Below are 56225 nucleotides of genomic sequence, written 5' to 3' on the forward strand. Positions count from 1 at the left end.
AAAACAGCAGGCCGTTTACGCGCCGCTGATGGAATATATCGCCGACAACCGCATTCATGCCGTCTCCATTAAAACTTATACCCCTGCTGAATGGGCGCGCGACCGTAAACTCAACGGTTTCTGAGCCTTCATCATGGGCGCTCGCCGCTGGCGAGCTCTTCCCGTCTTTAGTTAATTGAGAGCCGTGTTAATGGACAAATTTCGTGTGCAAGGCCCCACCCGTCTGAGTGGTGAAGTAACCATTTCCGGGGCGAAAAATGCCGCGCTGCCGATTCTGTTTGCTGCGCTGCTGGCTGAAGAGCCGGTCGAGATCCAGAACGTGCCGAAGCTGCGCGATATCGATACCACAATGAAGCTGCTAAGCCAGCTGGGTGCGAAGGTTGAGCGCAACGGCTCCGTCCACGTCGACGCCAGCAAGGTCGATATTTACTGCGCGCCGTACGATTTAGTGAAAACCATGCGTGCTTCTATCTGGGCGCTCGGGCCACTGGTCGCGCGCTTCGGCCAGGGCCAGGTCTCCTTGCCGGGCGGCTGCGCCATCGGCGCGCGTCCTGTCGATCTGCATATTACGGGCCTGGAGCAGCTGGGCGCCGAAATCAAACTGGAAGAGGGCTACGTTAAAGCCTCTGTCGACGGCCGCCTGAAAGGCGCGCATATCGTGATGGATAAAGTGAGCGTAGGCGCGACCGTGACCATCATGAGCGCGGCGACGCTGGCTACCGGCGTCACCATTATCGAGAACGCGGCGCGCGAACCGGAAATTGTCGATACGGCTAACTTCCTGATTACGCTGGGCGCGAAGATCAGCGGCGCAGGCACCGACAAGATCACCATCGAAGGCGTTGAGCGTCTGGGCGGCGGCGTCTATCGCGTCCTGCCGGACCGCATCGAAACCGGCACCTTCCTGGTGGCGGCGGCGATCTCAGGCGGCAAGGTGCTGTGTCACAACACCCAGCCGGACACGCTGGACGCCGTACTGGCGAAGCTGCGCGACGCGGGCGCCGACATCGAAACCGGCGACGACTGGATTAGCCTGGACATGCACGGCAAACGCCCTAAAGCGGTTAACGTGCGCACGGCGCCGCATCCGGGCTTCCCAACGGACATGCAGGCGCAGTTCACCCTGCTTAACCTGGTGGCGGAAGGCACGGGCGTCATCACCGAAACCATTTTCGAAAACCGCTTTATGCACATCCCGGAGCTGATCCGTATGGGCGCGCACGCGGAAATCGAGAGCAACACTGCCATCTGCCACGGCGTGGAAAAACTCTCCGGCGCGCAGGTGATGGCGACCGATCTGCGGGCGTCGGCGAGCCTGGTGCTGGCGGGTTGTATCGCCGAAGGCACGACGCTAGTGGATCGCATCTACCATATCGATCGCGGCTATGAGCACATCGAAGATAAGCTGAAGGCGATGGGCGCGCAGATTGAACGCGTAAGCGCTGAATAAACCCAGCGCGAATAAGAAAACCAGCCACGGCAGCGCGGCTGGTTTTTTTTTGCCTGTTCGATCCTCAGGCGCTGGCGGGATCCTGCTTGCGCTTCTCGTCTCCTGCGGGGGATCGAATACGCTTTTTGCGATCCAGCAGCAGGTGGGTCTGCGGATCGTAGTAGCGGCTTGGCCAGATCTCGGCGGGATGGACCTCAATCGCCTCCGCAATTAGCCACTCTCCTTTCGGCCAGGGACGCGAAAGGGCATTAGCCAGCGTGGATGAACTCAAGCCCGCCTGGCGTGACAACGCCGCCAGCGTCGTGCCGCGTCTGCGCAGCGCGGCAATCACATCGGCGGGATGCCAGTCTTCACTCCTTTTTTGCATATCGCATTCTCCTTGTTCCTTGCGTGAATATTTCCCGTGCAGCGAGGGACCTTGCTCTTTTCTCTTATCTGGAAATTTGTGGAATTTTTATACCAGAAAGTTTCTTGTTGTTTCCAGTAATTTTTGGCCCAGTCGCGAGAAGTGAGCGTCTCGACGCAAAAGCGCGGCAACAACAGAGAGGCGTTTCTGAAAAAAGTGAAGCGGGAAGGGGAAAGCAGCGGAGCTGCGGCGGCAGCTCCGAAGGGAGATCAGAAATCGCGCTGGACAGACATATGCGCCAGCGCTTCAAGCGCGCTGCGCCAGGGCGATTCCGGCAGCGCGCTGAGCGCCGCAATAGCCTTATCCGCTTCCTGCTCGGCGCGCTTGCGGGTCCATTCCAGCGAGCCGCACTGCTGCATGGCGGCCAGCACCGGTTCGAGCAGGTGACGGCCATTGCCCTGTTCGATCGCCTCGCGGATCATCTTCGTCTGTTCCGGCGTGCCGTTATGCATCGCATGCAGCAGCGGCAGCGTCGGTTTGCCTTCGCTGAGATCGTCGCCGGTATTTTTGCCCAGCGTGGCGCCGTCGGCGCTGTAGTCGAGCAGGTCGTCGATTAACTGGAAAGCGGTGCCGAGAAAGCGTCCGTAATCCTGCATCGCTTTCTCCTGTGCCGGCGTGGCGTCGGCGAGAATCGCGGATGCCTGCGAAGCGGCTTCAAACAAACGCGCGGTTTTGCTGTAAATCACGCGCATATAGCTCTCTTCGGTGATGTCCGGATCGTTGACGTTCATCAGCTGCAGCACTTCGCCTTCGGCTATCACGTTCACCGCTTCGGACATCAGCGCCAGAATGCGCAGCGAGCCCATGCTGGTCATCATCTGGAAGGCGCGCGTATAGATAAAGTCGCCGACCAGCACGCTGGCCGCATTGCCGAACGCCGCGTTAGCGGTGGCTTTGCCGCGACGCATATCGGATTCATCCACCACGTCGTCATGCAGCAGCGTCGCGGTGTGGATAAATTCGATCAGCGCCGCGTTAATGACGTGCAGTTCGCCCTGGTAGCCGAGCGCGCGTGCCGAAAGCACGGCGATCATCGGACGGATGCGCTTGCCGCCGCCGCTGATGATGTAATAGCCAAGCTGATTAATCAGCGAGACCTCGGAATTCAGCTGGTCGAGGATGGTCTGGTTGACGGCCGCCATATCCTGCGCGGTTAATTCATTAATTTGTTCTAAGTTCATTCGTCTGTTCAGCTTTGACTCGTTTCAACGGCTCATGGTACGTGCTTTAACCAGCCTGAGTTCAGGTAATCTGTTACTGATTGTACTTGAATTTTCCGGATGAGAAACGTTTGCGATCGGCCTGTGTTTTTTTTCTGCAAGAGAGTGCAAAGTGCTCTTGTCTTCTGCTGGAGATTTGCGTAGAATTCGCGCCCTATTGTGAATATTTATCGCGCCGCCTGATGAACGAAAGGCATGCGCAGAAGCGGAGTTTTATATGTACGCGGTTTTCCAAAGTGGTGGTAAACAACACCGAGTAAGCGAAGGTCAGACCGTTCGCCTGGAAAAGCTGGACATCGCAACCGGTGAAACCATTGAGTTTGACCAGGTGCTGATGATCGCAAATGGCGAAGACGTGAAAATCGGCGCGCCACTGGTTTCAGGCGGCGTTATCAAAGCTGAAATCGTTGCTCACGGTCGTGGCGAGAAAGTTAAAATCGTTAAGTTTCGTCGTCGTAAGCACTACCGTAAGCAGGCTGGCCACCGTCAGTGGTTCACTGATGTGAAAATTACTGGCATCAGCGCTTAAGAGGAGATCTGACAAATGGCACATAAAAAGGCTGGTGGCTCGACTCGTAACGGTCGTGACTCCAATGCAAAACGTCTGGGTGTAAAACGTTTCGGTGGCGAATCTGTTCTGGCAGGTAGCATCATCGTTCGTCAGCGTGGTACTAAATTCCACGCCGGTAACAACGTAGGTTGTGGTCGTGACCACACCCTGTTCGCTACCGCAGACGGCAAAGTTAAATTCGAAGTGAAAGGTCCGAACAACCGTAAATACATCAGCATCGTTGCTGAGTAAGGTTGTCGTGACGCAGACAGCGACTGTCTGAACGCACGAATAAAAGCCCCGCAGCCATTGCGGGGCTTTTTACATTCTGCGACCTGTCGTTCTGTATTGCTGTACACTTTATGTACGCCTGATGCAAATCAGTCCTGATTTATCCGCCGCCGGTCAGCGCAGACAGACCCTGGCGGACCCGTTCGCAGCCCAGCAGGGCGCGCGGACGATTGTGTGACGGAGAAAGAAAATGAAGTTTGTTGATGAAGCGACAATCCTGGTGGTTGCCGGCGATGGCGGCAATGGCTGCGTCAGCTTCCGCCGTGAAAAATATATTCCGAAAGGCGGTCCAGACGGCGGCGACGGCGGCGACGGCGGCGATGTCTATCTGGTTGCCGACGAGAACCTGAATACCCTGATTGACTACCGCTTTGAGAAATCCTTCCGCGCCGAACGCGGTCAGAACGGCCAGAGCCGCGACTGTACCGGCAAACGCGGTCAGGACATTATCGTTAAGGTGCCGGTCGGCACGCGCGTGATCGATCAGGGCACCGGCGAAACGCTGGGCGATATGACGCGTCACGAGCAGAAGCTGATGGTCGCCAAAGGCGGCTGGCACGGCCTGGGCAACACGCGCTTTAAATCCTCGGTAAACCGTACCCCGCGTCAGAAAACCATGGGAACGCCGGGCGAGAAGCGCGATTTGCAGCTGGAGCTGATGCTGCTGGCTGACGTTGGCATGCTGGGCCTGCCGAACGCCGGTAAATCGACCTTTATCCGCGCCGTCTCTGCGGCCAAGCCGAAAGTGGCGGATTATCCGTTTACCACGCTGGTGCCGAGTCTGGGCGTGGTGCGCATGGACAGCGAGCAGAGCTTCGTTATCGCCGATATTCCGGGCCTGATTGAAGGCGCCGCCGACGGCGCTGGCCTCGGCATTCGCTTCCTGAAGCACCTCGAGCGCTGCCGCGTACTGCTGCACCTGATCGATATCGCGCCGATCGACGAGTCCGATCCGGTGGACAACGCGCGCATTATTCTCGGCGAGCTGGAGAAGTACAGCGACAAGCTGTTCAACAAGCCGCGCTGGCTGGTGTTCAATAAAATCGACGTCATTGGCGAAGAGGAAGCGCAGGCGCGCGCCAAAGCGATTGCTGAAGCGCTGGGCTGGGAAGAGAAATATTATCTGATCTCCGCAGCAAGCCGTCAGGGCGTGCAGGATCTCTGCTGGGACGTGATGAGTTTCATCAACGACAACCCGAAAGAAGCAGAAGAAGAAGAGAAGAAACCCGAGAAAGTCGAGTTCATGTGGGATGATTACCACCGTGAAACGATGGAAAGCGTGGTTGAAGAAGAAGATGAAGAGTGGGATGACGACTGGGACGAAGATGACGACGAAGGCGTCGAAATCATCTACCAGCGTTAATGCCGGAGAAAAGGGACAGCGAAAGCTGTCCCTTTTTCGTTACCCCAGCACCGCCACCGTCAGGCGCGACGAGCAGCAGAGCTGGCCGCGCGCGTTGCGGATTTCAATCTGCCACACCTGATTGCGTGAGCCGATATGCAGCGGGCGGCAGGTGCCGCGTACTTCGCCGCTGGAGACCGAGCGGTGATGGCTGGCGTTCACCTCGATGCCCACCACGCTTTTGCCCTCTTCAGTGCAGAGATAGCCGGCGATCGAGCCCATCGACTCCGCCAGCACCACCGATGCGCCGCCGTGCAACAGGCCGAAAGGCTGATGGGTGCGCGCATCGACCGGCATGACCGCCTCCAGATAATCGTCGCCGATGGCGGTAAAGCGGATGCCGATATGCGCCACCAGCGAGTTCTCGCCGATAGCGTTCAGCGCGTCGAGATCGGTCTCGCGTTTCCAGATCGCCATCGGTCAGGCTCCCAGCGTCGCGCCGCCGTCAACCACGATATCCTGCAGCGCCACGTGGCTGGCGAGATCCGAGGCAAGGAACAGCACGTTGTTGGCGATCTCCTGCGGCGTGGCGATCTTCCGCAGCGGGATCCCCAGCTTATATTGATCCGGGAAGCCGTCGATCATCTCCTGCTCGGCGGTCGGCGTATGCCACAGGCTGCGCTGCATCTCGGTATCGGTCGAGCCGGGCGAAACGATATTGCAACGTACGCCGTAGGGCGCCATCTCCAGGCCGACCGTCAGGGTAAGGCTGCGCAGTGCGGCTTTTGAGGCGCCGTAGGCCGACATGCCGATACGCGGCGCATGCGCCGAGTTAGAGGCGATAGAGACGATGGCGCCTGCACGCTGCTGACGGAACACCGGCAGCGTCTGCTGAAACATATTGAAGGCGCCGCCCACGTTGACCGCCAGACAGGCCTGGAAATCCGCGGCGGAAATCTCGTCGGTGGCGCCGATACGCAGGATGCCCGCGCCGTTCACCAGCACGTCGAGGCGCGGCTGCTGCGCCAGCAGACGCTGGCACAGGCTTTTCACCTGTCCGGCATCGGCCACGTCGAGCGTATGGCAGGCAAAAGGGTAGTCGATGTCGTGAAAGCGCAGATCGAAGCCCTGCACCTGCGCGCCCGCGGCGTGAAACGCGAGCGCGGTGTAGTAGCCGATGCCCTGGCCTGCGCCGGTCACCCAAACCTGTTTACCGCTGAAGTCGAAGCGCTGGCTCATTACGCAGGCTCCCGGGACAGCAGCGCCCACCAGCCGTCGATAGTGGGGTTTTTCGCCAGGCTGACAAAGTCGATATCGCCGTGCGCCTGACGCCAGCGCGCCGCCAGCGCCATCATGCGCACGGAATCGAGACCGTAGTCGATCAGGTTCTCATTATCTTCCGGCACGTCGTCGTCTTCCAGCAGCGGCAGAACCAGCGCGCGCAGATCTTCTTTGCTGAGCGGCAGCGGCATTAAATCTGCGGTCATCACCACTTTGCCGCTGCGTCCGGCGGTATAGGTCAGCGCCATCATATGTTCCTCGCGGCTAAAGTCCGCCAGCGCATCCGCCACCATAAAGGGCTGGATGTTGCGCATAAAGGCATCGGTCGCGGTGGTAAGACAGCCGATGTGGGCGTACACGCCGGTGATGATCAGCTGATCGCGTCCCATCTCCTGCAGAATCGACTCCAGCGGCGAGCGGACAAAGGCGCTGTAGCGCCACTTGGTCAGCACCTGATCCTCGGAGTCGGGCGCCAGCGCATCGACAATCTTCTGCTGCTCGGGATGTTTGTTCAGGCCCGGCCCCCACATGTCGTTCAGCAGCGCGCGATCTTCATCGCTCTGCTGATTAGGCTGCGCGGTATAGAACACCGGTATGCCCTGCGACTTGCACCAGGCGCGCAGGCGGGCGATGTTCTCCACAACCTGATTGACCAGCGGGCTGTTTTCGCCCCAGAAGTTAAGGAAGTAGGCCTGCATATCGTGAATCAGCAGGGCGGCGCGCTGCGGCTCCAGCGTCCATTTCACCTTGTTGGCGGGCAGCTCGGCGGCGGCGGGCAGCGAATATGAGGTCAGTTTTGGAATAGCCATAAAATCTCCGGAACAGGTCAGGCTTGCGCGTGTTGATCGGCAAGCTGTTGGCGCAGACGTTTCTTGTCTACTTTGCCGACGGGCGTCAGCGGCAGCGCATCCACGCAGGTAATACGATCGGGCAGTTTATATTCGGCGACGCCCAGCTCGCGCAGATGGCGGCGCAGCGCCACCGGTTTGAGCGGCTGACGCGCAACGATAAAGGCGCAGCTTTTTTCGCCCATCAGCTCGTCATGCATCGACACCAGCGCCGCATGGATCACGTCCGCATGGCGCTGCAGCAGGTTTTCGATCTCCTCGGCAGCGATCTTTTCGCCGCCGCGGTTGATCTGATCTTTCTCACGCCCCTGCACGGTGATGTAGCCCTGCGGATTCATCTCGATCAGATCGCCCGAGCAGTAAAAACCGTCGGCGTTGAAGCTGGCGGCGTTGTGCTCCGGGCTTTTGTAGTAGCCACGGAAGGTATAGGGGCCGCGCGTCATCAGGCGGCCGATGGCGCCGGCCGGCAGCGGATCGCCGTTCTCGTCGGCTACCCAGACCTCATCGTCCGGCGAAATCGGCCGGCCCTGAGTCGTGAGGATGGTGCGCTCGTCGTCGTCGAGCCGGGTGTAGTTCACCAGCCCTTCCGCCATGCCGAACACCTGCTGCAGCCGGCAGCCGATCTCGCTCTGAATGCGCGCCGCCAGCGTTTCGCCCAGTTTGGCGCCGCCGACCTGCATCCGCTGCAGCGACGCCAGCGCCTGATTGCTGCCCCAATCCTGGATCGCCTGCAGCCACAGGCTAACAGCGGGCGGCACCAGGCCGGTGTCGGTAACCTTGTGCTTTTCGATCAGCGGGAAACAGTTCGTCGCGCTGGGATCCTCGGCCAGAATCACCTGGCCGCCCGCGTAGAAGACGCCCAGCGCGCCGGGGGAACTCATCGCAAAGTTATGCGGCGCAGGCAGGGCGATCAGATAACGCGTGTCGGCGGTGACCGCGCAGATCTCGTCGCTGGCGCGGATGCTGTAGTAGTAGTCGTTATGGGTGCGCGGGATCAGCTTCGGCGTGCCGGTGCTGCCGCCGGAGAGCTGGAAAAAGGCGACCTCGTCGGCGGCGGTCGGCGTCGGCTGGAAATCGTCTGCGGCTTCAGCCATCAGCGCTTCCAGCCTGTTTTCCGGCTGATTGTCGTTGCGCAGGATCACCTGCCGCAGCGACGGCTGCGCAGCGCACAGCGCGTCGATAAAACTGTCGTCGGCGAACAGCCCATGGTGGCGATCGGCGATCAACAGCGCGGGTTCGATCTGTGCGGCGTAGGATTGCAGCTCGGTGCGCTGGTGGCTAAATAGCGCGTAGACCGAGGCGACCCCCAGCTTGAACAGCGCGAAAACGGTAACGTAGAAGTCGGCGACGTTGCCGAGCTGCACCAGCGCGGTGTCGCCGTTTTTCAATCCGCGACGCTGTAGCGCGGCGGCAAGGTTATCGCTGCGCTGCGCCAGCTGCCGGTAGCTCAGCTGCAGATCGCCTTCGATAACGGCGATGGCGTCGCTGTTTTCATGACGCGCCAGGATATCGGTCATCGGCACATCCAGCCAGTAGCCTTTCTCGCGGTAGCGCGCCGCCAGATCGTCTGGCCAGCGATGGTAAGGGATCGACATGGTATTTCCTTTATTGCAGTCCAAAAGCGCGCAGCATGGTGTCGAGTTTGACACCGGTCTCGCGCCATTCTGATTCCGGTTGCGAATCCGCCACGATGCCCGCGCCGGCGAACAGGCGCACCCGCGCGCCGTGCACGGTGCCGCAGCGGATAGTGACGACCCATTCGCCGTTGCCCTGCTCGTCGCACCAGCCGACGATGCCGCCGAACAGACGGCGGTCGAACGGCTCCAGCGTCTGGATCAGCTGCTGCGCGCGCCTGTGCGGGAAGCCGCTCAGCGCTGGCGTCGGATGCAGGAGACAGGCGAGCGACAGCGCGTTCTCCTGCTCGTCGAGCGCTTCGCCGTCGATCTGCGTCGCCAGATGCCACAGCGTGGCGGTGGTCAGCAGAGAAGGGGTAGTGGGAACCGAGAGCAGGCGGCTGCGCGGCTGCAGCACCTCGCGCATCGCGTCGGTCACCAGCTTGTGCTCGTGGCGATCTTTCGCTGATTGCATCAGGGCGTCGCCCGCGGCCCTGTCGCGCTGCGCGTCGGCGTCGCGTCGCGCGGAGCCGGCCAGCGGGCAGGAGCTGAAATCACGCCCCGCTTTACGCAGCATCAGCTCCGGGCTGGCGCCGACCAGCGAACCGCCCTGCGGCAGCGGCAGATGAAAGTGATAGCTGTTCGGGTTTTGCGCCACGATGCGCTGCATCAGCGCGGCGATATCTACCGGCTGCTCCGTCACAATATCCATCAGGCGCGACAGCACGACTTTATCCAGTTCGCCGCGCTGCGTTGCAGCCACGGCCTCTGCCACCATGGCGGTAAATACATCGTGCTCCGGCATGGCGGCGCGGCGGCGCACCTGCGGCAGCGGCGCCTGAACGGCAGGCAGCGCAGCCTGAAGATCGGCGCGGTTAAAGACCTGATGCGATTCCGGAATAAACAGCGCGGCGGGCTGCGTGACGTCGAAGGGGATGGCGCCGACCAGGATCGGATGGGCGATGCCCTGTTTTTTTGCCGATGCGAAGTGGCGTCGCAGCTGCTGTTGAAAGTCGCCGTTCAGCGCGTCGCCATCGGTCGCCGGCGTGGCGATCGTGGTGTAGCAGCCTTGCGTAGCGATACTGCGCCACGGGGATGTGAAGATAAATCCCCGGCACAGCGCGGAGAAATCCTCAAGCAGGGGATTTCCAAACGTCAACGTTTCCACCATAATTTTCACCTATAAATGATAAGATAACTAATAATGATTATCATTTGTATTGTGGTTCTGTAACCTACGTTGATTAGGCTGGAGTGTCAATAAATTCGCGGCAGTGAGCGCGCGATCTCAGCGTGATGCGTAGAGGCGACAGAAGGTTGTATTACAGTAAAAGGTGGACTGAATCTTATGTTTAAGCGGATTTTTACCACGGTGGCCGCGCTGGCTTTCATAACCGTGCTGGCTCACCCGGACGCGCGGGCGGAAGGCGGCTGGCCGCGCACGCTGCAAAGCGTCGGCGGCAGCGTCACGCTGGATAAAGCGCCGCAGCGCATCGTCTCTACCAGCGTCACCCTGACCGGCTCGCTGCTGGCGATCGATGCGCCGGTCATCGCCAGCGGGGCGACCGCGCCAGGCAGTCGCCTGGCGGATGAGCAGGGCTTTTTCCGTCAGTGGAGCGACGTCGCAAAGCGTAAAAATCTCAAGCGGCTCTATATCGGCGAACCGAGCGCCGAAGCGGTGGCCGCCGAAGCGCCGGATCTGATTATCGTCAGCGCGACCGGCAACGACTCCGCGCTTAAGCTGGTGGATCAGTTCTCGGCTATCGCGCCGACGCTGGTGGTGAACTATGACGATAAAAGCTGGCAGCAGCTGGTGACGCTGCTCGGCGAAGCGACCGGCCACGAGGCGGAGGCGGCGGCGCGCGTAAAGGCGTTCGATGCGCAAGAGGCGGCGCTGAAGCAAAAAATCACGCTGCCGCCGCAGCCGGTTTCCGCGATGGTGTTTAACGGCGGCGGCCGCGCGGTGAACCTGTGGACGCGCGAATCAGCGCAGGGCAAGCTGCTGGAGCAGCTCGGCTTTACGCTCGCCGTGCCGCCTGCGGATCTGCAGCAGACGCACAGCATGGGCCAGCGCAAAGATATTATTCAGCTCTCCGGCGAGAACGTCGCCAGCGGCCTGAACGGCAATACCTTCCTGCTGTTCGCCGCGGAGGAGCAAGGGGCGAAACAGCTGATGCAGAACCCGTTCCTGGCGCAAACCGCGGCGGTGAAGCAGCAGCAGGTTTACGCGCTGGGCGCCGACACCTTCCGTCTTGACTACTACAGCGCCAGCCATCTGCTGACGCGTCTGGAGCAGCTGTTCGTTAAATCATGACGCCTCTTCCGCCAGCGTCGGCGCTGGCGGTTGATAGCGTCGCAGCTTCGCCATCAGCATCCACATCACTCCTCCCAGCAGCGCCGCGCCGAAACCGAACAGCGCGGCGGCCTGCTGCGGCAGCAGCCATGACCCCAGCGCGCCGATCATCGCCGCGCCGATCGCATCGCCGGTGACGTTCTGCGCCGTCCACAGGCTGTTGATGCGCCCTAACAGCGCATCGGGCGTCAGCGACTGAATCAGCTGGTACTGCACCAGGCTGTTAACGGCGCTGAAGTAGCCGAACGCCGCCAGGCAGGCAAGCCCGAGGGCGAACTGCGGCATCAGGCTGAAGGCGCCAAGCGCGAGGAAAGCGGCGACGGCACTGACTAACATCACTTTGCCTGGCTGCGGCGTCTGCGCCAGCCGTCCGCTGGTCAGCGCGCCCAGCGCCGCGCCGAGCGGCACGGCGGCGTACATCAGGCCCAGCTCATCGAGGCTGACCTGCCAGTGCGGCGCCAGCGCCGGATAGAGCACGCGCACCGCGCTCGCCAGGGTGACCAGCGCGCCGATCAGCGCCGCCATGCCGACCAGCGGCGCGGCGAACAGGAACTGCACGCCGCTGGCGAGCGCCCGCAGCGGATGTTCGCGCGGCTGCGGCGGCGGCGGCATCACGGGCAGCCGCAGCAGGGTCAGTACGGTGAGCAGCGTGCCGAGGGCGGCGAGGCCGTAGTTCCACGCCGCGCCGCCGTGCGCCAGCACCAGACCGCCAATGGCGGGCGAGAGGATCGCGCCGAAGCGCACCGTCAGCATGGTAATGGCGCCCGCCTGCATCAGGTTTTCGCGTCCCACCAGCGCCGGCGTCGCCGCCAGCAGCGCCGTGACGCCGATCGCGCCGAAGAAGCCATCCCACAGGCCGAGCAAAAAGACCGCGCTGACCGACGGCGTCGGCAGCGAGGCGTTAACGGCGAGCGCCACGAAGCCGAGGCCGCAGGTCGATCGCGCAATCAGGATTAGCCGTTTGCGCTCGTAGCGATCCGCCAGCACGCCGCTGGTGAGCAGCCCGACGAACATGCCTGCGCCCGCCAGGGTCACCGCCAGCCCGACCAGCGCGGGGGAGCGGGTCAGCTGCTGGATCTGTACCGGCACGGCAATCGCCAGCATGCCGAGCGCGACGATAGAGATAAAACGGGCGATAAAGACGGCGCGAAAAGCGGGATGCGTCTTCAACAGGCTGAGATCGATGAGATGGGAGGGTTTGTTCATTGCTTCGCCTTTTGCTGCGGTTTTCCTCGCTATGGTCGAGGCGAATCATGGTAACATACAAAAATACGAGTAATAACGATAACAAGTATCATTATCAAATTGACGCGTTTGCTGCGTCAGTGAACAGTGAAGGTTCGGAACGTTATGCGCCAACTCACCGCAATAGCCGCTTCAGGGACGCTGCTGTTGCTCCTGCTCGCGCTCAGCCTGATGCTCGGCGCCAAGTCGATCGCCATTCATGATGTTTACCTTGCCCTGACCACCCGCTGCGGCAGCGCCGACTGCGTTATCGTGCGCGAAGCGCGCCTGCCGCGCACGCTTGCCGGCCTGCTGGCGGGCTGCGCGCTCGGACTGGCGGGCGCGCTGATGCAGAGCCTGACGCGCAATCCGCTCGCCGATCCCGGCATTCTCGGCGTCAACGCGGGCGCAGGTTTCGCCGTGGTGCTGGGCATCGCCCTGTTCGGCGCGGATTCACCCGCCGACTGGCTCAGCTTCGCCTTCGTCGGCGCGCTGCTGGCGTCGCTGCTGGTGGCGCTGACCGGCGCGCTCGGTGGCGGCCGCGTCAATCCGGTGCGCCTGACCCTGGCGGGCGTGGCGCTCGGCGCGGTGCTGGAAGGGCTGACCTCCGGACTCTCTCTCCTCAACCCCGATATTTACGATCATCTGCGTTTCTGGCACAGCGGCTCGCTGGATATTCGCAGCTTTGCCGTGCTGCGCGCCACCTGGCCAGCGGTAGCGGTCGGCGCGCTGATCGCGCTGCTGCTGGCGCGCGCGCTCAATACCCTGAGCATGGGCGGCGATCTGGCGACGGCGCTCGGCACGCGCGTAGCGCGTACCCAACTGCTGGGGCTGTTGGCTATCGCCCTGCTGAGCGGCGCCGCCACGGCCGCCGTGGGCCCCATCGCCTTTGTCGGGCTGATGACGCCGCACCTGGCCCGCTGGCTGTGGGGCAACGACCACCGCTGGATGCTGCCCGGCACGCTGCTGATCACCCCCTGTCTGCTGCTGGCCGCCGATATTCTGGGCCGCCTGATGGTGCCGGGCGAGCTGCGCGTCTCGGTGGTCACCGCGCTGCTCGGCGCGCCGATGCTGATCGTGCTGGTGCGCCGCAAGCTGGGGAGAGGGCAGGTATGAGTCGGGCGATAATGCACGCCATCTGGCTGCTGGCGGCCTGCGCGCTGCTGGCCTTTTTCGGCGTTACGCGCGGCGCGCTGCCGGTTACGGGCGCGCAGCTCTGGCAGCTGGTTACCGGCGAGGCGGCGCGCAACGTTCAGCTGATCGTGCTGGAGTGGCGGCTGCCGCGCGTGGCGATGGCGCTGCTGCTCGGCGCGGCGCTTGGCGTGAGCGGCGCGATTTTTCAGTCGCTGCTGCGCAACCCGCTCGGCAGCCCCGATATTCTCGGCTTTAATACCGGCGCCTATAGCGGCGTGCTGGTGGCGCTGGTGCTGTTTCAGCAAAACAGCGAGGCCGTGACGCTGGCGGCGCTGCTGGGCGGCGTGCTGACCGCTGGCGTGGTTTATCTGTTCGCCTGGCGCAACGGCGTAGAGACCTTCCGGCTGATTATTGTCGGCATCAGCGTGCGCGCGCTGCTGATGGCGCTTAACGGCTGGCTGATTATCAGCGCCTCGCTGGAGGCGGCGCTCAGCGCCGGGCTGTGGAGCGCCGGATCGCTTAACGGCATCACCTGGGCGAAAACCGCGCCGGCGGTCGCCGTGCTGGCGGCGGCGCTGCTGCTGACCGCGCTGCTGGCGCGGCGTATGCGCCTGCTGGAGATGGGCGACGGCACCGCCTGCGCGCTGGGCGTGCCGGTAGAGCGCAGCCGGCTGTGGCTGATGCTGCTCGGCGTGGTGCTGACCGCCGCCTCGACCGCGCTGGCCGGTCCCATTTCGTTCGTTGCCCTGCTGGCGCCGCAGATCGCTCGTCGCCTGTGCGGCGGCATCAAAGGCGCGCTGCCGCTGGCGGCGCTGTGCGGCGCGCTGCTGCTGCTGGCGGCGGATTATGCGGCGCAGCATCTTTTCCTGCCGTATCAGCTGCCGGTCGGCGTGATTACCGTCAGCCTTGGCGGGCTTTATTTGATTGCACTACTGGTCAGGGAGGCGCGACGCCAATGACAGAGAGGATTGCGCGCCTGCAGGGCGAGGCGCTGACGCTGGGCTACGAGAAGAAAGTGGTGGCGGAGGGGCTGTCGGTGACCATTCCGGATGGCGAACTGACGACGATCATCGGCCCCAACGCCTGCGGCAAATCGACGCTGCTGCGCGCGCTGAGTCGCCTGGCGCCGCCGCTGAAAGGGCAGGTGCTGCTCGACGGCGAGGCGATTTCGCGCCTCTCCACCAAAGAGGTGGCGCGGCGTCTCGGCCTGCTGCCGCAGAGTTCGCAGGCGCCCTCCGGCATCAGCGTCAGCGAACTGGTGGCGCGCGGGCGCTATCCGCATCAGCCGCTGTTCGGCCGCTGGCGTGACGAGGATGAAGCGGCAGTGCAGCAGGCGATGCAGGCGACCGGCGTGGCGGATATCGCCGCGCAGCCGGTGGATCAGCTTTCCGGCGGCCAGCGCCAGCGCGTCTGGATCGCCATGGTGCTGGCGCAGCAGACGCCGCTGCTGCTGCTGGACGAACCCACCACCTGGCTTGATATTACTCATCAGATCGAACTGCTGGAGCTGATGCAGGATCTCAATCAGCAGCATGGCCGCACGCTGGTGGTGGTGCTGCACGATCTGAATCAGGCGTGCCGCTACGCCACGCATCTCATCGCGATGCGCAACGGCCAGATTGTCGCCGAGGGCCGGCCGTCGGAGATTGTAACGCCGGAATTGATTGAGGCGGTCTATGGGCTGCGCTGCGTTATCGTTGAGGATCCGGTGGCGCATACGCCGATGATTGTGCCGCTGGGACGCGGCAAGCGCTGAAGGGCGGGTGCCGAAGCGGGTGAGCGAGCCCGATCGCAAAGTCGCTCAAGGCATCCCTGCTCGCTCGGCCCGCGACATCCCTGTCGCGGGACGCTTTGCTCTTCGGGCTCGCTCACCCGCTTTTTAGGCTACTCAGCTGTCTGCCAAAAAGGATATCAGGCAAACTTCGCCAGCAGCTGCTGCAACTGCGGCCCAATCTGCGCGAACATACGCGGCGAGATAATCTCGACATGGGCGCACGCCAGCGGCCGCACTTCAAGCTCACCCACATAGGGCGCCCAGGCGCGACGCGCATCCTGACCCGGCTGCTGCGTCTCGGTGGCGAGGAACAGCGTGGCGCGACCGCTGAAGCGCGCGCTGCGCGCCGTCGCCAGCAGCCGCACCGAGCTGGCGTAGTTAGCCTCGATCGCGTCGAACATCGCCTCCAGGCCTTCGCCCGCCTGCTGACGCTGGGCGGCGACAAACTGCTCGCGCTCGCGGTTCACCTCTTCCAGCACCGCCGGATCGAGCTGGTTTTCGCCGCGCTTCTCGTCCCAGTTTTGCGTCTCTGGCGGCCAGGTGTCGAGCAGGCCGAGGAACGCCACCTCTTCGCCGAGCGCTTCCAGCCGCGCGGCGATGCCCTGCGCCAGCGTGCCGCCCAGCGAATAGCCGAGGAAATAGTAAGGTCCCTGCGGCTGCTGCTGCCGCAGCGTGGCGAGATGCGCGTCGCACACCTCATCCAGATGCGCCGCCTGATGAAGCGGACCGCTGGCGTCGGGCGACTGAATGCCGACGATAGACCAGCGCGCGTCGAGATAGCGCTGCAGGATGCTGAACTGCCAGGCGAAGCCCGACGCCGGATGGAAGCAGAACAGCGTCGGCCCGCTGCCGACACGCAGCGGCAGCACCGGCTCGAAACCGGCGTTTTGCGCCGTCTGCGCATCGCTCAGCAGCGCCGCCAGCTTCTCAACCGTTGGGGCGACCATAATCTGGCCGACGGAAACCGGCAGCTTCAGCACGCGCCGCAGCTGCGCCGCCAGCCGCATCGCCAGCAGCGAATGACCACCTAGCGCAAAGAAATCCTCCTGCGCGCCAACCGCGTCGCGTTCCAGCAGCGCGGCGAACGCCTCCGCCAGCTGCGTTTCCAGCCCCGGCAGCGGCGCGCGACCGGCATCGCCCGCGCGGCTTTGCGGCAGCGGCAGGGCCTTGCGATCCAGCTTGCCGTTGCTGCTGAGCGGCAGCGCCTCCAGCGCGACGATCGCCACCGGCACCATATGCGCCGGCAGCTGCTGCGCCAGCGCGGCGCGCATCGCCTCGCCATCAACGGGCTGGTCTGCCACCACATAGCCCACCAGCTGGCGCGCGTCGCCCTGCTGCGCGCTGGCGTTGCCCAGCACCACCGCGTGCGTGACCGCCTGCTGCACGCCGGGCAGCGCCGCCAGCGCATGATCGATCTCGCTCAGCTCGATACGCTGGCCGCGGATCTTCAGCTGATCGTCGCTGCGGCCCAGATATTCCACCGCGCCGTTCGCCAGCCAGCGCGCCACGTCGCCGGTGCGGTACATGCGCGTGCCGTCGCCAAAAGGATCGGCGACGAAACGGCTGGCGGTGAGATCGGGACGATCAAGATAGCCGTGCGCCAGCTGCACGCCGGTAAGATAGAGATCGCCCGCGACGCCTGGCGGAACGGGCTGCAGGCGCGCGTCGAGGATGCGCAGGCCGGTGTTCCAGACCGGGAAGCCGATCGGCACGCTGGCGCCTTCCACCGCCGCCAGCTCCTGGCCGAAGGCAGGGTAGTAGCTGACGTCTACCGCCGCTTCGGTCGGACCGTAGAGATTATGCAGCGACGTCTGAGTCAGGGCTTCCCACTGGCGCGACAGATCGGCCGGCAGCGCTTCGCCGCTGCAGAAGACGCGGCGCAGGCTGGCGCAGCGCGCCACCGCATCCTCGTCCTGCAATGAGGCGACGAAGGCCGCCAGCATCGAGGGAACAAAGTGGGTCGTGGTAACGCGATAGCGCGCAAAAAGCTGCTGCAGCGCGTCGGGATCGCGGTGCGCCTCCGGCGGCGCCATCACCAGCTGCGCGCCGGTCATCAGCGGCCAGAAAAACTCCCAGACCGAGACATCGAAGCTGCTGGGGGTCTTTTGCAGCACCACATCTGTAGCATCGAGCGCATAGCTCGCCTGCATCCACAGCAGACGGTTGACGATCGCCTCATGGCCGACCAGCACGCCTTTTGGCCGGCCGGTCGAGCCGGAGGTATAAATTAGATAGGCGCCGTCCTGCGGGCGCGGCGGCTGCCCAGGCGCGGGCGCGGCGACGTCGGGCAGCAGCGCGTCGTAAAAGAGCGGAGCAACCGGCGACAGGGCGGCGAAGCGCGTCGCCAGCGCGCGGCTGACGATCAGCGTCTTCGGCGCGGCGTCCTCCAGCATCATCTGCAGACGGTCATCGGGATAGCCGGTATCCAGCGGCAGGTAGGTGGCGCCGACGCTGACGATCGCCTGCAGCGCCAGCGACAGAAAGACCGCGCGCGGCAGCGCCACGGCGACGATATCGCCGCGCCGCACGCCGCTGGCGATCAGCTGCTGTCCCAGCGCCTCGACCTGCTGGCGCATCTCGCGGTAGCTGAGCCGGTGGCGATCGTCCGCCAGCGCGAATGCATCCGGGGTGCGCAGCGCCTGCGCCTGCAGCAGGCTGTCGAGCGTGGCCGCCGGCAGCGCCATCGCGGTCTGATTGATCTTCTCCAGCTGCTGATGTTCGGCCTCGGTCAGCAGATCCAGTTCGCCGCAGGGCCGCTCTGGCTGCGCCGCCAGCTGACGTAGCAGCAGATCGAAACGGCTGGCGTGCTGCGTCAGCGTCGTTTCCTGATAGCGTTCCGCATTAGCCAGCAGCTCCAGCGTCAGCTCGCCCTGTTCGCTGATATAGATCGCGATCTCCAGGTCGCGCACCGGCCCGGAGGCGAGCTGATGCGTTATCCCTTCCACACCGTTGAAGTCGAGCTGATAGTCGAACATCTTCAGGTTGATCACCGGGCCGTAGAGCGGATCGCCGTCGCCGAGCCGTCCGGCGTCGCGCTGCACCTGCTCGGCGTCGAAGCGCTGGTGACGACGCATTTTTTTCACTTCTGCGGCCAGCTGGCGCGCCAGCGCGCCGAGCGGCTGGGCGGGATCGTAATGCGCCGCCATCGGCAGTACGTTAATCACCGGTCCGGTGGCGCAGAGCGCCGCCGAGCCGATGCGGCGCATAAAGATAAAGCCGGCGGCGAAATCATTCTGGCCGCTCAGGCGCGCCAGCCAGAGCGCCACCAGCGCAAAGGCGGCGTCGGCCGCGCTGACGCCCATCTGCTGTACCAGCATCTGAAAGCGCGCACTGTCTGGTGAGAAAGTGTGGCGCAGCAGCGCGGTGCTGGCGCTCTGTCCGGCCAGCGGCAGGGGAGAGATCGAGGCGGGCGGCGGCAGCTGCGCGCTCTTTTCGCGCCAGAAGTCGCGATCCCGCTGCCAGTTCGGCGAAGCCTGATAGCGCTGATACTCCTCTACCACCTCGCTGAAGGGCGTAAAAGGCGTCGGTTCCGGCGTTTCGTTGCGCATCCACGCGGTATAGAGATTGGCGATGCGGCGCGTCAGGGCGGTAAAGCTAAAGCCGTCCACCACCAGATGATGATAGCGCTGATACCAGAACCAGCGCCGCTCTCCCAGCCGCATCAGCTGGTGATGCCACAGTGGGGCGCCGCTCAGCACGCGCAGATCGCCAGCCATATCGATGTGCATCAGATGGCGCGCGGCGGCGTCTGGATCGGCGTGCTGACGCAGGTCGACAATATCAGGCAGGGTAAAGCTTTGCGGCGACAGCCACTGCACCGCCTCACCCTCAAGCTCGCCGAACGCCATGTTTAGCGTATCCGCCTCCTGCATTCCGGCGACGATCGCCTTACTCAGCAGCGCGCTGTCCAGCTCGCCGCGCAGCTCGACAAAGTGCGCGACCGCATAGGCGTTAGTCTGCTGCGACAGCTGGTCGGCCATCCAGATGCCGGGCTGCGCCGCCACCAGCGGCAGGATTTTCTGGTCTGTATGGTATGGGTTCATCAGCGTCTCAGACATGGTCGCTCCGGTGCGCGCTCGGGTGGGCCGGGCGAATATCGCGCCAGTTTGCGTTGAGCCAGCTCAGGCATTCCGCCTGCGGCTGCGGGCCGAAGAGGCAGCGCCAGCCAGCGGGCAGGGCGCGAAAAGCGGGCCAGAGGCTGTACTGCTGGCGATCGTTGATCAGCACGAGACAATCCTGCTGCGGATCGTCAAAGGGATTAGCTTGCATATCGGTCTCCTGCCCGCAACAGTCGGGCTAGCCAGGCGATTTAAAGAAGATGTTGCCACATTGCTTTCAGTCCATTGAGCAGCCCGCCGCGCCAGCACAGCGCGTCGTGGCCCCCGTCGACCGGATGAAAAACGACCTGATGCCCTGCGGCGGACAGGTCCTGTTGAAGCTGCTGGTTTGCTTTGAATATCAGCTGTTCGCGGCGTCCCGCTTCCAGATAGATGCGCGACGGCGCGAGACGGTATTCGCCCTGCTGCAGCTGCTGGATCAGCCTGCCGTTAGGCTGGCCGCGTTCCGGCCACCAGAACGAACCGGAGAGGCTGATGGCGCCGCCGAAATGGTGCGGCCAGTTAAGCACGGCGTAGACGGACGACAGCCCGCCGAAGCTCTGTCCGCTCACCAGCGTCTCGGCGGCGCTGACGCGATGCGGCGCCCAGCCCTGTAGCTGCGGCAGCAGCTCTTCCTGCAGGGCCAGCCAGAAGTCGGGGTTGCAGGGCAGTTCGCGGCTGCGGTGTTCGCGGTCGATGATGTCGATCATGACGTAGACCGCCGGCGGGAGTTCGCCAGCGTCGGTGAGCTGCTGCAGCGGCCAGGCGATCGGCATGCTGTTGGCCCAGAACTGGCCGTCCAGCAGCAGCGCCAGCGGACGTTCAGTCGGCTGCGCGTCGCCGGTGGCGTAAATCCACACCGAACGGCGATTACCGAGGCGCGCGCTGTGCCAGATATGGTGCTGAAGCGGCAGCGCGGGCGCGCGACCGCTGTCGACCGCCTGCCAGACGCGCTGATCGGGCGCGTCCGGCAGATGCAGCGGCGAGACGTGCATGCCGCGGCCGCCCGCCCAGCCGCGCTGCGGGTTCAGCGCATCCGCCTGCGCGGTGGGGAATTTCTCATGCCACCAGGCGCGCAGGGTCGTCATATCCGGCTCGCCCTCAAAGTCGGCGGGATCGCTGTCGGGCATCAGGCAGTAGCTGCCGCGCCAGCTGGCGGGCAGCTGCGTGCGCCAGGACCAGACGTCGGTGCCAGGAATGCGGCTGAGCGAGCGGGGCGCGGCGCGCTGATGATGATCGGTGACGCCGGTGATATTGATCCAGACGCGACGGGTAGAGGAGGTGGCTTCACTTCCCTGCGGATCGCGCCAGAAAAAGGTGACGCCGCATTCGCCGCGCCCGGCGGGTTCGATTAAGGGAAGCCCCTGCTGCTGTAATGTTCGCCACCAGGATTCACTGCCGGTTTCGTTGGTTAACCACGTCATAGAGAGCTTATTTACTGCGCCAGAAGCACCTGAAGGTGTGCGGATGTTATGAAGAATACTATTGATAATTATTTGCATTTGCAATAGGGTGTTTCCCGCTCCGACATCAAGGAGCGCGCGCGTTCCGCCAGCCTCATCCGCCTCTGTTGTCAGACGGATGTTCCGCAAAGGAGAGCCTGGGCGCGGCTGGAATGCTTGCTCGCAAGGAAAGACTCTTTTACCGGCGCGCCCGCAGGAGACGGTGAGGTTTCCGCAGGCAATCCAGGAATATAAAAAATGCCTACATTATCCCGTTTGTCATTAGCCATTCTCATTGAACTCGGCCTGGCCGCGACCAGCGCGCAGGCTGCCGACACCAGCACCGCTTCAACTGCCGACGTCGGCGATACCCTGGTGGTCAGCGCGGCGCAGCAGAACCTGCAGGCGCCGGGCGTCTCCACCATCACCGCCGACGAGATTAAAAAGCGTCCGCCTGCGCGCGACGTATCGGAGATCATCCGCACCATGCCGGGCGTCAATCTGACCGGCAACTCCACCAGCGGCCAGCGCGGCAACAATCGCCAGATCGATATTCGCGGCATGGGGCCGGAAAATACCCTGATCCTGGTGGACGGCATGCCGGTCTCCAGCCGCAACTCGGTGCGTCTCGGCTGGCGCGGCGAACGCGATACGCGCGGCGACACCAACTGGGTGCCGCCGGAGATGATCGAACGTATTGAGGTGATCCGCGGTCCGGCAGCGGTGCGCTACGGCAACGGCGCGGCGGGCGGCGTGGTGAATATCATTACCAAAAAGTATGATGACAAGCAGTGGCACGGATCCTGGAACGCCTATTACAACGTGCCGGAGCATAAGGACGAGGGCGCGACGCGCCGCACCAACTTCAGCCTGGAAGGGCCGCTGGGCGACGACGTCAGCTTCCGACTCTACGGCAATCTGGCGAAAACCCAGGCGGACGCGTACGACATCAACGAAGAGCATGCGGCGGATCGCACCGGCACCTACGCCGGAAGCTATCCGGGCGGGCGCGAAGGGGTGGTCAATAAAGATATCAACGCGCTGCTGCGCTGGGCGTTCGCGCCGATGCAGGCGCTGGAGTTTCAGGCGGGCTACAGCCGCCAGGGCAACCTCTATGCGGGCGACACCCAGAACACCAACACCAGCGCGCTGGTGAAAAGTCTGTATGGCAAAGAGACTAACCGCCTCTATCGGCAGAACTTCGCGGTGAAGTGGACCGGCGCCTGGGATAACGGCATCAGCACCAACAGCTACGCGCGCTATGAAAATACACGCAACTCGCGCATCAACGAAGGGCTGGCGGGCGGCACCGAAGGCATCTTCTCCAACAGCGGCTTCAATACCATCGAGCTGGACGATGTGCTGTTGCACAGCGAAGTCAGCGTGCCGTTCGAGATGCTGGTGAATCAGACCGCCACCCTCGGCGTCGAGTGGAACCAGCAGCGCATGAAGGATCCTTCGTCGACCACGCAGGCCGCCTCTAACGGCGCGGTGCCGGGTATCGCCAGCAGCGGACGCAGCCCCTATTCGCAGGCGGAAATTTTTTCGCTGTTCGCCGAAGACAATATGGAGCTGACCGACAGCACCATGCTGACGCCGAGCCTGCGCTTCGATCACCACTCTATCGTCGGCGATAACTGGAGCCCGTCGCTCAATCTTTCCCAGGGCTTAGGGGACGATTTCACGCTGAAGATGGGCATCGGCCGCGCCTATAAAGCGCCGAGCCTTTATCAGACCAACCCCAACTATCTGCTCTACAGCAACGGACAGGGCTGCGCGGCCAGCACCGGCGCCTGCTATCTGCAGGGCAACAGAGACCTGAAAGCGGAAAACAGCATCAATAAAGAGATTGGCCTGGAGTGGAAGCATGAAGGCTATCAGGCGGGTCTGACCTGGTTCCGCAACGACTATCGCAACAAGATCGAAGCGGGCTATGCGCCGTCCGGCAAAGCCTCGAACGGCACCACCGACATTTATAAGTGGGAGAACGTGCCGAAAGCGGTGGTGGAAGGGCTGGAAGGCTCGGTGAATATCCCCGTGACGGAGAGCATCGCGTGGAATAACAACTTCACTTATATGCTGCAGAGCAAGAATAAAGAGACCGGCGATCGCCTGTCGATTATTCCTGACTATACGCTCAACTCAACGCTGAGCTGGCAGGCGACGCAGGATTTGTCGCTGCAAACCACCCTCACCTGGTACGGCAAGCAGGTGCCGAAGAAGTATGATTACAAAGGCAATGCCGTCACCGGCAGCGCGACCGATGAGGTGAGTCCTTACTCAGTGGTCGGCCTGAGCGGCACTTATGACGTTAATAAATACGCCAGCGTGACGCTCGGCATCGACAACCTGTTCGATAAACGCCACTACCGGCAGGGCAACGCCCAGACCACCGGCAACGCCAATACCAACTCTTATCTGTATGGCGCGGGCGCGAATACCTACAATGAGTCTGGCCGCACCTATTACGTCAGCCTGAATACGCACTTCTAATCAGTTAAGCCGTAACGGCAGCACGCAGCGGGCGATCAGCCCGCTGCGATCGCTGCGATTAATCAGCTTCAGCTCGCCGTAGTGCATCTGCAGGATGCGCAGCACGATATTCAGCCCCAGCCCGCTGCCGCCGTAGCGCTGATCGCGACGGCGAAACGCTTTGGTCAGCTCTTCCGCCGCATCGGGATCGATGCCCGGCCCCTCATCGATAACGCTGAGGACGATATGGCTGTCGCTCTCTTCGAGCCTGATTTCGATCTGGCTCTCCGTCGGGCTATAGCGCGACGCGTTCTCCAGCAGATTGCGCAGCAGCAGACGCAGCAGCACCGGTTCGCCCTGGCTTTGCGCCACCGCGTTGTCCGGCCAGCTAAGCTGCTGCTGGCGCTGTTCAACCAGTTCGCGCATCTCCGGCTGCAGCGGCTGCAAAATGTCCGCCTGCCAGTGAATCGCCTGCGCATGCCCGCTGGCCAGCGCCTGGCTGGCGCGCGCCAGCATCAGCAGCTGCTCGACGGTATGCATCAGCTGATCGATACGCGCCACCAGCATTTCGCTGTGCGGCACGCCCTGCTGCTGCAACAGCTCAAGATGCAGGCGCAGCCCGGCGAGCGGGGTGCGCAGCTCATGCGCGGCGTCCGCCGTGAAAAGCCGCTCCTGCTGCAGCGTGTGATCGAGGCGCGCCAGCAGCTGGTTAATCGCGCCGGTTACCGCCACCACCTCTTCCATATCGGACTGAATGGCGAGCGGCGTAAGGTTGTCGGCGGAGCGCTGCGCCAGGCTGGTCTGCAGCGCGCGCAGCGGACGGACGATCCAGCTAATCGCCCAGAACGAGAGCACCAGCGTCAGGCCGACCATAACGACAGAAGGCAGCAGCAGCGAGGCGATCGCTTCGCGGATCTCATTTTCGACGCGATCGTTGCGCGCCTTAGCGGAGAGGGTTTCGTTGACGAGAAAGCTGATCTGCTCGCGGCTTTCGTGCCACAGCCAGAAGGCGCTCATGATCTGACAGGTAAGCAGAATCAGCGCCAGCATAATCAGCAAGCGCTGACGCATGCTGTTCATTCGCGGTTCTCCAGCCGGTAGCCGACGCCGCGCACGGTTTTAATGCGATCTTTGCCCAGCTTGCGGCGCAGATTATGGATATGCACCTCTAGCGTGTTAGAGCCGGTATCGTCCTGCCAGCTGTAGAGATCCTGCTGCAGCGTTTCGCGATGCACATTCTGTCCGATGCGCATCAGCAGACGCGTCAGCAGCGCGAACTCTTTGGGGGTGACGTCGAGCGGCTGATTCTCCAGCAGCACCTGCTGCGAAGAGAGGTTCAGCGTGAGATCGCCCTGGCGCAGCAGGTTATCGCTATGGCCCTGATAGCGGCGGATCAGGGCGCGCACGCGCGCCTGCAGCTCCGCCAGCGCCAGCGGCTTGATCAGATAGTCGTCGGCGCCGGCGTCGAGCCCCTCCACGCGATCGCTGAGCGCGTCGCGCGCGGTCAGGATCAGCACAGGCAGATCGACGCCCGCTCGCCGCCACTGTCGCAGCAGATCGCCGCCGTCGCGATCCGGCAGGCCGAGATCCAGCACGATCAGGCTGTACTGCGCGCTGTGCAGCAGCGCGTCCGCCTCGGCGGCGCTGGAGGCGCAGTCAACGGCATAACCCTGGCTGCTTAGCGCCTGGCTCAGACCGCCCTGCAGCAAGACATCGTCCTCAACGATCAATATTTTCATGCGTTAGTTGTTCTGATAGATATCCCGATAGAGACGGCTCTCGAAGCGTACCAGCGGAATGCGCCGCGTGCGCTGATCCTGCGGCGGCACCGCATAGCCCGACAGGTACTGCACAAAGGCGACGCGCGCGCCGCTGGCGGTGGTGATAAAGCCAGCCAGATTATAGACGCCCTGCAGCGAGCCGGTTTTCGCCGACACTTTGCCGTCCACGCCCGCCTCGTGCAGGCCGCCGCGATATTGCAGCGTGCCGTCATGGCCCGCCAGCGGCAGCATCGAGATGTAGTCCAGCGTCGCGTCGTTTTTCGCAATGTACTGCAACACCTGCATCATAGTGTCCGGCGCGATAAGGTCGTGGCGCGACAGCCCCGATCCATCCACCTGAATGCTGTTGCCTAAATCAATGTTGGCTTTTTCGCGCAGGATACGGCGGATAGCGTCCGATCCGGCGCGGAAGGTGCCGGGCACGTTGAAATAGTGATGGCCGATGGTGCGGAACACCGTGTCGGCGATCATGTTGTCCGACTTTTTCAGCATAGTATGCAACAGCGAATGCAGCGGCGCGGACTGGGTCGACGCCAGCACGGTGCCCGGCGACGTGACCTGCGTCTGGCGTACCAGGTGACCGCTGTAGTCGATATCGGCCTGACGCAGCTCCTGCTTCAGGATCTCTCCGGCCCAGGCGGCGTCGTCCTGTACGGCGAACGCCAGCGGCAGCGGCTCTGCGCGCTGGCGCATGCAGCCGGTCAGCGTATAGCGGTTGAGCTCGCCCGGCACCACGTCCAGCTCGCAATACTGCGCTTCGCCGCTGTTGCGGCCGAGGGTGCGTACCTGGCTGAACATATGGGCGGGGTAGTAAGAGGCGATGCGCACGAAGGCGGTTTCGCCCGGCGTGCTGGCGCTGTAGAGCGAAACGGAGAAGCAGTTTTTATCGACGATCGCCGCGCCCGGCGGCGCGCTGAAGCACTGCGTCAGATCGTTCCACGGCCAGCCCGGCGCCATGTCATGGCTGGCGAACACCGAGGTGTCGATCACCAGGTTGCCTTTGATATGGGTGACGCCCTGCTTTTTCAGCGCGGCGACCATATTACGCAGATCCTGACGGCCCAGCGTCGGATCGCCGGCAAAGCGCGCGACCAGATCGCCGTTTAGCGTGCCGTCGCTGATGGCGCCTTTGGTTTCCAGCGTAGTCTGGAAGCGATAGTCGCCGCCCAGCTCCAGCAGCGCCGCCAGCGCGGTAATCACCTTCATGGTGCTGGCGGGCAACGCCATCTGTTTGCCGTGATAATCGATTATTGGGGTGCTGGCGCCGATTTTCTGCACCATCAGCGCCAGATTGGCGCCATCCGGCAAATACTGCATGTATTCATCTACGGGCGCTGCTTGTGCCTGCAGCATAAACGCACAGGTTAGTCCGGTAACAAGTCGTGAAAATCGCATAATCTCGCGGTAACTGGCAGGTGAAGCCGTCAATACTACGTCCCGCAGCGGTGGAAAGTAAACGATGACCAGCAGGGAACTCTGGGTTAAAATACGTATCAAAATGCAAAACCACATTCTGGCCTGGAACCTTTTCCGGGTCAGGATTCTTTTATTTGCAAAACGAGGGTCAGGCCCTGCAGAACCGGTTTTTCTGTGGACACTGGTCAGGATGACGCCGTTAAAACAGGAAAGAGAGCGAGGAGCTTAAATGAATCAGATTCCGATGACGTTAAGGGGCGCCGAAAAGCTGCGCGAAGAGCTGAACGAGCTGAAAACCGTTAAACGCCCGCGCATCATCGCCTCAATCGCTGAAGCGCGTGAGCACGGCGATCTGAAAGAGAACGCGGAGTATCACGCCGCGCGCGAAGAGCAGGGGTTTTGCGAAGGTCGTATTCAGGAGATCGAAGCCAAGCTTTCTAACGCGCAAGTTATCGACGTCACCACCATTCCGAACAATGGCCGCGTGATCTTCGGCGCGACCGTAACCGTGCTCAACACCGATACCGACGAAGAGTCCACTTATCGCATCGTGGGCGACGACGAAGCGGACTTTAAGCAAAATCTGATTTCGGTCAACTCGCCGATGGCGCGCGGTCTGGTAGGAAAAGAGGTGGACGATGTGACCATCATCAAAACCCCGGGCGGCGATGTTGAGTATGAAATTCTTAAAGTGGAATACCTTTAAGAGAGAGCTACGCTTTGAAAAGCGTCGAAGCATTATGTAAAGAATGGAAAAGGCCGCGATGCGGCCTTTTAACCCATGCGGGAGCATGGCACTTTCTCTGGCCGGTTACCCGGCGACGCGTTTAGCGCGGCAGAGAAATCTTGCTCTCTTTAGAAGGGCGATACAGCACCAGCGTTTTGCCGATCACCTGCACGTTGCCGGCTTTGGTCTCACGCACGATAGCCTCAACGATCAGCTGTTTGGTTTCACGGTCTTCCGAGGCAATTTTCACCTTGATCAGTTCGTGATGTTCCAGCGCGGATTCGATTTCGGCCAGCACGCCTTCGGTCAGGCCGTTGCCGCCGATCATAACCACGGGTTTCAGTGGATGGGCGAGGCCTTTCAGGTGCTGTTTTTGTTTGGTACTTAGATTCATCGTATTTTTTGCTTACTCAGGGATTGAAAACGGTTCATTCTACCGCCATCTCGGGGTTATCACCAAATCAACGCAACCCATTGCGTGCAGGTTTATCGCTGCGATGACGATTTAGTTGAGAAAATTATGACGGGTAAAAAGCGTTCGGCCAGCTCTAGCCGCTGGTTACAGGAACACTTTAGCGATAAATATGTGCTTCAGGCACAGAAAAAGGGGTTGCGTTCGCGCGCCTGGTTTAAACTTGATGAAATACAACAGGGTGACAAGCTTTTCAAACCCGGTATGACCGTGGTAGATCTGGGTGCGGCGCCCGGCGGCTGGTCGCAGTATGTGGTCCAGCAGATCGGCTCTTCGGGACGCGTTATCGCCTGCGATATTCTGCCGATGGATCCTATCGTCGGCGTCGATTTCCTTCAGGGCGATTTTCGTGAAGAATCGGTGATCAAGGCGCTGCTCGATCGCGTAGGCGATCAAAAAGTGCAGGTGGTCATGTCGGATATGGCGCCCAACATGAGCGGGACGCCGGCCGTCGATATTCCCCGGTCGATGTATTTGGTTGAACTGGCGCTCGAAATGTGTCGGGATATCCTGGCGCCGGGCGGCAGTTTTGTAGTGAAAGTGTTTCAGGGAGATGGCTTCGATGAATACCTGCGGGAAATTCGCTCCCTGTTTACGAAAGTGAAAATTCGTAAGCCGGACGCTTCGCGATCTCGTTCGCGCGAAGTGTACATTGTGGCGACAGGGCGCAAACTATAGCCCAATTGATGAAGTTGCAGCCCACCAGCCGCGATTCCATGTATGAAGGATATATAGTACCCTACGCTGTCTGTTAACACCGTTGTAATATGAGGTTAATCCCTTGAGTGACATGGCGAAAAACCTGATTCTCTGGTTAGTCATCGCGGTCGTGCTGATGTCAGTATTCCAGAGCTTTGGGCCCAGCGAGTCGAATGGCCGTAGGGTTGATTATTCAACCTTCCTGTCGGAAGTGAACCAGGATCAGGTCCGCGAGGCACGTATTAACGGGCGTGAGATTAACGTAATCAAGAAAGACAGTAATAAATACACGACCTACATTCCTGTCAATGATCCCAAGTTACTCGATAACCTGTTGACCAAAAACGTCAAAGTGGTTGGCGAACCGCCGGAAGAGCCGAGCCTGCTGGCTTCGATCTTCATCTCCTGGTTCCCGATGCTGCTGCTGATTGGCGTGTGGATCTTCTTTATGCGTCAGATGCAGGGCGGCGGCGGCAAAGGCGCGATGTCCTTTGGCAAGAGCAAAGCCCGTATGCTGACGGAAGATCAGATCAAAACCACTTTCGCTGACGTGGCAGGCTGCGACGAAGCGAAAGAGGAAGTAGGCGAACTGGTCGAGTATCTGCGCGAACCGAGCCGCTTCCAGAAGCTGGGCGGTAAAATCCCTAAAGGCGTGCTGATGGTGGGCCCGCCGGGTACCGGTAAAACCCTGCTGGCGAAAGCTATCGCAGGCGAAGCGAAAGTGCCGTTCTTTACCATTTCCGGTTCCGACTTCGTGGAAATGTTCGTGGGCGTCGGCGCATCTCGCGTGCGTGACATGTTCGAACAGGCCAAGAAAGCCGCACCGTGCATCATCTTTATCGATGAGATCGACGCCGTCGGTCGTCAGCGCGGCGCAGGTTTAGGCGGCGGTCACGATGAACGTGAACAGACCCTGAACCAGATGCTGGTTGAGATGGATGGCTTTGAAGGCAACGAAGGTATTATCGTTATCGCCGCGACTAACCGTCCAGACGTTCTCGACCCGGCGCTGCTGCGTCCAGGCCGCTTTGACCGTCAGGTCGTCGTGGGTCTGCCGGACGTGCGCGGCCGCGAACAGATTCTGAAAGTGCATATGCGCCGCGTGCCGCTGGCGACCGATATCGACGCAGGCATCATCGCGCGCGGTACGCCGGGCTTCTCCGGTGCGGATCTCGCCAACCTGGTGAACGAAGCGGCGCTGTTTGCCGCACGCGGCAATAAGCGCGTGGTATCGATGGTTGAGTTCGAGAAAGCGAAAGACAAAATCATGATGGGTGCGGAACGTCGCTCCATGGTGATGACGGAAGCGCAGAAAGAATCCACCGCCTATCACGAAGCGGGCCACGCGATTATCGGCCGCCTGGTGCCGGAACACGATCCGGTGCACAAGGTAACGATTATTCCGCGCGGACGTGCGCTCGGCGTGACCTTCTTCCTGCCTGAAGGCGACGCCATCAGCGCCAGCCGTCAGAAGCTGGAAAGCCAGATCTCTACTTTGTACGGCGGTCGCCTGGCTGAAGAGATTATTTACGGTGCGGAACACGTTTCCACCGGTGCCTCTAACGACATCAAAGTGGCCACTAACCTGGCGCGCAACATGGTGACGCAGTGGGGCTTCTCGGAAAAACTGGGTCCGTTGCTCTATGCGGAAGAAGAGGGCGAAGTGTTCCTCGGTCGTTCCGTGGCGAAAGCGAAACATATGTCTGACGAAACCGCGCGCATTATCGACCAGGAAGTTAAGCACCTGATCGACAGCAACTACCAGCGCGCGCGCCGTATTCTGAGCGAGAACATGGACATCCTTCACGCGATGAAAGACGCGCTGATGAAGTATGAAACCATCGATGCGCCGCAGATCGACGACCTGATGGCGCGCCGCGAAGTGCGTCCGCCAGCGGGCTGGGAAGATCCGGGCAGCAACTCCGACAGCAACGGCACGCCGAAGGCGCCGCGTCCGGTCGATGAGCCGCGCACGCCGAATCCTGGCAACACCATGTCAGAGCAGTTCGACAAATAACAGGGTTTCACCCTTGCAAAAACCCCGGCTGGTCCGGGGTTTTTTACATCCGTAATCAGGTAATCAGAGGAGATTTTCCCCATGAAGTTGTACGCCCGTGATACCCATCTCGATCTGTCGTTTCCCCATGTGATGGGCATTTTGAATGTCACGCCGGACTCCTTCTCCGATGGTGGAAAACATCACACGCTGGTCGAGGCGCTGACGCACACCAATGAAATGGTTAACGCGGGCGCCACCATTATCGACGTCGGCGGCGAGTCGACCCGCCCGGGCGCGGATGAGGTAAGCGTCGACGAGGAGCTGGCGCGCGTTATTCCGGTGGTAGAGGCGATTGCGCAGCGTTTCGAGGTGTGGATTTCGGTTGATACCTCAAAAGCCGAGGTTATCCGCGAAGCGACGCGAGCGGGCGCTCACATCATTAACGATATTCGCTCGCTCTCCGAACCCGGCGCGCTGGAAGCGGCGGCGGCGGCTAACTTGCCGGTTTGCCTGATGCATATGCAGGGCGAGCCGCGGACTATGCAGCAGGCGCCGGAGTATCGTGATGTCGTAAGCGAAGTGGATGCTTACTTCGTGGACCAAATCGCGCGCTGCGAAGCTGCGGGTATCAAAAAAGAACATCTGCTGCTCGACCCTGGCTTCGGTTTCGGTAAGAATCTCAACCACAACTATGAGCTGCTGGCCCACCTTAGCCATTTTCACCATTTCGGGCTACCGCTGCTGGTGGGCATGTCGCGCAAATCTATGATTGGTCAGCTGTTGAACGTCGGGCCTTCGCAGCGTCTGACCGGCAGCCTGACCTGCGCAACGATCGCCGCAATGCAGGGCGCGCAGATCATCCGCGTACATGACGTTAAAGAGACGGTCGAGGCGATGCGCGTTGTCGAAGCGACTCGGAGAGCAAAAGGATAATTAAGGCATGAGTAATCGTAAATATTTCGGTACGGACGGCATTCGCGGCAAGGTCGGCGAAGCGCCGATTACCCCTGATTTTGTACTGAAGCTGGGCTGGGCGGCGGGCAAAGTGCTGGCGCGCCACGGCTCACGGAAGGTGCTGATCGGCAAAGATACGCGTATCTCCGGCTATATGCTGGAGTCGGCGCTGGAGGCGGGCCTGGCTGCAGCGGGCTTGTCCGCCGCCTTTACCGGCCCGATGCCGACGCCCGCCATCGCCTATCTGACGCGCACCTTCCGCGCCGAAGCGGGCATCGTTATCTCCGCGTCGCACAATCCATTTGACGATAACGGCATTAAATTCTTCTCCGCCGAAGGCACCAAGTTGCCGGACGAGGTAGAAGAGGCGATTGAGCTGGAAATGGAGAAGCCGCTGACCTGCGTCGAATCCGCCGAGCTGGGGCGCGCCAGCCGTATCGTCGACGCCGCCGGCCGCTATATTGAGTTCTGCAAGGGCTCCTTTCCGAGCGAGCTCAGCCTTAACGGCCTGAAAATCGTGGTCGACTGCGCGAACGGCGCCACCTACCACATTGCGCCGAACGTGCTGCGCGAGCTGGGCGCCACCGTTATTGCCATCGCCACGCAGCCCGACGGCATGAATATCAACAAAGAGTGCGGCGCGACCGATCTGCGTATGCTGCAGCAGCGCGTGCTGGCGGAGAAGGCGGATATCGGCCTGGCTTACGACGGCGACGGCGACCGCATCATGATGGTCGACCATCTGGGCGAGAAGGTCGATGGCGATCAGATCCTGTACATCATCGCGCGCGAAGGGCTGCGTCAGGGCCAGCTGCGCGGCGGCGTGGTCGGCACCCTGATGAGCAACATGGGCCTTGAGCTGGCGCTGAAGCAGCTCGGTATTCCTTTCGCCCGCGCTAAAGTAGGCGACCGCTACGTGCTGGAAAAGATGCAGGAGAAGCAGTGGCGACTCGGCGCGGAAAACTCCGGCCACGTTATTCTGCTGGATAAAACCACCACCGGCGACGGCATCGTAGCAAGTTTGCAAGTACTTACCGCAATGGTGCGCAACCATATGAGCCTGCATGACCTGTGCAGCGGCATGAAGATGCTGCCGCAGGTGCTGGTCAACGTGCGCTTCAGCGGCACGGGCGACCCGCTGGAAGATGAGACGGTAAAAAGCGTGACGGCGGAGGTAGAAAAGACGCTTGCCGGACGCGGACGGGTGCTGCTGCGTAAATCGGGTACCGAGCCGTTGATTCGCGTAATGGTTGAAGGGGAAAACGAAGCGCAGGTCACCGAACTGGCGCATCGTATCGCCGAGCAGGTCAAAGCGGTTTAAGGCATGAACGGCGGACGGTTTTACGCCGATCCGCCGTTAAAATCATCAGGATGGCGCTTTTTTCCGCAGTCGATCGCGGCGAAGAAAATTACCCTTGCAGAGGGGTGCGCCTTTGGTTAGTATTCACACCCGCTTCTGATGGGTGATGACGACACGGCCCATCTATACTGGCTGAAGCTTAACTGTGCGGTTATCGCGCAAGGAAACAGGTTGATTATGTACGAAGCTCTTTTAGTTATCTTCCTTATTGTAGCCATCGCCCTCGTGGGTTTGATTATGCTGCAGCAAGGTAAAGGCGCTGATATGGGAGCCTCATTCGGTGCAGGCGCATCCGCAACGCTGTTCGGTTCTACGGGTTCAGGTAATTTCATGACTCGCATGACCGGCATTCTCGCGGCGCTGTTCTTCATCATCAGCCTTGTTCTGGGTAACCTGAACACCAATAAGACTTCAAAAGGAAGCGAGTGGGAAAATCTGTCAGCGCCGGCGCAGTCAACGACTCAGCCAGCACAACCGGCAACGCCGGGTAACGATATCCCGAAATAAGTTCGTCATGCTTGCGACGCGACAGATTCAAGTCGCGGTCTGAACAGTGCCGAGGTGGTGGAATTGGTAGACACGCTACCTTGAGGTGGTAGTGCCCGATTGGGCTTACGGGTTCAAGTCCCGTCCTCGGTACCAAATCTGGTTTTACTTGCAAATATCGCAAGATCAGCGTAACATTCGTCACGTTTTCGGACGCGGGGTGGAGCAGCCTGGTAGCTCGTCGGGCTCATAACCCGAAGGTCGTCGGTTCAAATCCGGCCCCCGCAACCACTTTCCCTTAGAGTTCTTTTTCAAATATACTGTGTGCATCGACGGGCGCATCGCAGCGAGTTTTGAAAAAAATTCTTCTGGACAGTGCCGAGCCGCTTAGCGGCGTACAGGGTCCAGTCACAAAAAGCCCCGAATTTTCGGGGTTTTTTGTTATCAGGAAATCGCAACACTGGGCTATTAAGCCCTTTTTTTATGTCTTGGGGGTGGGCTTGTCCACATTAGAGCAAAAATTGACAGAGTTGGTATCGGCTCCGGTAGAAGCGCTCGGCTACGAACTGGTCGGTATCGAATTCGTTCGTGGTCGCACATCAACCCTGCGCATCTATATTGATAGTGAAGATGGCATCAATGTCGATGATTGCGCGGATGTCAGCCACCAGGTAAGCGCGGTGCTGGATGTGGAAGATCCCATCACCGTGGCTTACAACCTTGAAGTCTCCTCACCGGGACTGGATCGCCCGATGTTTACCGCGGAACACTACGTGCGGTATACAGGCGAAGAAGTCAGTCTGGTCCTGCGCATGGCGGTACAGAACCGTCGTAAATGGCAGGGCATCATCAAGTCGGTCGACGGCGAGATGGTGACGGTGACCGTTGAGGGTAAAGACGAGGTGTTCGCGCTGAGCAATATTCAGAAAGCGAACCTGGTCCCCCACTTTTAAAAGTCCGGATTGAGGCTAACCAGGATGAACAAAGAGATCTTAGCTGTTGTAGAAGCCGTTTCTAACGAAAAAGCCCTGCCGCGTGAGAAAATCTTCGAAGCGCTGGAGAGCGCGCTGGCAACTGCAACCAAGAAGAAGTACGAGCAAGAGATTGACGTTCGCGTCAGCATCGATCGCAAAAGCGGCGACTTCGACACCTTCCGCCGTTGGGAAGTGGTAGAAGAAGTGACGCAGCCGACGCGCGAGATCACGCTGGAGGCAGCCCGCTTCGAGGATGAAGCGTTCAATCTGGGCGATTACGTTGAAGATCAGATCGAATCGGTCACCTTTGACCGTATCACTACCCAGACCGCGAAGCAGGTTATCGTGCAGAAAGTGCGCGAAGCCGAGCGCGCGATGGTGGTCGATCAGTTCCGCCAGCACGAAGGCGAGATCATCACCGGCGTGGTGAAGAAAGTGAATCGCGACAACATCACCCTGGATCTCGGCAGCAACGCCGAAGCGGTGATTTTGCGCGAAGATATGCTGCCGCGTGAGAACTTCCGTCCGGGCGACCGTATTCGCGGCGTGCTGTACGCCGTACGCCCGGAAGCGCGCGGCGCGCAGCTGTTCGTGACCCGTTCCAAGCCCGAAATGCTGATCGAACTGTTCCGCATCGAGGTGCCGGAAATCGGCGAAGAAGTCATCGAGATTAAAGCGGCGGCTCGCGATCCGGGTTCACGCGCTAAAATTGCGGTGAAAACTAACGACAAACGCATCGATCCGGTCGGCGCCTGCGTCGGTATGCGCGGCGCGCGCGTCCAGGCTGTTTCCAGCGAACTGGGCGGCGAGCGTATCGATATCGTGCTGTGGGACGATAACCCGGCGCAGTTTGTTATTAACGCCATGGCCCCGGCCGACGTGGCGTCAATCGTGGTTGATGAAGATAACCACACCATGGATATCGCTGTTGAAGCCGGCAATCTGGCTCAGGCGATTGGCCGTAACGGCCAAAACGTGCGTCTGGCTTCCCAGCTGAGCGGCTGGGAGCTGAACGTGATGACCGTCGATGATCTGCAGGCGAAACACCAGGCCGAAGCGCATGCTGCTATTGATATGTTTACTAAACATCTCGACATCGACGAAGAGTTCGCCACCGTACTGGTGGAAGAGGGCTTCTCTTCGCTGGAAGAGCTGGCATACGTGCCGATCAACGAGCTGCTGGACGTTGATGGTCTGGACGAAGAGACCGTAGAAGCCCTGCGTGAACGAGCCAAAAATGCGTTAACCACCCTGGCGCTGGCGAAAGAAGAGAGCCGTGGTAATCAGGAGCCCGCTGAGGATCTTCTGAATCTCGACGGCCTGGATCGTACGCTGGCGTACCGCCTGGCGGCGAAAGGCGTTTGCACGCTGGAAGATCTCGCCGAGCAAGGTGTCGACGACCTGACGGATATTGAAGGGCTGAATGATGAGCAAGCCGGCGCGCTGATTATGGCCGCGCGAAATATCTGCTGGTTCGGCGATGACGCGTAATAACAGGAAGGAACAGCATGACAGATGTAACCGTAAAATCGCTGGCCGCAGAGATTCAGACCCCGGTCGATCGCCTGGTTCAGCAATTTGCTGACGCAGGGATCCGCAAGTCGGAGAACGACGCGGTCACGCAGCAAGAGAAAGAAACTTTATTGTCTCACCTCAATCGCGAGCATGGTCAGACCGGCTCAAGCAAGTTAACATTGCAGCGTAAGACGCGCAGTACCTTGAATATCCCAGGCACCGGGGGTAAAAGTAAATCGGTGCAAATCGAAGTCCGCAAAAAGCGCACCTACGTAAAAGGTGATGCGGAAGCTGAACAGGCAGAAGCAGAAGCCCAGGCTCAGCGTGAAGCGGAAGAAAAGGCGCAACGCGAGGCTGAAGAAAAAGCCCGTCGCGAAGCTGAAGAAAAAGCGCAACGTGAAGCCGAAGAGAAAGCCAAGCGCGAAGCCGCTGAAAAGGCGAAGCGTGAAGCAGCGGAAAAAGAAAAAGTGACGAATCATCAAACCGACGATATGACCAAGGCTGCGCAGTCCGACAAAGCCCGTCGCGAAGCCGAAGCGGCTGAACTGAAGCGTAAAGCGGAAGAAGAAGCACGCCGTAAGCTCGAAGAAGACGCTCGCCGCGTTGCTGAAGAAGCGCGCCGCCTGGCTGAAGAAAAATCGGCTGAATGGGAAAAACCTGAAGAAGAGGATAAAGGCGACTATCACGTCACTACCTCGACTCATGCCCGTCAGGCGGAAGACGAAAACGACCGTCAGGTAGAAGCGGGCCGCGCGCGTGCGCGCACCACTGCTAAAGCGGCGCGTCCGGCGAAGAAAGGCAACAAGCATTCTGAAGCCAAAACCGATCGCGAAGAAGCGCGCGCGCAGATTCGTGGCGGCAAAGGCGGCAAACACCGCAAGCCAAGCGCACTGCAGCAGGGCTTCAATAAACCTGCTCAGGTTGTTAACCGCGACGTCATCATCGGCGAAACCATTACCGTAGCTGAACTGGCTAACAAAATGGCGGTGAAAGGTTCGCAGGTCATCAAAGCAATGATGAAGATGGGCGCCATGGCGACCATCAACCAGGTTATCGACCAGGAAACGGCTCAGCTGGTTGCGGAAGAGATGGGTCATAAAGTGATCCTGCGCCGCGAGAACGAGCTGGAAGAAGCGGTAATGAGCGATCGCGATACCGATGCCGCGCAGGAATCCCGCGCGCCGGTCGTGACCATCATGGGCCACGTCGACCACGGTAAAACCTCACTGCTGGACTACATCCGTTCGACCAAAGTCGCCTCTGGCGAAGCGGGCGGCATTACCCAGCACATCGGTGCTTACCATGTCGAAACCGACAACGGCATGATCACCTTCCTCGACACCCCGGGCCACGCCGCGTTTACCGCGATGCGTGCGCGTGGTGCGCAGGCGACGGATATCGTTATCCTCGTGGTGGCGGCTGACGACGGCGTGATGCCGCAGACCATCGAAGCGATCCAGCACGCGAAAGCGGCGGGCGTGCCGGTGGTGGTTGCCGTCAACAAAATCGATAAGCCGGAAGCCGATCCGGATCGCGTTAAGAACGAACTGACTCAGTACGGCATCATTCCGGAAGAGTGGGGCGGCGAAAACATGTTCGTCAACGTCTCTGCGAAAGCCGGTACCGGCATCGACGACCTGCTGAATGCGATTCTGCTGCAGGCGGAAGTGCTGGAGCTGACCGCTATCCGCGAAGGCATGGCGAGCGGCGTGGTGATCGAATCCTTCCTGGATAAAGGTCGTGGTCCGGTCGCTACCGTACTGGTGCGCGAAGGTACCCTGAACAAAGGCGACATCGTGCTGTGCGGCTTCGAATATGGCCGTGTGCGTGCGATGCGCGACGAGCTGGGTCGCGAAGTCATGGAAGCGGGTCCGTCTATTCCGGTGGAAATCCTCGGTCTCTCCGGCGTGCCGGCAGCGGGCGACGAAGCGACCGTAGTGCGTGACGAGAAGAAAGCGCGTGAAGTTGCGCTCTATCGTCAGGGCAAGTTCCGCGAAGTCAAACTGGCGCGTCAGCAGAAGGCGAAGCTGGAGAACATGTTCGCCAATATGACCGAAGGCGAAGTCTCCGAGCTGAACATCGTGCTGAAGTCCGACGTCCAGGGTTCTGTGGAAGCGATCTCCGACTCGCTGCTGAAACTCTCCACCGACGAAGTGAAGGTGAAGATTATCGGTTCGGGCGTAGGTGGTATCACCGAAACCGACGCTACGCTGGCTGCAGCGTCCAACGCTATCATCCTCGGCTTCAACGTGCGTGCTGATGCCTCTGCGCGTCGCGTCATCGATGCTGAAAACGTCGACCTGCGTTACTACTCCGTCATCTATAATCTGATCGACGAAGTGAAAGCGGCGATGAGCGGCATGCTGGCTCCGGAGTTCAAACAGCAGATTATCGGTCTGGCTGAAGTTCGCGATGTGTTCAAGTCACCGAAATTCGGCGCGATTGCCGGCTGTATGGTTACCGAAGGCAACATCAAGCGTCACAACCCGATCCGCGTCCTGCGCGACAACGTGGTTATCTACGAAGGCGAGCTGGAATCTCTGCGTCGCTTCAAAGATGACGTCAACGAAGTGCGTAACGGCATGGAGTGTGGTATCGGCGTGAAGAACTACAACGACGTTCGCGTTGGCGATATGATCGAAGTGTTTGAAGTGATCGAAGTTAAGCGCACCATCGAATAAGCATTACGCGATGTGTTGCAATTTGGGAGGCCGCTGGCCTCCCGAATTATTTTGGAGAGATGATTATGGCGAAAGAATTTGGCCGCCCGCAGCGCGTGTCGCAGGAGCTGCAAAAAGAGATCGCCATCATTCTGCAGCGCGAGATTAAAGATCCGCGTCTCGGCATGATGGTAACGGTATCTGGCGTGGAAGTGTCGCGCGATCTCGCGTATGCCAAAGTGTTTGTCACCTTCCTTAACGACAAAGATGAGGAAGCGGTGAAAAATGGCCTGAAGGCGCTGAAAGAGGCTTCTGGCTATATCCGTATTCTGCTCGGCAAAGCGATGCGTCTGCGTATCGTGCCGGAACTGACCTTCTTCTACGACAATTCGCTGATTGAAGGTATGCGCATGTCGAACCTGGTGTCGAACGTCATCAAAAACGACGTCGAGCGTCGCGGTGAAAACCCGGCGGAAGATGACAAGGAGGACTGATGAGTCGTCCTCGTCGTCGCGGTCGCGACGTCCACGGCGTGTTCCTGCTCGACAAGCAGCAGGGCGCGTCGTCCAACGATGTGCTGCAAAAAGTTAAACGTCTGTTTAACGCTAACAAAGCGGGCCACACCGGCGCGCTCGATCCGCTGGCGACCGGCATGCTGCCGATTTGTCTCGGCGAAGCGACCAAGTTCTCCCAGTATCTGCTCGACTCGGATAAGCGTTATCGCGTTATCGCGCGCCTTGGCGAGCGCACCGACACTTCCGACGCCGATGGCAATATTGTCGAAACGCGTCCGGTCTCCTTTAGCCAGCAGCAACTCGACGCTGCGCTGGAGAGCTTTCGCGGCGAGACGATGCAGGTGCCGACCATGTTTTCGGCGCTGAAGTACCAGGGCCGAAAGCTGTATGAGTACGCGCGCGAAGGCGTGACCGTGCCGCGCGAAGCGCGTCCGATTACCGTCTTCGAGCTGCAGTTTATTCGCTGGGAAGGCAATGAGCTGGAGCTGGAAATCCACGTGTCCAAAGGCACCTATATCCGCACCATTATTGACGATCTGGGCGAGAAGCTCGGCTGCGGCGCGCATGTCATTATGCTGCGTCGTTTGCAGGTGGCGCGCTATCCGATCGAAAAGATGATGACGCTGGAGCAGCTGCAGGCCGTCGCGGCGACGGTAAACGCGGCGGAGACGCCTGACTACGCGCCGCTCGACGCGCTTTTGCTGCCGATGGATAGCCCGGCGGACGCGTTTCCCCTCGTTAATCTGCCCTCCGCCGTCGCCGCCTTTTTTAAACAGGGCATGCCGGTTCAGGCAGCGGATGCGCCGCAGCAGGGGCTGGTGCGCGTTACCGAAGGCGATGCGCATAAGTTTATCGGCATGGCGGAAATCGCCGCTGACGGGCGCGTGGCGCCGCGTCGTCTGGTAGTGGAGTATCCCGCGTAACGTTACGCAACGTCCTATTTGCGTTGCTCTCGGCCGAAGAGTAGAATAGCGCGGCTTTAAAGCGGGTAGCTGAATTAGAGATCGGCGCCCATACATTCATTTATTACTGGAGTTTATTATGTCTCTAAGCGTAGAAGCTAAAGCAGAGATCGTTGCTAAATACGGTCGTGGCGCTAACGACAGCGGCTCAACCGAAGTTCAGGTTGCACTGCTGACTGCCCAGATTAGCCACCTGCAGGGTCACTTCTCTGAGCACAAGAAAGACCACCACAGCCGTCGCGGTCTGCTGCGCATGGTATCTCAGCGTCGTAAGCTGCTGGACTACCTGAAGCGTAAAGACGTTGCACGCTACACCAGCCTGATCGAAAGCCTGGGCCTGCGTCGCTAAGTCTGAAGAATCTGATCAAGGATGTAGCGCAGAGAGTTTGCGAAAAAACGCGTCTTGCGATCAGATTCGTGCGAGTTTCACGAAAAGGGGGCCTTTACGGCCCCTTTTTTCGAGCAATGCGCAGCAATCCGGACCAAACTCATGTATTGTTGCAGTGAGTGATCTTCGTTTGCAGAGGTTCGCGCGGCTAATGAGAGGCTTTACCGCAGATTCGGTTAAGGGTTGTCATTAGTCGCGAGGATGCAACTGAAGATCGGTAATCCATGGCACGCCAGAAAGGCGCTGCCCCGAAGTTAAGGAATTCATTTTGCTGAACCCGATCGTACGTCAATTCCAATATGGTCAGCATACCGTCACGCTGGAAACCGGCATGATGGCGCGCCAGGCCACCGCAGCCGTTATGGCCAGCATGGACGACACCGCTGTATTCGTTACCGTTGTTGGCCAGAAAAAAGCCAAACCCGGCCAGGACTTTTTCCCGCTGACCGTGAACTACCAGGAGCGTACCTACGCCGCTGGCCGTATCCCGGGCAGCTTCTTCCGTCGCGAAGGCCGTCCAAGCGAAGGCGAAACCCTGATTGCGCGTCTGATTGACCGCCCGATTCGTCCGCTGTTCCCGGAAGGCTTCGTTAACGAAGTTCAGGTTATCGCCACCGTGGTGTCCGTTAACCCGCAGGTTAACCCGGATATCGTTGCGATGATCGGCGCCTCCGCTGCGCTGGCGCTGTCAGGTCTGCCGTTCAACGGTCCGATCGGCTCTGCGCGCGTCGGCTACATCAACGATCAGTATGTGCTGAACCCGACCGCTGACGAAATCAAACAGTCTCGTCTGGATCTGGTGGTTGCCGGTACGCAGAACGCGGTACTGATGGTTGAGTCTGAAGCGGACATCCTGACTGAAGATCAGATGCTGGGCGCAGTGGTGTTCGGCCACGAGCAGCAGCAGATCGTTATCGAAAACATCAATTCTCTGGTCGCAGAAGCGGGCAAACCGCGCTGGGACTGGCAGCCTGAGCCGGCTAACGACGCGCTGATCGCACGCGTTGCCGCCCTGGCTGAAGCGCGCATCAGCGACGCTTACCGCATCACCGACAAGCAAGAGCGTTACACCCAGGTTGGCGTCATCAAAGATGAAACCATCGCCGCGCTGCTGGCTGAAGACGAAACGCTGGACGACGCTGAAATCGGCGACATCGTTCATAGCCTGGAAAAGAACGTGGTGCGTACCCGTATCCTGAACGGCGAACCGCGTATCGACGGCCGTGAAAAAGATATGATCCGTGGTCTGGACGTTCGCACCGGCGTACTGCCGCGCACGCACGGCTCGGCGCTGTTTACCCGTGGCGAAACGCAGGCGCTGGTCGCCGCGACGCTGGGTACCGCGCGCGACGCGCAAAACCTGGACGAGCTGATGGGCGAACGTACCGACAGCTTCCTGTTCCACTACAACTTCCCTCCGTACTCGGTAGGCGAAACCGGTATGGTCGGCTCGCCGAAGCGTCGTGAGATTGGTCACGGTCGCCTGGCGAAGCGCGGCGTGCTGGCCGTGATGCCGAAGCAGGAAGAGTTCCCGTACACCGTGCGCGTTGTCTCTGAAATCACCGAATCCAACGGCTCGTCCTCTATGGCTTCCGTGTGCGGCGCTTCACTGGCGCTGATGGATGCCGGCGTGCCGATCAAAGCGGCCGTTGCAGGCATCGCGATGGGTCTGGTGAAAGAAGATGAGAAGTTCGTGGTACTGTCTGACATCCTCGGCGACGAAGATCACCTCGGCGACATGGACTTCAAAGTAGCCGGTAGCCGCGAAGGCATCACCGCGCTGCAGATGGACATCAAAATCGAAGGCATCACCCGCGAAATCATGCAGGTTGCACTGAATCAGGCCAAAGGTGCGCGTCTGCACATCCTGGGCGTGATGGAGCAGGCAATCAGCACGCCGCGTAAAGAGATCTCAGAGTTCGCGCCGCGCATTTACACCATCAAGATCAATTCAGACAAGATCAAAGATGTGATTGGTAAAGGCGGTTCCGTGATCCGCGCGCTGACCGAAGAGACCGGCACCACCATCGAAATCGAAGACGACGGCACCGTGAAAATCGCGGCGACCGACGGTCTGAAGGCGAAAGAGGCGATTCGTCGCATCGAAGAGATTACTGCCGAGATCGAAGTGGGCCGTGTTTATAGCGGTAAAGTGACCCGTATCGTCGACTTCGGTGCCTTCGTCGCTATCGGCGGCGGCAAGGAAGGTCTGGTGCACATTTCTCAGATCGCGGACAAGCGCGTAGAGAAAGTGACCGACTACCTGCAGATGGGCCAGGAAGTGCCGGTTAAGGTACTGGAAGTGGACCGTCAGGGCCGCGTCCGTCTGAGCATCAAAGAAGCGACAGAGTCTAAGCCTCAGGGCGAAGAAGCTGCCGTGACCAGCGCGCCAGACGCAGAGTAATTCCCTGTTTGCCTCTCCTTATCCCATCGCGGATGGGAGAGGCGTTTGTGTCATCGCGAGGGCGGGAATCCTTGTGCACAGCAGGCGGATAACAGGAGCGTTGTCCTAATGTTTGTATTCGGGAGTGGGAAATGAAGCCTTTTTTGCGCTGGTGTTTTGTTGCGACAGCTATCACGCTGGCAGGATGCAGCAACTCCAATTGGCGTAAGAACGAAGTTCTTGCAGTACCTCTACAGCCCACACTGCAGCAGGAAGTGATTCTGGCGCGCATGGAACAAATTCTTGCCAGTCGCGCCCTTACCGATGATGAACGCGCACAGCTATTATATGAGCGCGGAGTGTTGTATGATAGTCTCGGTCTGAGAGCACTAGCGCGGAACGATTTCTCGCAAGCGCTGTCTATAAGACCAGATATGCCGGAAGTGTTTAACTATCTCGGCATATATTTAACGCAGGCAGGCAATTTTGATGCTGCCTATGAAGCGTTTGATTCTGTACTTGAGCTTGATCCAACTTACAATTATGCGCATTTAAACCGTGGTATCGCCCTCTATTACGGCGGTCGATACAAGTTAGCGCAAGATGATCTGCTGGCGTTTTATCAAGACGATCCCAACGATCCTTTCCGCAGCCTGTGGCTCTATCTCGATGAACGCGAGATGGACGCTGATAAGGCGAAAGTTGCGCTGCAGCAGCGTTACGACAAAGCGGCCCGTGATCAATGGGGATGGAACATTGTCGAATTCTACCTTGGCGACATCAGTGAAAGCACGCTGATGGAACGTCTCAAGGCAGACGCAACGGATAACACCTCGCTCGCTGAACATCTCAGTGAAACCAACTTCTATTTAGGTAAGCACTACCTAAGTCTGGGGGAGAAGGACAACGCGAAAGCGCTGTTCAAACTGGCGGTGGCCAACAACGTCAATAACTTTGTTGAACACCGATACGCATTGTTGGAACTGGCGCAACTCGGCCAGACACAAGACGATTTATCAGAATCTGACCAGCAATAGCTGACGAACTTTTATTGCCTGAAGTACCCGTTATGTCATCATCTTCCGGGATGAGGGCCTTTCTGTTCGTCAAAACTTCTAATTTGAGCCGGTTCACACTTTTTGATGAAAATGACTGAAAATTTTCACGACGAGTTATGTAGACTGGCCGCCGCAATCTAAGAGGCACGTGTACTACATGACTGATATCCAAACCACTTTTGCTGACCTGGGCCTGAACGCCGACATCCTCGAATCACTGAACGGCATGGGCTACGTTAAGCCTTCTCCGATCCAGGCTGAGTGTATTCCTCACCTGCTGGCGGGCCGTGACGTACTGGGCATGGCGCAGACCGGCAGTGGTAAAACCGCGGCGTTCTCGCTGCCGCTGCTAAACAACATTGATCCTTCTCTTCGCGCACCGCAGATCCTGGTGCTGGCGCCGACCCGCGAACTGGCGGTTCAGGTTGCCGAAGCGATGACCGAATTCTCTAAACATATGCGTGGCGTCAACGTCGTGGCCCTTTACGGCGGCCAGCGTTATGACGTGCAGCTGCGCGCGCTGCGTCAGGGCCCGCAAATCGTGGTGGGCACCCCGGGTCGTCTGCTCGACCACCTGAAACGCGGTACGCTGGATCTCTCTAATCTGCGTGGCCTGGTGCTGGACGAAGCTGATGAAATGCTGCGTATGGGCTTCATCGAAGACGTTGAAACCATCATGGCGCAGATCCCGGAAGGTCATCAGACCGCGCTGTTCTCAGCGACCATGCCGGAAGCAATCCGTCGCATCACCAAGCGTTTCATGAAAGATCCGCAGGAAGTGCGCATTCAGTCCAGCGTCACCACGCGCCCGGACATCAGCCAGTCTTACTGGACGGCGTACGGTCGTAAAACCGACGCGCTGGTGCGTTTCCTGGAAGCGGAAGATTTCGATGCCGCTATCATCTTCGTGCGTACCAAAAACGCTACGCTGGAAGTGGCTGAAGCGCTGGAGCGCAGCGGCTACAACAGCGCCGCGCTGAACGGCGACATGAACCAGGCGCTGCGTGAGCAGACTCTGGAGCGTCTGAAAGATGGCCGTCTCGACATCCTGATCGCTACCGACGTTGCGGCGCGTGGTCTGGACGTTGAGCGCATCAGCCTGGTCGTTAACTACGACATTCCGCTGGATGCAGAGTCTTACGTTCACCGTATCGGTCGTACCGGCCGCGCCGGTCGTGCTGGTCGCGCGCTGCTGTTCGTTGAGAACCGCGAGCGTCGTCTGCTGCGCAACATCGAGCGCACCATGAAGCTGACCATTCCGGAAGTCGAACTGCCGAACGCTGAACTGCTGAGCACCCGTCGTCTGGAGAAATTCGCCGGACGCGTACAGCAGCAGCTGGAAAGCAGCGATCTGGACCAGTATCGCGCGCTTCTGGAGAAACTCTCTCCGCAGGACGAGCTGGATATGGAAACGCTGGCCGCCGCGCTGCTGAAAATGGCGCAGGGCGAACGTCCGCTCATCGTTCAGCCAGACGCGCCGCGTCCGCAGCGTCGCGAGTTCCGCGATCGTGACGACCGTCGTGATGACCGTCGCAGCCCGCGTGAAGCGCGTGACAACCGCGAAGGCGGCGATCGTCCGCGTCGTGAACGTCGCGACGTCGGCGAAATGGAACTGTACCGCATTGAAGTGGGCCGTGATGACGGCGTTGAAGTGCGTCACATCGTCGGCGCTATCGCCAACGAAGGCGACATCAGCAGCCGCTACATTGGCAACATCAAGCTGTTCGGCACCCACTCGACTATCGAACTGCCTAAAGGCATGCCGGGCGATATCCTGCAGCACTTCACCCGCACGCGTATTCTCAATAAACCGATGAATATGCAGCTGCTGGGCGATGCGCAGCCGCAGAGCGAAGCGCGTGGCGAACGTCGTGGCGGCGGCCGTGATTTCGGCGGCGAGCGTCGTGGCGGCGGCAACCGTGAAGGTGGTCGCGAAGGCGGACGTCGTTTCTCTTCCGAGCGTCGCGAAGGCGGTCGTGAAGGCGGACGCAGCAGCTTCAGCCGTGAAGGCAGCCGCGGTCCGCGTCGTGAAGAGGGCGCTGCTGCAGCGCCGCGTCGTCGCGAGTTCTGATAATCAGCCTGGCTGATTGATAAAAAGGGAAGCCCTCGGGCTTCCCTTTTTTTATCTTCAATTTTCGCGTTACGCGCCGCCGGCTATCAGAACGCGCTCGCCGCTGATGTAGGCGGCCTCCTCAGAGGCGAGAAACAGCGCCACCTGCGCCACATCTTCCGGCAGTCCGAAACGTCCCAGCGGCGTCGCCGCCAGCAGCTGCGCCTTGAGCTGCGGATTGAGCTTCTTCGCGGACAGCAGCCCTTCCGTCATAATAATGCCCGGCGCCAGCGCGTTAACGCGAATATTGCGCGGGCCCAGCTCGCGCGCCAGCCCCTGCGTCAGCGTATCGATCGCGCCTTTGGTCGTTGCCCAGAGCACCGAACCCGGCGTGCTCTGCTGACTGTTCAGCGCGCTGAGATTGATGATGCAGCCGCCGTGCGCCGGGAAACGTCGCGCCGCCTGCTGGCAAACCAGCAGCGTGCCCAGCAGATTTACGTTGAGCTGCTGCTGCATCTCCAGCAGGCTCAGGGCGCTGAACTCGCCGTAATGGAACTGTCCGGCGTTATTGACCACAATATCGGGCGCACCAAAGTGCGCCTGTGCGGTTTCGAACAGCCGCTCCACGTCCGCTTCGCGGGAAATATCCGCCTGTACCGCCAGCCCTTCGCTGCCCAGCGTGCGAATATCGCTCACCACATCCGCTGCGCCCACTTCATCCTGGCGGTAGTTGACCACTACGCGCGCGCCGGCCGCGGCGAACGCCGTAGCAATCGCCGCGCCAATGCCCTTCGAGGCGCCCGTCACCAGCGCAATTTTTCCGTCAAGTGCTTTCATCTTGTCTCTCCACCTGAGTATCGCGTCTGCAAAATATGCGCTTTCAGGTCGACTGGGCGGTAGCGCAATCCTGCAAGTCTCTTGCACGATCCTGCAAATCTGGCGGCAAGGCGGCTGCCTTCGTCGCGGGTTCAGGTAACATGTTCACCACACTTTACTCGCGGAGAAAAGGAAGAGGATATGGCGGAACCGGCGCAGCTGGCGCATCTGGCGCAGCTTATCGCGCGTCATGCGGCCGACGATGGCCGTCACGACAGCGCGATTGATTTTCTCTTTTTCGGTCGCAGCTCCCGGCCATCCGAGCCCACCTACCATGCTCAATGGGCCAGCTTCGCGCTGGTGGCGCAGGGCGGAAAGGCGCTGCGTATGGGTGAGGAGATTATTCACTACGGCCCGGGCGATCTGCTGCTGGTGACAATGGATATGCCGGTGCGCTCCTGCGTAACGATTGCGACGCCTGAAAAGCCGAATCTCGGCATCGGCATCGCAATAAACGAGGAGAGACTGATGCGCTATCTCGTTACGTTTCCGCTAACGTCGCCGCTGATTGAAGCGCGCACCGAGCGCGGCATCGCCGCGCACAAAGTGTCGCCGCTGCTGGTGGATGCGGTTATCCGCCTGATTCGCCTGCTGGATCAGCCCCAGGATATCGCCGCGCTGGCGCCGCTTATCGAGCAGGAGATCTTCTATCGTCTGCTGACCGGTCCGGAAGGCGGCCGCATCCTCAATATGGCGCTGGCGGAGCGGCCGGGCAACAAGGTGGCGCGCGCGGCGCGCTGGCTGCGGGAGAATTTTCATCAGCCGTTGAAAATCGGTCGGCTTGCCAGCAGCGTCGGCATGAGCGCCTCTTCGCTGCACCATCATTTCAAAGCGGTCACCGCGATGACGCCGATGCAGTATCAGAAGCAGCTGCGTCTCAACGAGGCGCGACGGCTGATGATGGTAGAGAAGCTGGATGCCGGAACGGCGGGCTATCGCGTGGGGTACCAGAGCGCCTCGCAGTTCAGCCGGGAATACAGCCGTTTTTACGGCCGATCGCCCGCGCGCGACGTGCGCCAGCTGGCGGTGGGGCCGGAAGCGTAGCGCCCACCGCAGAAGAGCTTACAGCGAGCGGGCCGCTTCCATCGCGATGGCGAAGGAGCGCAGACGCGCCTCGGTATCAAAAATCTGGCCGTTGACCATGATCTCGTCTGCCTGGGTTTCACGCATCAGTCCGGCCAGGCCGTGACGCACTTTGTCGGCATCGCCGACCAGCGACATGCTCAGCGCCTGCTGCACGCCATACTGCTCTGACGGCGACCACAGATTATCCATGTTTTCCACCGGCGCAGGCAGCGGGCCCGGCTTGCCGCGGCGCAGGTTGATAAACTGCTGCTGCTGCGAGGTAAAGAGGAAGCGCGCGTCGCGCTCGCTGTCGGCGGCGACGACGTTGATGCAGACCATGGCGTATGGCTTCTCCAGACGCGCCGAAGGCTGGAATTTTTCACGATAGAGATGCAGCGCCTGAAACAGCTGATCGGGCGCGAAGTGCGACGCAAAGGCGAACGGCAGGCCGAGCTGCGCCGAGAGCTGGGCGCTGTAGAGGCTGGAGCCAAGCAGCCAGACCGGGATCTTCATGCCCAGGCCAGGCACGGGCTGAACCGGCGGCTGCGCATCTTCGTCGGCGTCGAACCAGTTAATCAGCTCCTGAACATCATCCGGGAAGGTATCCGCATGGATGCTGGAGAGGTGGCGGCGCAGCGCCATCATGGTGCGCTGGTCGGAGCCCGGCGCGCGGCCCAGGCCTAAATCGATGCGGCCAGGATAGAGCGACGCCAGCGTGCCGAACTGTTCGGCGATCACCAGCGGCGCATGGTTCGGCAGCATAATGCCGCCCGATCCCAGATGCAGGGTAGTGGTGTTGGCCGCCAGATAGCCGATCAGCACCGAGGTCGCCGCGCTGGCGATGCCGGTCATATTATGGTGCTCAGCCAGCCAGTAACGTTCATAGCCCAACGCTTCCGCCTGACGCGCCAGCGCCAGCGAGGTATGAAAGGCATCGCGCGCGGTGGAACCCTGCGGAATTGGCGCCAGATCCAGCACGGAAAGACGAAGGGGTTTTTTCTCAGACATGGGCACTCCAGTTGGGTATGGCGCAGGTGATGATTGACCTGCACCAACCAGTATTACGTAATAATGCCCATATTAAAACTGCTAACAAAGGCAGGCGGCTAGCCTGTATGTGCCTTTCAGGATGTCAGCAGCGTCATGCCGGCAACTTTACGCCAGTAGCCGTTGCAGTCGTTGCCGTTGGCCATCATCAGCGGCGACTGCCCCTCTTCATTGGCGCGGAAGCGGGCGATCTCATCCAGCGTCGCGGTGTTTTGCGGCGACAGACGCAGAATATCGACCCAGCCGCGCATGCCGACCAGATCGTTGCCGAGGTTGTAGCAGTAGCCGCTCATGGTCTGAATGCCGTTTAGCACGAAGACCTGCTGGCCTTCCTGCGAGTGGACGCGGCGTCCGTTAGGGTAGTTGATGCAGCAGGTCTGACAGTCGTCTTTGGCGCGATGCTCGGCGCGAGCGGTAAAGCAGCGCGCCGACAGCGCCAGCGGCAGATAGCCGTAGCCCAGCACTTCGACCTCGAACCGGTTGCGGATATGACGCTCCTCGCTCTGCTGCAGCAGCTGCAGCAGCCAGTCGCGAGACATCTCTACCGGCATGCACCAGCGCGTCATGCCCTCTTTCACCAGCAGATGCAGGGTTTCGACGTTATAGACGTTGAGCGTCGGCCCGGCGACAAAGGGCAGCCTGCGCTCGGCCGCCATATTCACCGTGCCGACGTCGTTGGCCTCGATGAGAAACTCGCCGTTATCGACGTAGCGCTTTAGCTCTTTCAGCTCCGAAGGGGACTGCAGCAGCGCCAGCGTGCTCAGCACCACCTGCTTGCCGCTGGCCGCCAGCTCGCGCGCCAGCTCCATCCAGCGCTGATAGGAAGTAGCGCGTCGTTTGCTGCACACCGCTTCGCCAAGATAGACGATATCCGCGCTGCTGTTCGCCGCCTGCTGGTAAAAGCTCGCCAGCTGCTCTGTCGGCCAGTACCACAGCACCGGACCGATTGCGTATTGCATTCTTTTCTCCTTATTGCCATTCACGGTGGTAAGCGCCAAGCGTGGTCTGCGAGCCTTCTGAGAGCTCATCGAGCGCCGCTGTCCAGGCCTCGGTGACCGCAAAGTTCTCCGGCTCGCGACTGCAGCGATCGATCGCCTGCCGCCAGACGCGCGCCACCTGCGCCACATAAGCCGGGCTGCGCTGACGCCCCTCAATCTTCACCGAGGCGACGCCCGCGCGCAGCAGATCCGGCAGCAGCGTCAGGGTATTGAGGCTGGTGGGCTCCTCCAGTACGTGATAGCGCTGGCCGTCGACCTGATAGCGGCCTTTGCACAGCGTGGGATAGCCGGCGCTCTCATCCGGCGCGTAGCGGTCAATCAGCACGTCGTTAAGGCGCGACTCCATGCCGTTGGGCGTTTGCTGCCAGCGCACGAACTTCGCAGGCGAACAGGCGCCCGCGCTGTTGGGCGACTCGCCGGTCAGCCAGGAGGAGAGATAGCAGCGGCCTTCCGCCATAATGCAGAGGCTGCCGAAGGCGAACACCTCGAGCGGCACCGGCGTCTCGCGCGCCAGCTGCTTCACCTGATGCAGCGACAGCACGCGCGGCAGCACCACGCGGCTCAGCGCGAAGTGGCGATGATAGAAGCGCACCGCTTCCAGATTGGTGGCGGAGGCCTGCACCGACAGATGGCGTTCAACCTCGGGATAGCGCTGCGCGGCGTACTCCAGCGTAGCGATATCGGCAAGGATCAGCGCGTCCGCGCCGTTCTGCGCCGCCACGTCAATGGCGCGTTGCCAGCGGCCCACGCCGTCAGGATGAGCGAAGGTATTAATGGCGACATGTAATTTACGGCGATGCTGATGCAGATAGCGCGCCGCTTCCGCCAGCTTCTTGTCGGTAAAGTTCAGCCCGGCGAAGTGGCGCGCGTTGGTGTCATCTTTCAGTCCGACATACACCGCATCGGCGCCATTCTCCACCGCTGAACGCACGGCAGGCAGATTACCGGCCGGACACAGCAGTTCCATAGTGATCCCTCGTCGACAGGATAAGGCGACGAGTCTAGGCAAGCGGCCGCGGGGAAATGTTGATTTGGGGCAGTGAATCGCCAGTTGACGAGACGGATAGCGGAAAATTCGCGCAGCGTGGCGGTGAAATTATTGATCTCGGCTGCAGCGTGCGGCGGCGGATGTGGCAATATACCTGAAATTTTCTAAAGGGAGAGACGCCCGTGTTTCAACAGTTACGTGCTGAGTTAGTGAAAAAAGGCCCGAAATTCCTTGCCTTACCTGTTTCGCTGACCCCGTTCCCGTTAAAAAAAGCCTTTCTGCAACAACTCCTAAACTGGCAATTTCGTCATGCTTTGGCGGAAGGTGAGTTAGACTTTCTGCAGGCGCGTCATCTGGGTATCGAGATCGCGGATGTGGGTTTACGCTGGATTACCACCATTGAAGAGGGCCAGCTCAGGGTCGTACAGGATGCCGAAGCGGACGTCTGGTTTCGCGGCAATGCTAACGATCTGCTGCTGGTCGCCGCCCGTAAAGCGGATCCGGATATGCTGTTTTTCCAGCGTCGTCTGCTGATCGAAGGCGACACAGAGCTGGGACTGGAGGTAAAAAACCTGATGGATGCTCTGGAACTCGAGGCCATGCCCACGGCGTTGCGCACGGGACTGCAGCAGCTGGCTGCGTTTGTCGAAGCGGGAATGAAACAGGACGCGAAGGCCGCACAGGCGCGCGCGGAGAGTGTATGTTAATTCGCACAGAAATAGGCGTGGATGCGGCAAGCATCGACAGTTTGTTAAGACGCAGCTTCAAGACCGAAGCGGAAGCCGAACTGGTTCAGCAGCTGCGGGAAGACGGGCTGCTGACGCTGGGCGTGGTGGCGACGGACGACGAAGGCCAGGTGCTGGGCTACGCCGCCTTCAGCCCGGTGACCTTGCAGGGCGAAGATCGCAACTGGGTCGGCCTGGCGCCGCTGGCGGTAGACGAAAGCGTGCGCGGCCAGAAAATCGGCGAGCAGCTGATCTACGCCGGGCTGGATACGCTGAATGAGTTCGGCTATGGCGCGGTGGTGGTGGTGGGCGATCCGGCATACTACAATCGCTTCGGCTTCGAGCCGGCCGCGCGTCACGGGCTGCGCTGCCGCTGGCCGGGCGGCGAAGCGGCGTTTCAGGTCTATCGCCTGGCGGACGACGCCTTTGTCGGCGCGGAAGGCGAGATCGATTTTGCCGAGCCGTTTAGCCGGCTTGCGTAAGCCAGCTGGCGAGGCAACCCGGCTGTTGTGCCACCAGCCGCAGCTTCTGCTGGCGGCTGAGCTGCTTGACCTGGTACTCCAGCCGCGACGCCGCGGCGCGGTCGCCGGCGTCGCAGCGATACACCAGCGCCAGCGGGCCTCTGCCGCGCAGCGCGCGCGCGCCGCGTCCGGCTGCATGCTGTTCGACGCGCCGCGTCACGTCGGTGGTAATGCCGGTATAGAGCGCGCCGGCGGCGGTCTGGACGATATAGAGCTGCCAGCCCTCATTCATAATCTGTATTCCTGAATCTTTACTGCCGGGCAGTGTAGCGCGCCAGCGGCGCGTCGGCTATCCGGCGATCTTTGCACGGAGCAATAGAACGTGTCTGACCATTCTCATCTGGTACGTTACCTGAAAAAACAGCATGTCCTCTCGCTTTGCTGCCAGGCCGACGGCGATCTCTGGTGCGCCAACTGCTTTTACGTCTTCGACGAGACGCGTATGGCGTTCTGGCTGATGACCGAACCGGACACGCGCCACGGCGCGCTGCTGCAGGCGAATCCGCAGGTTGCGGGCACGGTGAACGGCCAGCCGAAAACCGTGCTGTTGATTAAAGGCGTGCAGTATCGCGGCCATATTGCGCTGCTCGACGGCGACGCGGAAGCGCAGGCGCGCAAGGCGTATCAAAAGCGTTTTCCGGTGGCGCGCAAAGTCTCTGCGCCGCTGTGGGAGATTCAGCTGGATGAGGTCAAGATGACCGATAACGCGCTGGGATTTGGCAAAAAAATTAGCTGGCGGCGAGAAGAGAGTGAAATCCCTTTCCCCTGAGGGAAAGGGAAACCGGCTTACGACGCCTGTAGAATACGCAGCGACTCGCGATTAAAGGCAGGCAGATCGTCCGGCGTACGGCTGGTGACGAGACGATCGTCATCTACAATCACCTCTTCGTCATAGAAGTCCGCGCCGGCGTTGCGCAGATCGATAGCGATCGCCTTCACGCAGGTCATCTTGCGGCCGCGCACGCCGTTCGCGCTGATCAGCAGCTGCGGGCCGTGGCAGATAGCGAAAATCGGTTTGCCACTGGCGACGAACTCTTTGGTAAAGGCGACGAAACGGTCGTCGCTGCGCAGCGAATCAGGCGAGTGGCCGCCTGGCAGCAGCAGCGCGTCGAATTCGGCCGGGCTGACCTCGTCGATAGCGCGGTCGATTTTCACCTGCGCTTCGCCCTGTTTGCCGGTAACGGTTTTACCCGCCTCTTTCTCAATGGTCACCACCTCAAAGCCCGCCTGTTTATAGGCGTCGGCCGGTGAGGTGAACTCTGAGTCTTCAAATTCGTCGGTAATCAACACCGCAATCTTCTTGCTCATTTTTCCCCTCCTCATGATGGTTTGCGCACAATGCGCTCTCCTGGTGAACAGGTTAAGCCTGGTTGTTTGTGCTGAAAATGCAAGCCGGACGGCAAAAGCTGACTATATTTCAGAGTAATGGCAACAGCTTAGCGGGAGGCGAGATGCATCGTGTATTGGTAACCGGCGCGACGGGTCTGGTGGGTGCGCATCTGCTGCGCCTGCTGGTGGCGGATGCGCGCGTCGACGAAATCATCGCGCCAACGCGTCGTCCGCTGCCGCCGATGAATAAGGTGGTCAATCTGGTGGAGGCGGACCTGACCGACGTGCTGCGTCCGCTCAGCGTCGCTATCGACAGCGTATTTTGCTGTCTCGGCACCACGCGCAAAGAGGCGGGCAGCAAAGCGGCGTTCCTGCACGTCGACTATACGCTGGTGGTGGATACCGGACTGAACGGGCTGCGGCTGGGGGCGAAGCAGATGGTGGCGGTCAGCGCGCACGGCGCGAACCGCCATTCGCCCTTTTTCTATAACCGGGTAAAAGGCGAGATGGAGACAGCGCTGCGTCATCAGGGCTGGCCGCGTCTGACGCTGGTGCGGCCTTCGCTGCTGCTGGGCGAGCGCACGCGCAAACGTACCGGCGAAAGCCTGATGGCGCCGCTGTTCAGCGTGCTGCCCGGCAACTGGCGTTCGGTCTCTGCGCTGGCAGTGGCGAAATGCATGCACGCCTGCGCCTTTCAGCCAGCCGGCGATAGCGTTGAGATTATCGAATCGGGGCAAATTCCGCGTTAGCTGCGCTCTTTGCTCAGGTCCCAGATAATCTGATTGCGGCTGCCGCGCCACAGCAGCGTCGCCTCTTTTTCCGCCTCGACGAAGCGCCCGTCAATCAGCACGTCGATATAGCTCAGCACTTCGCGCTGGGCGCAGCTGAGTTCGGCGCGCTGATAGCCGGTCCAGAGCCAGATATCTTTTCCGGGACACTCGGCGCGCACGCGTTTCACCAGCCGACGGATATGCGGTACGTTGTGCGGATGCAGCGGATCGCCGCCGCTCAGCGACAGCCCCTGACGCCGGATGCGCCTGTCCTGCAGGTCGGCGATCAGGCGCTCCTCGTGCTCCAGGGTGAAAGGCGTGCCGGAGTCGAGCCGCCAGGTGCTCTGGTTATAGCAACCGCGGCACTGATGCTCGCATCCGGCCACGAACAGCGTGCAGCGCGTGCCGGGGCCGTTAACGATATCGACATCGTAGTAGCGATGAAAACGCATCATCCCAGTGGTCCGCTCTCCAGATGTTTAACGCGTCGCTGCACCTCTTCCTGTTTGCCGGCATTGAACGGGCGCGCGTCGGGGCTGCCGAGATAGCCGCAGACGCGACGCGTTACCGACACGCGCGCCGGATCGTGATTGCCGCAGTTCGGGCAGGTAAAGCCGCGGCTGGTGCAGCTGAACTCGCCGGTAAAGCCGCACTCATAGCATTCGTCGATCGGCGTATTGGTGCCGTAATAGGGCACGCGATCGTAGCTGTAGTCCCATACATCCTCGAGCGCCTTGAGGTTATGCTGCACGTTCGGGTATTCGCCGTAACAGATGAAGCCGCCGTTCGCCAGCGGCGGATAGGGCGCTTCAAAGTCGATCTTGTCGTAAGGATTGACCTTCTTCTCAACGTCGAGGTGAAAGCTGTTGGTGTAGTAGCCTTTATCGGTGACGCCAGGCACCACGCCGAACTGTGCGGCGTCGAGGCGGCAAAAGCGGTCGCAGAGGTTTTCGCTCGGCGTGCTGTAGAGGCTGAAGCCGTAGCCGGTTTCCGCTTTCCAGGCGTCGGTCGCGGCGCGCAGACGCGTGACAATCTCGATCCCTTTGGCGCGCAGCGCGGGATCGTCATAGGGATGGCGCGCGCCGCCGCTCAGCGCGTTCAGGGTTTCATGCAGGCCGATATAGCCCAGCGACAGCGAGGCGCGCCCGTTGCGGAAAATCGGCCCCACCTCGTCATCGGCGTTAAGCCGTACGCCGCAGGCGCCCTCCATGTAGAGGATCGGCGCCACGCGCGCTTTGGTTTTTTCCAGGCGGGCGATTCGCGTCATCAGCGCGCGCTTTGCCAGCGCCAGCCGCTCGTCGAGCAGCGTCCAGAAGCGCGCCTCGTCGCCCTGCGCCTCCAGCGCGATGCGCGGCAGATTGAGGCTGATGACCCCCAGATTGTTGCGGCCGTCGTGAATTTCGACGCCGTTTTCCTCATAGACGCCGAGAAAGCTGCGGCAGCCCATCGGCGTTTTAAAGGAGCCGGTGACTTTTACTACCTGGTCGTAGTTAAGAATATCGGGATACATGCGCTTGCTGGCGCACTCCAGCGCCAGCTGTTTGATATCGTAGTTGATATCGCCCGGACGGCGATTGAGCCCTTCGCGGATCGCGAATACCAGCTTGGGAAACACGGCGGTCTTGTGGTTTTTGCCCAGTCCGGCGATGCGGTTGCGCAGGATCGACTGCTGAATAAGTCGCGCCGCCCAGCTGGTGCCAAGCCCGAAGCCGAAGGTGACGAACGGCGTCTGGCCGTTGGCGGTATGCAGCGTGTTGACCTCGTACTCCAGCGACTGAAAGGCGTCGTAGCACTCTTTCTCGGTGCGCGCCCGCGCATAGGCCTCGACGTCGGCAATCTGCCATTCAGCGGCGATAGCGCGATGCTTTTCCATGCTGAGCTGCACAAAGGGCGCCAGCACCTCGTCGATGCGGTTAATGGTGGTGCCGCCGTAAATATGGCTGGCGACCTGGGCGATAATCTGCGCGGTGACCGCCGTGGCGGTGGCGATCGACTTCGGCGGCTCGATCT

54 protein-coding genes and 2 tRNA genes (2 of these 56 cut by a window edge) are annotated in these 56225 nt (G+C 60.6%); 33 read left to right on the plus strand and 23 right to left on the minus strand.

The annotated features are described in order from the left end of the window. Together ibaG and murA are read left to right on the plus strand one after the other, a co-directional pair. A protein-coding gene (gene ibaG, locus B3229_RS10860; protein WP_033749277.1) for a BolA family iron metabolism protein IbaG crosses the window boundary here: on the plus strand, positions 1–124 show its 3' end. 134 nt of this gene lie to the left of the window's left edge; only the last 124 of its 258 coding nucleotides appear in the window; the start codon falls outside the window, past its left edge; its stop codon occupies positions 122–124. 66 nt (positions 125–190) lie between these two features. Further along, complete coding sequence (gene murA, locus B3229_RS10865; protein WP_033749278.1) at positions 191–1450, plus strand: UDP-N-acetylglucosamine 1-carboxyvinyltransferase; 1260 nt, start codon at positions 191–193, stop codon at positions 1448–1450. 64 nt (positions 1451–1514) lie between these two features. Here murA and B3229_RS10870 read toward each other — a convergent pair whose 3' ends face one another. Beyond that, positions 1515–1817, minus strand: a complete 303-nt coding sequence (locus tag B3229_RS10870; protein WP_033749279.1) for a helix-turn-helix domain-containing protein — start codon at positions 1815–1817, stop codon at positions 1515–1517. A 248-nt stretch (positions 1818–2065) separates the two neighbouring features. Beyond that, positions 2066–3037 (minus strand): octaprenyl diphosphate synthase, encoded by a 972-nt coding sequence (gene ispB, locus B3229_RS10875; protein WP_033749280.1) that lies wholly within the window; start codon positions 3035–3037, stop codon positions 2066–2068. Positions 3038–3293: 256 nt separating this feature from the next. Here ispB and rplU point away from each other — a divergent pair, with 256 nt between their 5' ends. From rplU to cgtA, 3 genes are all read left to right on the plus strand, one after another. Continuing rightward, positions 3294–3605 (plus strand): 50S ribosomal protein L21, encoded by a 312-nt coding sequence (rplU, locus tag B3229_RS10880; RefSeq protein WP_033749281.1) that lies wholly within the window; start codon positions 3294–3296, stop codon positions 3603–3605. A gap of 15 nt (positions 3606–3620) precedes the next feature. Beyond that, positions 3621–3878, plus strand: a complete 258-nt coding sequence (rpmA, locus tag B3229_RS10885; protein WP_006121751.1) for a 50S ribosomal protein L27 — start codon at positions 3621–3623, stop codon at positions 3876–3878. Between the two features lie 229 nt (positions 3879–4107). Then, complete coding sequence (gene cgtA / locus B3229_RS10890) at positions 4108–5280, plus strand: Obg family GTPase CgtA (RefSeq protein ID WP_286870700.1); 1173 nt, start codon at positions 4108–4110, stop codon at positions 5278–5280. A 39-nt stretch (positions 5281–5319) separates the two neighbouring features. Here the strand turns inward: cgtA and B3229_RS10895 are convergent, their stop codons facing one another. From B3229_RS10895 to B3229_RS10915, 5 genes are read right to left on the minus strand one after another with little or no spacing between them, the layout of a single operon-like run. Beyond that, positions 5320–5736 carry a hotdog fold thioesterase gene (locus B3229_RS10895; RefSeq protein ID WP_048784676.1) on the minus strand — a complete coding sequence of 139 codons (417 nt, stop codon included), beginning with the start codon at positions 5734–5736 and terminating at the stop codon, positions 5320–5322. Positions 5737–5739: 3 nt separating this feature from the next. Continuing rightward, positions 5740–6498 carry a 2,3-dihydro-2,3-dihydroxybenzoate dehydrogenase gene (gene dhbA / locus B3229_RS10900; protein WP_286870703.1) on the minus strand — a complete coding sequence of 253 codons (759 nt, stop codon included), beginning with the start codon at positions 6496–6498 and terminating at the stop codon, positions 5740–5742. Continuing rightward, positions 6498–7349: an isochorismatase gene (locus B3229_RS10905; RefSeq protein WP_286870705.1), complete on the minus strand. Its 852-nt coding sequence runs from the start codon at positions 7347–7349 to the stop codon at positions 6498–6500. The genes dhbA and B3229_RS10905 overlap by 1 nt, the downstream gene beginning before the upstream one ends. Before the next feature lie 17 nt (positions 7350–7366). Then, positions 7367–8983: a (2,3-dihydroxybenzoyl)adenylate synthase gene (locus B3229_RS10910; protein ID WP_286870707.1), complete on the minus strand. Its 1617-nt coding sequence runs from the start codon at positions 8981–8983 to the stop codon at positions 7367–7369. Between the two features lie 10 nt (positions 8984–8993). After that, positions 8994–10172 carry an isochorismate synthase gene (locus B3229_RS10915; protein ID WP_286870709.1) on the minus strand — a complete coding sequence of 393 codons (1179 nt, stop codon included), beginning with the start codon at positions 10170–10172 and terminating at the stop codon, positions 8994–8996. 177 nt (positions 10173–10349) lie between these two features. On the opposite strand from B3229_RS10915, the gene fepB reads away from it, so the two are divergent. Further along, positions 10350–11315, plus strand: a complete 966-nt coding sequence (fepB, locus tag B3229_RS10920) for a Fe2+-enterobactin ABC transporter substrate-binding protein (protein WP_286870711.1) — start codon at positions 10350–10352, stop codon at positions 11313–11315. Here fepB and entS read toward each other — a convergent pair. Continuing rightward, a complete protein-coding gene (entS, locus tag B3229_RS10925; RefSeq protein ID WP_286870713.1) occupies positions 11310–12560 on the minus strand; it encodes an enterobactin transporter EntS in 1251 nt (416 codons plus the stop codon). The two genes, fepB and entS, sit on opposite strands and share 6 nt — an antisense overlap. Before the next feature lie 144 nt (positions 12561–12704). Here entS and fepD point away from each other — a divergent pair, with 144 nt between their 5' ends. The 3 genes from fepD to B3229_RS10940 are packed head-to-tail and all read left to right on the plus strand — an operon-like array spanning position 12705 to position 15468. After that, positions 12705–13694 (plus strand): Fe(3+)-siderophore ABC transporter permease, encoded by a 990-nt coding sequence (gene fepD / locus B3229_RS10930; protein WP_286870715.1) that lies wholly within the window; start codon positions 12705–12707, stop codon positions 13692–13694. After that, positions 13691–14671: an iron-enterobactin ABC transporter permease gene (gene fepG, locus B3229_RS10935; RefSeq protein ID WP_286870717.1), complete on the plus strand. Its 981-nt coding sequence runs from the start codon at positions 13691–13693 to the stop codon at positions 14669–14671. The genes fepD and fepG overlap by 4 nt, the downstream gene beginning before the upstream one ends. After that, a complete protein-coding gene (locus B3229_RS10940) occupies positions 14668–15468 on the plus strand; it encodes an ATP-binding cassette domain-containing protein (protein WP_286870718.1) in 801 nt (266 codons plus the stop codon). The genes fepG and B3229_RS10940 overlap by 4 nt, the downstream gene beginning before the upstream one ends. 155 nt (positions 15469–15623) lie before the next feature. On the opposite strand, the gene B3229_RS10945 is transcribed toward B3229_RS10940, so the two are convergent. The 3 genes from B3229_RS10945 to fes are packed head-to-tail and all read right to left on the minus strand — an operon-like array spanning position 15624 to position 21007. Next, positions 15624–19544: an enterobactin synthase subunit F gene (locus B3229_RS10945; protein ID WP_286870720.1), complete on the minus strand. Its 3921-nt coding sequence runs from the start codon at positions 19542–19544 to the stop codon at positions 15624–15626. Next, positions 19537–19755, minus strand: a complete 219-nt coding sequence (locus B3229_RS10950; RefSeq protein WP_286870722.1) for an MbtH family protein — start codon at positions 19753–19755, stop codon at positions 19537–19539. Before B3229_RS10950 ends, B3229_RS10945 begins: the two co-directional genes overlap by 8 nt. 40 nt (positions 19756–19795) lie before the next feature. Then, positions 19796–21007, minus strand: coding sequence for an enterochelin esterase (gene fes / locus B3229_RS10955; RefSeq protein WP_286870724.1), 1212 nt, complete (start codon positions 21005–21007; stop codon positions 19796–19798). Between the two features lie 276 nt (positions 21008–21283). Here fes and B3229_RS10960 point away from each other — a divergent pair, with 276 nt between their 5' ends. Next, positions 21284–23518: a TonB-dependent siderophore receptor gene (locus tag B3229_RS10960; RefSeq protein WP_286870726.1), complete on the plus strand. Its 2235-nt coding sequence runs from the start codon at positions 21284–21286 to the stop codon at positions 23516–23518. On the opposite strand, the gene pmrB is transcribed toward B3229_RS10960, so the two are convergent. Genes pmrB through dacB form a run of 3 tightly spaced genes read right to left on the minus strand, consistent with a single transcriptional unit; the run spans position 23519 to position 26673 of the window. Further along, positions 23519–24577: a two-component system sensor histidine kinase PmrB gene (gene pmrB / locus B3229_RS10965; RefSeq protein WP_048785412.1), complete on the minus strand. Its 1059-nt coding sequence runs from the start codon at positions 24575–24577 to the stop codon at positions 23519–23521. Next, a complete protein-coding gene (gene pmrA / locus B3229_RS10970; RefSeq protein ID WP_033749300.1) occupies positions 24574–25236 on the minus strand; it encodes a two-component system response regulator PmrA in 663 nt (220 codons plus the stop codon). The genes pmrB and pmrA overlap by 4 nt, the downstream gene beginning before the upstream one ends. 3 nt (positions 25237–25239) lie before the next feature. Continuing rightward, positions 25240–26673: a serine-type D-Ala-D-Ala carboxypeptidase gene (gene dacB / locus B3229_RS10975; RefSeq protein WP_048785414.1), complete on the minus strand. Its 1434-nt coding sequence runs from the start codon at positions 26671–26673 to the stop codon at positions 25240–25242. A gap of 250 nt (positions 26674–26923) precedes the next feature. Here dacB and greA point away from each other — a divergent pair, with 250 nt between their 5' ends. Next, a complete protein-coding gene (gene greA / locus B3229_RS10980; RefSeq protein WP_033749304.1) occupies positions 26924–27400 on the plus strand; it encodes a transcription elongation factor GreA in 477 nt (158 codons plus the stop codon). Between the two features lie 121 nt (positions 27401–27521). On the opposite strand, the gene yhbY is transcribed toward greA, so the two are convergent. Beyond that, on the minus strand, positions 27522–27815 hold the full coding sequence (gene yhbY / locus B3229_RS10985; protein WP_033749305.1) for a ribosome assembly RNA-binding protein YhbY: 294 nt from the start codon (positions 27813–27815) through the stop codon (positions 27522–27524). 126 nt (positions 27816–27941) lie between these two features. Between yhbY and rlmE the strand changes: the two genes are divergently transcribed. The 17 genes from rlmE (at position 27942) to B3229_RS11065 (ending at position 45917) form a co-directional block, all read left to right on the plus strand. Further along, a complete protein-coding gene (rlmE, locus tag B3229_RS10990; protein WP_033749635.1) occupies positions 27942–28571 on the plus strand; it encodes a 23S rRNA (uridine(2552)-2'-O)-methyltransferase RlmE in 630 nt (209 codons plus the stop codon). A 112-nt stretch (positions 28572–28683) separates the two neighbouring features. Then, positions 28684–30609 (plus strand): ATP-dependent zinc metalloprotease FtsH, encoded by a 1926-nt coding sequence (gene ftsH / locus B3229_RS10995; protein ID WP_033749306.1) that lies wholly within the window; start codon positions 28684–28686, stop codon positions 30607–30609. 81 nt (positions 30610–30690) lie between these two features. Beyond that, positions 30691–31524: a dihydropteroate synthase gene (folP, locus tag B3229_RS11000; RefSeq protein ID WP_286870733.1), complete on the plus strand. Its 834-nt coding sequence runs from the start codon at positions 30691–30693 to the stop codon at positions 31522–31524. 7 nt (positions 31525–31531) lie between these two features. After that, on the plus strand, positions 31532–32866 hold the full coding sequence (gene glmM / locus B3229_RS11005; protein WP_048785420.1) for a phosphoglucosamine mutase: 1335 nt from the start codon (positions 31532–31534) through the stop codon (positions 32864–32866). A 216-nt stretch (positions 32867–33082) separates the two neighbouring features. Next, the gene (gene secG, locus B3229_RS11010; RefSeq protein WP_033749638.1) at positions 33083–33412 is read left to right on the plus strand and encodes a preprotein translocase subunit SecG; all 330 of its coding nucleotides are present in this window, start codon (positions 33083–33085) and stop codon (positions 33410–33412) included. A 48-nt stretch (positions 33413–33460) separates the two neighbouring features. Beyond that, positions 33461–33547 (plus strand) — tRNA-Leu (locus B3229_RS11015). 58 nt (positions 33548–33605) lie between these two features. Beyond that, positions 33606–33682 (plus strand) — tRNA-Met (locus B3229_RS11020). 209 nt (positions 33683–33891) lie between these two features. Beyond that, positions 33892–34344, plus strand: a complete 453-nt coding sequence (gene rimP / locus B3229_RS11025; RefSeq protein WP_033749310.1) for a ribosome maturation factor RimP — start codon at positions 33892–33894, stop codon at positions 34342–34344. A gap of 24 nt (positions 34345–34368) precedes the next feature. Then, positions 34369–35856, plus strand: coding sequence for a transcription termination factor NusA (nusA, locus tag B3229_RS11030; RefSeq protein ID WP_033749311.1), 1488 nt, complete (start codon positions 34369–34371; stop codon positions 35854–35856). A gap of 17 nt (positions 35857–35873) precedes the next feature. After that, the gene (gene infB / locus B3229_RS11035) at positions 35874–38561 is read left to right on the plus strand and encodes a translation initiation factor IF-2 (RefSeq protein WP_033749312.1); all 2688 of its coding nucleotides are present in this window, start codon (positions 35874–35876) and stop codon (positions 38559–38561) included. A gap of 65 nt (positions 38562–38626) precedes the next feature. Beyond that, entirely contained in the window at positions 38627–39034 is a 408-nt protein-coding gene (gene rbfA / locus B3229_RS11040; RefSeq protein WP_033749639.1) for a 30S ribosome-binding factor RbfA, read from the plus strand. Further along, a complete protein-coding gene (truB, locus tag B3229_RS11045) occupies positions 39034–39978 on the plus strand; it encodes a tRNA pseudouridine(55) synthase TruB (protein ID WP_286870738.1) in 945 nt (314 codons plus the stop codon). The genes rbfA and truB overlap by 1 nt, the downstream gene beginning before the upstream one ends. A 118-nt stretch (positions 39979–40096) precedes the next feature. Further along, entirely contained in the window at positions 40097–40366 is a 270-nt protein-coding gene (gene rpsO, locus B3229_RS11050; protein ID WP_033749314.1) for a 30S ribosomal protein S15, read from the plus strand. Between the two features lie 307 nt (positions 40367–40673). Beyond that, positions 40674–42809: a polyribonucleotide nucleotidyltransferase gene (gene pnp / locus B3229_RS11055; RefSeq protein ID WP_048781996.1), complete on the plus strand. Its 2136-nt coding sequence runs from the start codon at positions 40674–40676 to the stop codon at positions 42807–42809. A gap of 131 nt (positions 42810–42940) precedes the next feature. Further along, complete coding sequence (gene nlpI / locus B3229_RS11060) at positions 42941–43825, plus strand: lipoprotein NlpI (RefSeq protein ID WP_033749316.1); 885 nt, start codon at positions 42941–42943, stop codon at positions 43823–43825. Positions 43826–43930: 105 nt separating this feature from the next. Then, positions 43931–43987 (plus strand): protein YrbN, encoded by a 57-nt coding sequence (gene yrbN, locus B3229_RS21285; protein WP_100229640.1) that lies wholly within the window; start codon positions 43931–43933, stop codon positions 43985–43987. A gap of 16 nt (positions 43988–44003) precedes the next feature. Next, positions 44004–45917 carry a DEAD/DEAH family ATP-dependent RNA helicase gene (locus B3229_RS11065; protein ID WP_048781994.1) on the plus strand — a complete coding sequence of 638 codons (1914 nt, stop codon included), beginning with the start codon at positions 44004–44006 and terminating at the stop codon, positions 45915–45917. 69 nt (positions 45918–45986) lie between these two features. Here B3229_RS11065 and B3229_RS11070 read toward each other — a convergent pair whose 3' ends face one another. Next, a complete protein-coding gene (locus tag B3229_RS11070) occupies positions 45987–46733 on the minus strand; it encodes an SDR family NAD(P)-dependent oxidoreductase (RefSeq protein ID WP_286870739.1) in 747 nt (248 codons plus the stop codon). Between the two features lie 180 nt (positions 46734–46913). On the opposite strand from B3229_RS11070, the gene B3229_RS11075 reads away from it, so the two are divergent. Next, entirely contained in the window at positions 46914–47816 is a 903-nt protein-coding gene (locus B3229_RS11075) for an AraC family transcriptional regulator (RefSeq protein ID WP_286870741.1), read from the plus strand. An 18-nt stretch (positions 47817–47834) separates the two neighbouring features. Here B3229_RS11075 and B3229_RS11080 read toward each other — a convergent pair whose 3' ends face one another. The 3 genes from B3229_RS11080 to ubiU form a co-directional block, all read right to left on the minus strand. Next, positions 47835–48845, minus strand: coding sequence for a luciferase-like monooxygenase (locus B3229_RS11080; protein ID WP_048781989.1), 1011 nt, complete (start codon positions 48843–48845; stop codon positions 47835–47837). A gap of 116 nt (positions 48846–48961) precedes the next feature. After that, positions 48962–49843, minus strand: a complete 882-nt coding sequence (locus tag B3229_RS11085) for a U32 family peptidase (protein WP_286870743.1) — start codon at positions 49841–49843, stop codon at positions 48962–48964. A 10-nt stretch (positions 49844–49853) separates the two neighbouring features. Further along, positions 49854–50849, minus strand: coding sequence for a ubiquinone anaerobic biosynthesis protein UbiU (gene ubiU / locus B3229_RS11090; RefSeq protein ID WP_286870744.1), 996 nt, complete (start codon positions 50847–50849; stop codon positions 49854–49856). 203 nt (positions 50850–51052) lie between these two features. On the opposite strand from ubiU, the gene ubiT reads away from it, so the two are divergent. After that, positions 51053–51577 (plus strand): ubiquinone anaerobic biosynthesis accessory factor UbiT, encoded by a 525-nt coding sequence (ubiT, locus tag B3229_RS11095; protein WP_048781983.1) that lies wholly within the window; start codon positions 51053–51055, stop codon positions 51575–51577. Continuing rightward, complete coding sequence (locus tag B3229_RS11100) at positions 51571–52077, plus strand: GNAT family N-acetyltransferase (protein WP_048781981.1); 507 nt, start codon at positions 51571–51573, stop codon at positions 52075–52077. Before ubiT ends, B3229_RS11100 begins: the two co-directional genes overlap by 7 nt. On the opposite strand, the gene B3229_RS11105 is transcribed toward B3229_RS11100, so the two are convergent. Then, positions 52061–52348 carry a GIY-YIG nuclease family protein gene (locus B3229_RS11105; protein ID WP_286870747.1) on the minus strand — a complete coding sequence of 96 codons (288 nt, stop codon included), beginning with the start codon at positions 52346–52348 and terminating at the stop codon, positions 52061–52063. The genes B3229_RS11100 and B3229_RS11105 overlap by 17 nt on opposite strands. 90 nt (positions 52349–52438) lie before the next feature. Here B3229_RS11105 and B3229_RS11110 point away from each other — a divergent pair, with 90 nt between their 5' ends. Further along, positions 52439–52885, plus strand: a complete 447-nt coding sequence (locus B3229_RS11110; protein WP_286870748.1) for a YhbP family protein — start codon at positions 52439–52441, stop codon at positions 52883–52885. Positions 52886–52902: 17 nt separating this feature from the next. Here B3229_RS11110 and B3229_RS11115 read toward each other — a convergent pair whose 3' ends face one another. Continuing rightward, positions 52903–53424 (minus strand): type 1 glutamine amidotransferase domain-containing protein, encoded by a 522-nt coding sequence (locus B3229_RS11115; protein ID WP_033749328.1) that lies wholly within the window; start codon positions 53422–53424, stop codon positions 52903–52905. A gap of 143 nt (positions 53425–53567) precedes the next feature. Between B3229_RS11115 and B3229_RS11120 the strand changes: the two genes are divergently transcribed. Continuing rightward, the gene (locus tag B3229_RS11120) at positions 53568–54194 is read left to right on the plus strand and encodes an NAD-dependent epimerase/dehydratase family protein (protein WP_286870751.1); all 627 of its coding nucleotides are present in this window, start codon (positions 53568–53570) and stop codon (positions 54192–54194) included. Here B3229_RS11120 and nrdG read toward each other — a convergent pair. Then, complete coding sequence (gene nrdG / locus B3229_RS11125; RefSeq protein WP_286870753.1) at positions 54191–54670, minus strand: anaerobic ribonucleoside-triphosphate reductase-activating protein; 480 nt, start codon at positions 54668–54670, stop codon at positions 54191–54193. The genes B3229_RS11120 and nrdG overlap by 4 nt on opposite strands. Further along, on the minus strand, positions 54667–56225 hold the 3' portion of the coding sequence (gene nrdD / locus B3229_RS11130; RefSeq protein WP_286870756.1) for an anaerobic ribonucleoside-triphosphate reductase. Its footprint extends 580 nt past the window's final position; only the last 1559 of its 2139 coding nucleotides appear in the window; its start codon lies beyond the right edge, outside the window; the stop codon is at positions 54667–54669. Before nrdD ends, nrdG begins: the two co-directional genes overlap by 4 nt.

Source organism: Pantoea sp. UBA5035 (genome assembly GCF_002415245.1).
GTDB lineage: Bacteria > Pseudomonadota > Gammaproteobacteria > Enterobacterales > Enterobacteriaceae > Pantoea > Pantoea septica.

Excerpts from the sequence above, each read along its gene's own strand:
- murA (WP_033749278.1), top strand. The coding sequence starts at position 191 with ATGGACAAATTTCGTGTGCAAGGCCCCACCCGTCTGAGTGGTGAAGTA.
- B3229_RS10870 (WP_033749279.1), bottom strand. The coding sequence starts at position 1,817 with ATGCAAAAAAGGAGTGAAGACTGGCATCCCGCCGATGTGATTGCCGCG.
- ispB (WP_033749280.1), bottom strand. The coding sequence starts at position 3,037 with ATGAACTTAGAACAAATTAATGAATTAACCGCGCAGGATATGGCGGCC.
- rplU (WP_033749281.1), top strand. The coding sequence starts at position 3,294 with ATGTACGCGGTTTTCCAAAGTGGTGGTAAACAACACCGAGTAAGCGAA.
- rpmA (WP_006121751.1), top strand. The coding sequence starts at position 3,621 with ATGGCACATAAAAAGGCTGGTGGCTCGACTCGTAACGGTCGTGACTCC.
- cgtA (WP_286870700.1), top strand. The coding sequence starts at position 4,108 with ATGAAGTTTGTTGATGAAGCGACAATCCTGGTGGTTGCCGGCGATGGC.
- B3229_RS10895 (WP_048784676.1), bottom strand. The coding sequence starts at position 5,736 with ATGGCGATCTGGAAACGCGAGACCGATCTCGACGCGCTGAACGCTATC.
- dhbA (WP_286870703.1), bottom strand. The coding sequence starts at position 6,498 with ATGAGCCAGCGCTTCGACTTCAGCGGTAAACAGGTTTGGGTGACCGGC.
- B3229_RS10905 (WP_286870705.1), bottom strand. The coding sequence starts at position 7,349 with ATGGCTATTCCAAAACTGACCTCATATTCGCTGCCCGCCGCCGCCGAG.
- B3229_RS10910 (WP_286870707.1), bottom strand. The coding sequence starts at position 8,983 with ATGTCGATCCCTTACCATCGCTGGCCAGACGATCTGGCGGCGCGCTAC.
- B3229_RS10915 (WP_286870709.1), bottom strand. The coding sequence starts at position 10,172 with ATGGTGGAAACGTTGACGTTTGGAAATCCCCTGCTTGAGGATTTCTCC.
- fepB (WP_286870711.1), top strand. The coding sequence starts at position 10,350 with ATGTTTAAGCGGATTTTTACCACGGTGGCCGCGCTGGCTTTCATAACC.
- entS (WP_286870713.1), bottom strand. The coding sequence starts at position 12,560 with ATGAACAAACCCTCCCATCTCATCGATCTCAGCCTGTTGAAGACGCAT.
- fepD (WP_286870715.1), top strand. The coding sequence starts at position 12,705 with ATGCGCCAACTCACCGCAATAGCCGCTTCAGGGACGCTGCTGTTGCTC.
- fepG (WP_286870717.1), top strand. The coding sequence starts at position 13,691 with ATGAGTCGGGCGATAATGCACGCCATCTGGCTGCTGGCGGCCTGCGCG.
- B3229_RS10940 (WP_286870718.1), top strand. The coding sequence starts at position 14,668 with ATGACAGAGAGGATTGCGCGCCTGCAGGGCGAGGCGCTGACGCTGGGC.
- B3229_RS10945 (WP_286870720.1), bottom strand. The coding sequence starts at position 19,544 with ATGTCTGAGACGCTGATGAACCCATACCATACAGACCAGAAAATCCTG.
- B3229_RS10950 (WP_286870722.1), bottom strand. The coding sequence starts at position 19,755 with ATGCAAGCTAATCCCTTTGACGATCCGCAGCAGGATTGTCTCGTGCTG.
- fes (WP_286870724.1), bottom strand. The coding sequence starts at position 21,007 with ATGACGTGGTTAACCAACGAAACCGGCAGTGAATCCTGGTGGCGAACA.
- B3229_RS10960 (WP_286870726.1), top strand. The coding sequence starts at position 21,284 with ATGCCTACATTATCCCGTTTGTCATTAGCCATTCTCATTGAACTCGGC.
- pmrB (WP_048785412.1), bottom strand. The coding sequence starts at position 24,577 with ATGAACAGCATGCGTCAGCGCTTGCTGATTATGCTGGCGCTGATTCTG.
- pmrA (WP_033749300.1), bottom strand. The coding sequence starts at position 25,236 with ATGAAAATATTGATCGTTGAGGACGATGTCTTGCTGCAGGGCGGTCTG.
- dacB (WP_048785414.1), bottom strand. The coding sequence starts at position 26,673 with ATGCGATTTTCACGACTTGTTACCGGACTAACCTGTGCGTTTATGCTG.
- greA (WP_033749304.1), top strand. The coding sequence starts at position 26,924 with ATGAATCAGATTCCGATGACGTTAAGGGGCGCCGAAAAGCTGCGCGAA.
- yhbY (WP_033749305.1), bottom strand. The coding sequence starts at position 27,815 with ATGAATCTAAGTACCAAACAAAAACAGCACCTGAAAGGCCTCGCCCAT.
- rlmE (WP_033749635.1), top strand. The coding sequence starts at position 27,942 with ATGACGGGTAAAAAGCGTTCGGCCAGCTCTAGCCGCTGGTTACAGGAA.
- ftsH (WP_033749306.1), top strand. The coding sequence starts at position 28,684 with ATGGCGAAAAACCTGATTCTCTGGTTAGTCATCGCGGTCGTGCTGATG.
- folP (WP_286870733.1), top strand. The coding sequence starts at position 30,691 with ATGAAGTTGTACGCCCGTGATACCCATCTCGATCTGTCGTTTCCCCAT.
- glmM (WP_048785420.1), top strand. The coding sequence starts at position 31,532 with ATGAGTAATCGTAAATATTTCGGTACGGACGGCATTCGCGGCAAGGTC.
- secG (WP_033749638.1), top strand. The coding sequence starts at position 33,083 with ATGTACGAAGCTCTTTTAGTTATCTTCCTTATTGTAGCCATCGCCCTC.
- nusA (WP_033749311.1), top strand. The coding sequence starts at position 34,369 with ATGAACAAAGAGATCTTAGCTGTTGTAGAAGCCGTTTCTAACGAAAAA.
- infB (WP_033749312.1), top strand. The coding sequence starts at position 35,874 with ATGACAGATGTAACCGTAAAATCGCTGGCCGCAGAGATTCAGACCCCG.
- rbfA (WP_033749639.1), top strand. The coding sequence starts at position 38,627 with ATGGCGAAAGAATTTGGCCGCCCGCAGCGCGTGTCGCAGGAGCTGCAA.
- truB (WP_286870738.1), top strand. The coding sequence starts at position 39,034 with ATGAGTCGTCCTCGTCGTCGCGGTCGCGACGTCCACGGCGTGTTCCTG.
- rpsO (WP_033749314.1), top strand. The coding sequence starts at position 40,097 with ATGTCTCTAAGCGTAGAAGCTAAAGCAGAGATCGTTGCTAAATACGGT.
- nlpI (WP_033749316.1), top strand. The coding sequence starts at position 42,941 with ATGAAGCCTTTTTTGCGCTGGTGTTTTGTTGCGACAGCTATCACGCTG.
- B3229_RS11065 (WP_048781994.1), top strand. The coding sequence starts at position 44,004 with ATGACTGATATCCAAACCACTTTTGCTGACCTGGGCCTGAACGCCGAC.
- B3229_RS11070 (WP_286870739.1), bottom strand. The coding sequence starts at position 46,733 with ATGAAAGCACTTGACGGAAAAATTGCGCTGGTGACGGGCGCCTCGAAG.
- B3229_RS11075 (WP_286870741.1), top strand. The coding sequence starts at position 46,914 with ATGGCGGAACCGGCGCAGCTGGCGCATCTGGCGCAGCTTATCGCGCGT.
- B3229_RS11080 (WP_048781989.1), bottom strand. The coding sequence starts at position 48,845 with ATGTCTGAGAAAAAACCCCTTCGTCTTTCCGTGCTGGATCTGGCGCCA.
- B3229_RS11085 (WP_286870743.1), bottom strand. The coding sequence starts at position 49,843 with ATGCAATACGCAATCGGTCCGGTGCTGTGGTACTGGCCGACAGAGCAG.
- ubiU (WP_286870744.1), bottom strand. The coding sequence starts at position 50,849 with ATGGAACTGCTGTGTCCGGCCGGTAATCTGCCTGCCGTGCGTTCAGCG.
- B3229_RS11100 (WP_048781981.1), top strand. The coding sequence starts at position 51,571 with ATGTTAATTCGCACAGAAATAGGCGTGGATGCGGCAAGCATCGACAGT.
- B3229_RS11105 (WP_286870747.1), bottom strand. The coding sequence starts at position 52,348 with ATGAATGAGGGCTGGCAGCTCTATATCGTCCAGACCGCCGCCGGCGCG.
- B3229_RS11115 (WP_033749328.1), bottom strand. The coding sequence starts at position 53,424 with ATGAGCAAGAAGATTGCGGTGTTGATTACCGACGAATTTGAAGACTCA.
- B3229_RS11120 (WP_286870751.1), top strand. The coding sequence starts at position 53,568 with ATGCATCGTGTATTGGTAACCGGCGCGACGGGTCTGGTGGGTGCGCAT.
- nrdG (WP_286870753.1), bottom strand. The coding sequence starts at position 54,670 with ATGATGCGTTTTCATCGCTACTACGATGTCGATATCGTTAACGGCCCC.